The sequence below is a fragment of the Streptomyces sp. NPDC006711 genome (genome assembly GCF_042869775.1).
Taxonomy (GTDB): Bacteria; Actinomycetota; Actinomycetes; order Streptomycetales; family Streptomycetaceae; genus Streptomyces.
This window is the reverse complement of sequence record NZ_JBIAGO010000004.1, coordinates 290,197-344,988: the sequence shown is the minus strand read 5'-3', so window position 1 is coordinate 344,988 and position 54,792 is coordinate 290,197. Positions and strand designations below refer to the sequence as shown.

Below are 54,792 nucleotides of genomic sequence, written 5' to 3'. Positions count from 1 at the left end.
TGGCGGGTGACGCCGTCCCAGGTCGTCGCGTCTCCGCCGCCTGGGTGGACCACCAGCAGGTTCGGGCCGGCTCCGTCATCGAGAGCGGTGATGGGGCGGCCGTCGTCAGATGACGCAAGAAGCTCAGTCATGCTGACAAGCTTGTACCGGCCCGCCGACATACACCGCCGGAATGCCGAATCCCGTGCTGCCGACCCCGCGTTCGGCCGCCCCAACCGAACGGCGAGCAAGCCCGGTCCCCGAAGCGAACAGCGACCGGTGAACCTGTTCCACCGCATGCCGAGCCTTGTAGTCCTCCGCGTCGAACTTGGGCGGTCTACCGCCGCGTGAGCCGAGTTTCTTGCGGTTGCGGGCCTGGCCGGCCTTGCCCGGGATGGTGCAGTGGATACCGCCGGGGCGTAGGTAGGCGCGGTTCTTGCGGGACGCCTACGCCTTGTCGGCGCGGACCCGGTCGGGCCGGGTGCGGGGGCAGCCGGCACCCAGGCGGGCGACACGGACCTTCTTCACGACGGGTTCGAACTGTGAGGAGTCTCCGCGCTGTTCGGCCGTGATCACGACGGACATGGGCTTCTGGCCCTGCTCGACGGCCAGGTGCACCTTGGCGGTCAGGCCGCCGCACGAGCGTCCCAGACCGTGAGCGTCCGGCTCGACGGCGACCCTGGGCCTGCAACTCGCTGAAGATCCGCTGCCAGGTGCCGTCCCGCTGCCGGCAGCGGAACAGGTCGTACACCAGCGCTCAGGGCCCAGGGCCCATACTGCTCCCGCATATCCCGCCACGGGACGCCCGTGCGGGTGCGGAACCGTATGCCGTCGATCAGCTGCCGCCTGGTCCATATCGGGGGACGACCCGGCTTCTTGCCCACGGGCAACGACGGCTCCAGTCGGGTCCACTGCGTATCCGTCAGGTCTCCACGTGCCCGAGCGATCATCACAGACCGTGATCTACTTCGGGGCATAGTGCAGATGAACGAGAAACCGGGGTCATGACCAGTCACTGCTGCGAGGCGATGAGCCGCCGGGTGGACGTGCCCTGCGACCAGCACAACGATCCCTTTGCCTGTCCGGACGCGTTGATCACGTTCAGCGCCAAGTTCCAGGAGTACGGGCTGATCATCCACGACGGCGGCACATCGAGCATCACTGTCGACTTCTGCCCCTGGTGTGGACGACGCCTCCCCGAATCACAGCGGGACCGGTGGTTCGACGAGCTGGAACGCCGTGGGGTCGATCCGTGGGAGGACGAAGTCCCAGCCGAGTTCCAGGACGACCGCTGGCTCGCCGCCCCGTCGCGGGACTGACGAAACACCAGTCTCTCAAGCCACTTCCGAGACACGCCCTAGCAGTAGCCGTCCAACCTGGCGGCGGCCGGGGTGAGTCGGGGCCAGGGGTGGCCGGCTCGGTCGGAGGCGGCGGATCGCAGGAGGTCGAGGACGGTGCTGCCGGGGTAACCCCAAAAATCCGCGTAGGCGTGGCGGTAGTAACAGCTCCAGTAGCTCACGACTCGCCGTTGGGTACGCGCGAAGAAGGCGGGGTTGTCCACGATGAACCGCCCGTAAGCCAGGTGGCCTCGGGTGCCGGGGGCTACGAGGTCACGGAGCTCGTCGCGTATGACGACCAGGATCTCCAGGACGTACTCGCCCGCCAAGTGCACGACGAAGGGGACGACCCACGGGTCCGTGGAATCGACGATTTTCTCCAGGTGTCGTTGCCTGACCATCCCGTTGAAGTGCCTTGAGTACAGGCAGTGCAGAAGCTGCCGTTGGCGCGACGAAAGCAATGCCACCGCCTCGGGCAGTGGCTCGTCGTTGTAGAGGCGCCCGGGAATCAACACCTGCCGGCCCTCCACGACGACCGGGGACGAGGCACGCGGTGGGAGCCGGGAATCAGGCAGCACCGCCAAGGCCGCCTCGGCATCACGGGCGAGTTCGGCTGGGAACGCCGCGATCAACGGGCTACTGATGTCGGAAAGCGGCTGCATGAGCTGAGAATAGTCGGACGTCTCGGAAGGGCAGTCGATTAAAAAGGGCTCCCCGCCCCACCTGGTTCTGGTGGACACGACGGTGGTGCCCCATGCGAAGTCGGAGCGGGAGCAGGACCCGCGCGGGGTCCGAGCGGCATGTCTCAGCGCGCCCGGGTTCAGTCCCACAACGCGTATGCGCCGAGAACCTGTGTCGGCTCCGGCGCATTACGTCAACTGGGCTCAGCAGCCAAGGAGTTGAAGGTCTCCCTCATCATCCGGTCGATGGTACCGGGCCGGCCGGCCAGGGAGTCGAAGAGATCGGCGAGCAGCCACAGGACGAAGCCGTGGACCAATGCCTCCTCGGGCGGGATCTGCCCGAAACGGTCGCGCCACGCCACGGTGTCCATGCCCATCGCGGCGGCCATGAGGACTCCGGTGGCCATCGGCACCTGTGCCGGGTCGGCCAGTTCGAACGTGGGCAACCTGCGAATGACAGCCGGGATGAGGTCGCTGAGCGGATCGAGACGGTCCTCGGCAGCTGCCTGTTCGGCGATCAGATATCCGGTCAGCACACCCACCAGGAACACCGTGCCCCGGGCCACCTCTTCGCGCCCATGGGTCTCCGTCGCGGCCCTGATGCGCTCCTGCGCCTTCCCGCGCTCATCGGCCGGAGTCCGCTTCTCCAGCACCCGGTAGGAATCCCACGCCGCGCGGATGGCCTCGTCCGCCACCACGCCTACGCCACCGCCTACGTCGTCGCCTTCGCCTTCACTTCGCATGGGTCGACCGTAAGTGAGAGGTGCGCTACGGAGAAATCCCCGCAAACGGCTCCTACAGCGAGGCCGAGGTGTCCCCACACGATGAGGCGCGGGCAGTGGACCGGCTCACGGAGACCGCCGAGTACGCCCCCGACGAGCAGCGGGCCCGGTTCGGCGGCGTGATCGACGTTCGGCCGACCCCCGTCGCCGAGCTGGACTGTCAAGCCAACCGCGGCTTCCTGGCCCGCCACCCGGCTCTCCGCATGCCCTGCGACGCCAAGGGTGTCCGCCGTCCGGCCTGACCGGCGGCCGTAACGGGCCGGGGCCGGGCCCTCGGCCCCTCACACCCCGCCTCCGAAGCTTCTCCGGACGCTCAACTACTCCACCCCATGGGCTAGTATGAAAAACGAACTAGTCGGAGGTCCATGGGAGGGCCATGCCTCCACGGGAGGGGTCATGCCGGACGTCCCATCAGCCTGGCTGCGCGCGTCTCTGCCTCTGTGCCTGCTCGGCATGCTGGCGTCCGAGGGCGAGAGCTACGGATACGCCCTGATCCAGCGCCTGGGCGAGGCCGGGCTCGGGGGCCTCAAAGCGGCCACCCTTTACCCCGCGCTCGGCAAATTGGAAGAAGAGGGAGCGGTCGAAGTGCGGTGGAGCGCGGGAGACGGCGGGCCGGGCCGCAAGTACTACCGGCTCACCTCCGCGGGAGAAACCCGGCTGGCACAGGAGTACCAGTCCTGGCGGGCCCTGGACGACGTGGTGAGCGCGCTGGCCGGTGGCCGCTTCGCCGTACGGACGACACCCGGCGATGAGGGGGGCCAACAGTGAAGGCGCGCGACACCGGGCAGCAGCAGGTCTGGACGCACAAGGAAGACGAGCAGTGGGCGGCGCGGTTCGAGCTCGCCCTGGCCTGCCGCCACGACGCGCCCAGCGGCCTGGCCGAGGAAGTCCTGGCCGAGGTGCGCGAGCTCGCGGCAGAGGCAGGGCGGCCCGTACAGGACGTGGCGGGTGACCCCGACGCCTACGCGGACACCGTTGCGGCGGAGCGCATCAGTGAAGTGCGGCGCAGCTCGGCCGACATGGACGGCGTGCCGCCAGGAGGGCGGTTCACGGCTGCGCTCGTGCTCGCGGGCGTGCAGGTGGTGCTGTTCGGCATCATGCTGTGGGTGTCCGAGGGATTCTGGCTGTCGGCCGGATGGCCTCAGCTGTCGGGTGCGACGCTGCTGACCACGGTGTTCGTGGCGGCCGTCGGGGTGCTGCCGGAACTGCGGGCCGCCGCTCGGCTGCTCGCCTGGCGGATCACCCTGGTCGCGGTCTGCGTACTCGTCGTGGCGACCGCCACCCTGTTCACTTCCGTCCGGGCCGACCCGTTTGTCCACGTGCCCGCGCCGGCGCTGTTCGGCGTCGGTGGGCTCCTGGCCTTCGCGGGATTCCGGCTCTCCTACGAGCGGGCCGGGCGCTGGTTCGCGGGGGCACCCGCAGCGGCGCGGCACGTTGACGACGAGGCCTGGCTCGCCCGGCTGGAAGCGCTGCTCAAGGGGCGTCACGGATACCGGTCCGGGGCAGCGGCCCGCTCCCGGGAAGAGGCCCGCGACCACCTCGAGGCGTCAGGCGGCAGCGCCGTCGAGGAGTTCGGGCCTGTCGAGATCTACGCGATGCGGCTGGCCGAAGGCCCGGCGCGCCCCGGCCGCTCCGCACGCGCGCAGCTGTTCCCGGCCGCAGCCATGTGCGCGCTGTGCGCTTGGTGGGGGTGTGACCTGCTCACCCACCCCGAGGCCGGGTCCGCATGGTTCTGGATCAAGGCGGGGGTTCTGCTCCTGGGCATGTGGACGTGCGGTTCGACCCTTCGCGGCCTGCGCACGGCACTGCGCCGCGACACCGGGAAGAACACCGGGCAGCGACGCCTGCGAGGGTGACGGCGGCCCGGGAGGGCGACTGGGCGGCTTGTCATAGCGGGATGGGATGCCGCGCCATTGTTTGAGGCGGTTGAAACACCGTTCCCCGAAGTTGCGCTGCGTGTACAGCCATTTGCCCGAGCGGGACGGGCGTCCGAGCACCGGGGGACCGGCCCCCTGTGGGGTTCGGGCCGCGTGCCGGTGGAGTCAGCGAGGCGGTGTCAGCGCGGCGGTGGGGTCGACCGATACCAGCCAGACGGTGTCCCCTACTACGGCCGCCCCCGCCTGAGCGGCCCGGCACATGTGCTCGGAGGTGCCTGCCGCCCCTGGCCCACCGCCGAAACGAGTGTGCCCCGGTCGCCCAACCCCTTACGCCCCCTCCAGCAATGGGCAGCAGCGTGCGGCAACGACCGGCCGACGAACCCCCACTCGGTATCGGACAGTTCATGCCGAGGCAGCGCGGCCACGCTTTCGCCAGCTCGGCGCCCTGTTCGTCGAGTTCGCGCAGCACCCGCTGACGCACGCGGGTGAGGGGCGCTGGACCTTCTTCGCCCCGGCTGTGAGGACGAGCCGCTTTGCGCCGTTGCGCAGGCTCATTCCCTCCCTCCATCGGAAAGAGGACCGCGCCACTCCCCCCGCTATGTCCTGATGTTCGGCGGAGTGTCAGGAGCGTCCGCGCGTATGGCTCATTGTGGCCTGGTCGCGGTCGCGGTCGCTGAGCCACCGTGGAGCATGGCGGATTCAACGTACTCATCGCGGTCGACTGGCTGATGGATCTTCCTCGGAGACCCGTTCATTATTTGCGGGACAAGCATTTCGCTTGCGGGTGTGACGCGCAAGGATTTCTTGCATTCACCATAAGGTCCCCTTCCATCAGGTCTGCTTCCAACAGGTCCGCTTCCATCGGGTCCGCTACCGAACCCGCTTCGATGATGAGCACGCCCGACCGGCGCCCCCGGAAAGAATCTCTTCATTGGATCGCGTGTCAATTACCGCATGCTCCATGACCGCGATTCACCACTGCGACGCGCACAGGGAGAGAAATGAGATGACGACAGAAATGGCAACCGCGCTGCACGACCAAGTCACCTCGCTCATGGCCGAGTTGGAGCGACACCCCGTCTACGACAACGGCTACTTCAAGCTCCTCGAGAACTCGCCGTGGAACAGCCGGACGTACGACTTCCACCGGGCGAACTTCTTCCACCGGACCGAGGGCACGGTCAAGGGCATCGCCCATGTGTGTGCTCAGGCCGCGGCGCACGACGACCGGGACACGCTGGTCCTGTTCTCCTGCATCCTCAACGAGGAGGCCGGGAACGGCGAGGCCGGCAGGTGCCACGAAGCGCTGATGGAGAATGCGCACAACCTGTACGGCCAGGTCGAGTTCGGTCTGCCGCCGTTGCTCGTCAAGGACGCGCCGAACAGCGAGCTGGTCCTCCCCGAGACGTTCGAGTACCGGCGGCGCACCCTAGAACTGCTCGGGGACAGCTACCACCGCATGCTGGGCGTCGCCATGGCCCTGGAATCCCACGCGGACAGGATGCTGCAAGTCTGCCGTACGGCGTTCCGCAACAGCAACAACAAGCTCAGCAAGGACCGGTTCGTCGACAACGTCGAGATCTATTTCAACGTCCACGTCGGTGACGAGGGCGTCGAGGAACGGCACGCGGCCGACGCCAAGCAGTGCGTCCTGAACAATTGCCATTCCGACGCGGATGTCGCCGAGATCGCCCACGGGGCGAAAGAGACCCTGAAAGTCCAACTGGACATGTGGAACGCGATGGACAAGGCCGCGCACGGCCTGAACGCGTAATCGGGGGAGGTGCCTCGTACGATCATGCAGAAGAACCGCGGCATATCCCGTGCCGTCCTGAGCATCCCACCGTCAGCGACACATGGAACGACAGCGAGAATCGCGCGACTGAACCAGGGACTCGCCGAGAAAGACCGGATGATCGACCTCAGCATCGGCGCACTGGACACACCGGCCGATCCCAGGATCGACCAGGGTGTGGTCGACTTCATCCAGACCCGGCCCCAGACGATTCACGCATTCGCACCCGTGAAGGGATTCCCGTTCCTGCTGGAGTCCGTCGCGGCGCGGGTGGCTCGCCTGCACGCAGTCGATTATGACCCGGACAGCGAGATCATGGTGACGCCGGGCGGCATAAAGGGGTCGATTTCGGCAGCCTTCCACACCCTGCTCGACCCCGGTGACGAGGTCGTGATTCCGGTACCCAACTGGCCGCACTACTCGGACATGGTGCGGCTGCACGAGGCCGTACCAAGGACGGTCCTGGTGACGGCGGAGGACGGCCTCACGGCACAGGCCCTGGAGGAAGTCCTCACCGAGCGGACCAAGATCGTCGTGCTTGGTGACTGCGTCAACCCGACGGGCAAGATCTACTCGACCGAGGAACTGTCGGCACTGGCCGAGGTCGTGGGCCTGCACAACACGCGGCGCGAGGCCGAAGGCGAAAGCCCTGCCTACGTCCTGTTCGACTCGCCCTACGAGGCTCATGTCCTGGGGCCCCGGGCCAAGACCTTCGCCGCCATCGATGTGAAGCTCACGGACGGCAGCCGCTGCTCCATGCGGCCGTGGACGGTGTCGGTGACCGGCCCCGGCAAGACCTATGGGATGCACGGCGACCGCATCGGCTATCTCTGCGGTCCGCCCGACATCGTGGAGGCGGCCGCACGGGCGCAGGTCAACCTGACATCATTCGCGTCCACCTACGGTCAGGTCGCCACGCACATCGCCCTGCAACCGGAGATGGACGAGGTGGCGACCTCCAGGGCGAAGACCGCGCGCGCCAACCTCGAGGCCATGCTGGAACAACTCGACACGGTCCCTTCGCTGCGGGTCGGACCGCCCCAGGGTGGCTACTTCCTGTTCATCGATCTGTCCGCCCACGCCGAGGCTTACCGGCGGCTCGGCCACAGCTCCGCCGAAGAGTTCCTGCTGACCGAAGCGAGGGTTGCCACGATCTCGGGCAGCCACTTCGCGGAGGGCGAGGAACTGCGCCATTTCGTGCGGATCAACTGCGGCCGGACGGCTTCGCTGTTGACCGAGGCCGGCAAGCGCATCAGAAACGCCCTCGCGCGCCTGGACCCCTGAGGCAGGTGTGGCGAAAACCCGGGGGCTCCGTGGCACCGCTCCTTTGGAGTGGTGCCACGGTCTCCTGGCGGTCGGTGGCACTTCCCCCCTACCGTCCCGCGCCCCGGCATACTCTCGTTCAGACCCCGGCCCAGTCAGGCGACGCACCCTCCACCCACGTACACACCGGAGGCGACCCTCATGGAGCAAGAGTTCAGGGACCGCTGCAAGCGCGCGTTCAGAGGCCGTCACCAGCTGCGCGCGGCGGCGGCCCCGCGCCGCCCTCGCCCCGGCCGGTCCCCGACGCCCCTCACCTACATACCTGTCCGCGAGCATCCACTGCGGCGCGGCCTCCAACTCCTCGCCGGTCTCGCCCTGTTCGGACTCAGCCTGTCCGCCATGGTCCGGACCTCACTGGGCAACAATCCATGGAGCGTCCTGTACGAGGGCCTTGCGCAGCGCACCCCGCTGAGCTTCGGCATGATCAGCGGTGTCCTCGGCGTCCTCGTACTCCTGCTCTGGATCCCGCTCAAACAGCGGCCGGCACTGGGCACGGTCGCGAACATCGTCGTGGTGGCCTGCTCGTCCGATCTGGGCCTCTGGCTCATCCCCGACGACCTCGCCATCCTGCCCCGGATCGGCCTGCTCGCCGGGTGTGTGGTCCTCAATGGCCTCTCCATCGCGGTATACGTCGGCGCGCGCTTCGGGCCCGGACCCCGCGACGGACTCATGACCGGCGTGGCCGCCGTATCCGGCCGCTCCATCCGGCTGGTACGCACGTTGATCGAGCTCACGGTGCTCGGCGTCGGGTGGCTGCTCGGCGGAAGCGCGGGCATCGGCACGGTGCTGTACGCGGTGATGGTCGGCCCGGTCACCCAGTTCTTCCTGCCCTGGTTCGCCTACCGGAGGGCGGATGAGCACCCCACGGCGACACCGGAACCGTCCCAGGGAGACGAATCCGGCCGTATCCGGCCACAACGGGGCGCGGGGGCGGCTCAGTTCCGCGGACGGTACATCGCGAAGCCGTCGCCGGACGGCCCCGTCGATCTCGGCTGACCCTCTGAGCCGAGTGCCGGCAACGCGTTGTCAACTGCCGTACCCGAAGGCCGAGTTACTTCAGCCCGCGCACACAGCAACGGCCATCGCGTACTCCCCCCGCGCCTTCACGCACAGGGAGAGTCCCGCGATGGCCGTTCCGTGTCCCAGGTGCCTTCCCGCCCTCCGCCAACCCACACGGCTCGGGGGGGGCGGGGAGACCACCAAGCTCAGACCTGGCCGCGCCAGGCGCCGGTCTCACGGCCGCGGTCCTCGATGAACTCCTTGAACCGCTTCAGGTCTCCGGTGACCTGCCGCTTGACCACCCCCAGCTTGTCCCCCACGTTCTCCTTGAGGCCTTCGGGCTCGTAGTCGAGTTGCAGCATGACCTTGGTCTTCGTGTCACTCAGGCGGTGGAAGGTGACCACACCCGCCTGCCTGACCTCTCCGTCCAGGGTGGTCCAGGCGACGCGCTCGTCGGGGATCTGCTCGGTGATCTCCGCTTCGAACTCCTTGGTGACACCACCGACCTTCGTCACCCAGTGCGTCATCTTGTCCGTACGCTGCTCGATCCGCTCCACACCGTCCATGAAGTGCGGAAACGACTCGAACTGGGTCCACTGGTCGTACGCCGTGCGGACGGGAACCTCGACCTCGATGGACTCCTCAACCTTCGACACGACAAGTCCTTTCCCTCAGTCGGCGGGCCGGACGAAAGTGTCCGGCCACGAGCGTCATGGCCACCGCCTGCCCCCCATGGCCGCGGCCATTACACGTACGGATCCACGGCATGGACCCGGGTGCGCGGTCACTGCCGTTCGGGCTCGCGCAGCAGGGCGGCCAGTTCGTCCGCGTCCAGGACGATGTCGAAGGTCTCGGCGAGCAGTGTGCCGATCCCGGCGGGCTCGATCTCCTTTTCCGTACACATGCCGTCGGGGGTGAATGTCCTCCAGGTGGTCCCGTCGAGCTGATGGTGTTCGGCGCCCGTGAACCTCTGGACGAACAGCCGTGTCACGAAGGGCGAGCGGGGGTGGGTGCCGATGTAGTGGCTGCCCATGCGGTAGTCGATGGGGTACTGCTGCACCAGGACGAAGGTGTTGCGGTCCGTCCAGCCGTCGGCGCCGTACTGGTAGAGCCGCCAGTCGTCGGCCAGGGCTCCGGGACGCCGCTCCAGCCGGTAGCGCCAGCCGTCGGCTTGCAGTGTCGCGCCGTCGGCGAGCTCGATGGGGGCGGTGGGCCCGCTGCCGAAGCCCACGTCGCACAGCCAGGCCCGCGGGTCGTCGGGGAAGCGGACGACGACCATGGCGTGCGTGGCCGGGGTGATCTTCGTAGCGTCGAGCGTGATGCGAGCGCTGATCCCGGTGATGTCGAAGCCGAGGCGTTCGAGTGCGGAGGCGAACAGGACGACGTGCTCGTAGCAGTAGCCGCCGCGCCTGCGGCGCACCAGCCGGTCCTGGACCGAGGCCAGGTCGATGGGGAGAGGGATACCGAGAGCGGCGTGCACGTTCTCGAAGGGGATCGATGTGGTGTGGGCGCGCTGGAGCCGGCCGAGGGTGTCGAGCGTGGCGTCGCGCGGGCCGCTGAAACCGATCCGGTCCAAGTAGGCGTCGAGGTCCAGTTCCTCGCCCTGCCACACCGACACATCCTGCTTCGCTTCCATGCCCTCGCCTCTCCCACAGTTATTCGCGGCCCCGTACAGCTACGCGCTACGCCTGCGTGCCGACCACGCCCCCGGAGCCTACGGGCCGGTCAGGCCGACGGGCGACGCGGTGCCCGGCCCACCCTCAGGCCGCACTGATCGGCGCGGGGTCGTCGGGGAGCTGCCAGGCGCCGCCGCGATCCTCCTTCGACAGCCGCGCCGCGATCTCGGGGACGCGCAGGAAGCACGCCAGTGCGGTGGTGGCCTGGAAGGCATCGATGGCGCGTTGGCTCATCGGCATGCCCAGGCGCAGCAGGCGGGGGTTGACCGCGCCCTGGATCTCGTCGACGAAGGGCCGCAGTACGCGGTCGTAGTTCGCCAGCGCGGTGGGCAGGTCGCCCGGGTGCCGCATGATCTCACCGGCCAGGACGTGGGCGCCGACCAGGCCGCCGGAGATGCCCATGCCGCTGTAAGGAGAGGCGCAGTGCGCGGCGTCCCCGGCCAGAACCACACGCCCCCTGGACCAGGTGCCGGTGCGGACCTGCACTATCTCCTGGGAGTAGAAGAACGGGCTGGTCTTCATGCCCGCGATGAAACGCTCGGTCTGCCAGCCGGCGTCGCGGAACCTGCTCGCCCAGAACTCCTGCTGGTCCTCGACGGGCGCGCGGTGGATCGCGGAGGCCTCCGCGGAATTCTCCCGCATCACGAAGTACACCTGGGTCTCGGTCGCGTTGTGGCTGCGCCGCATGATCTGGCGGCCGCCCGGCACCATGCACGTGTCCCGGATGTCGCTGTCGGACGCGATGCGCGGAACGAACCAGTAGGCCATGTGCATGCCGACGCGCCAGTACGGATCGAAGCCCTGCGGCAGGAGCGCCCGCCGGATGCGCGAGCCCTGCCCGTCCGCGCCGATCAGCAGGTCGAACTCGCCGGAGGAACCGTCGCAGAAGTGCGCCACGACCCGGTGCGCGTCCTGCTCGAACCCGTCCACGCTCGCGCCGAAAACGTGGTCGGTGTCGTCCCGCGTCGCATCGTGCAGGATGCGGACGAGGTCCCCGCGCATGATCTCGTACTCGGATGTGAGGGTCTGCCGGCCGCGTCCCGAGGTGTTGGCCATGATCGTCGCCCTGGTCCTGCCACGGGAGTCGATGAAGGCGACGCCGGCCTCGTCCACCCGCTTGGCCCGGACGGCGTCGAGAAGCCCCATCCGCCTGACGGCGTCGATTCCCTGCCCCCGCAGATCGACCTGGGCCCCGGCATCCCGCAACGAGGGAGAGCGCTCGGCGACGGTTACTCGGTGGCGGCCGCGGGTGAGCCAGAAGGCCAGCGCCTGCCCCGCGATTCCGCCGCCGGCGATGAGGACCCGCAGAGGTGGTCCAACAGGACCCTTCGTCATGTCCGCTCCCCAAAATCTATCAGTGAAAGATTCCTTTTCACTGTCATCTATCAGCGATAGATTGTCAACGTGACCAAGATGAACCGTGAGACCGTCGTCGTCGAAGCGCTCGGCCTGCTCGACGAGGTGGGCCTGGACGCCGTGAGCACGAGGCGACTGGCGAGACGACTGAAGGTGGAACAGCCGTCGCTCTACTGGTACTTCCGCACGAAGAAGGACCTCCTCACCGCCATGGCGGCCGCCGCGATGGAACCCCACGCGGCCACGCCCCTCCCGACGCCCAAAGACGACTGGCGCGAGTGGTTCGCGGACAACACGCGCAGTTTCCGGCGCACCCTGCTGATGCGCCGGGACGGCGCACGGCTCCACGCCGGCACCACCCCCACCGCCGACTTCGAGCGGATCCGCCACAAGGTGAACTTCCTTGTCGCGTCCGGCGTCCCCGAACGGGACGCGCAGATGGCGATGCTGGCAGCCGGGCGCTTCACGGTCGGCAGCGTCCTGGAGGAGCAGGCGGACACCGGCCCCGGGGGCGCGGCTCTTCCCGACGATGTGCCGGCGCTCGACCACGAGTCGGCGTTCGAGGCGGGCCTCGCTCTCATCCTGAACGGCCTGATCCATCGAACCGGGGTGCGGGAGTGACGGTGGCGCGGCCGGTTCCGAGGGCGAGGTGGCAGGTAGACGGGTGCCGGCGGCGCCCCCGGACCCGCTGAGTTGACACGAGGCCGCCCGGGAGCGGCGGGCGACCTGCGCGCGAGACCAGGCCTTTGACGCGAGGCGACGCGAGGCGCGGGCGCGGGCCAGTGTGTTCCGTGCCGGAATGTGCCCTGCCGGTGCGCGATCGGCTAGGGAGTGGCCGCGACGGCGCCTCCCGGTGCACGGGGGAGGTGACGGTGCCTGGCCCCCCTCACCAGGCACCTTCGATCGACAGCGTCAGAACTGGCGCACACGGCAGGCAAGCCGCCGTGGATCGCGCCGCCCCGCGCTACTTCACGAACTTCCAAGTGATCCCGTTGATGACACCTACGTCCAGCGCCGCGAAGTTACGGAACGCGGTCTGGCTGAGGTCGATGTGCGTCCGCTCACACGACAGGCACTTGTCCCGTACGGGCACTGTGATGGTCTTGCCGTGATAGGTGACCTGCACCGAAATACCCTTGCACAAAGGGTCGTTGTTCGGGTTCGCGGTGGTCCACCAAGCCGGCGAGACGGCGACCAGATCCTGACTCGACGCGTCGATCTGCGTACCGCAGGCGCCGTAGCCCTTGTCGTTGTAGTACGTGGCCTTACCGGACATCGCCTGCCCGATGGGTATGGAGGCATGGGCCGTACCGGCGCCGAACGCGACACCCACCACCGCGGCGGCCAGGGCTCCGCTCCATCTCCCGAGTTTCATACGGTGACACCTCGTTCCCGTTGCGGCACTCTCCGCATGAGAGCGCTCTCATGCGGCCGGAGCATGGTCGGCACGGGTACGGAGCTTCAAGAAGTCGAGGGAGCGGGTGGCGTCAACACGCCCTTGCGCAGGCGCACTTGACCGTCGCGCACGCGGGGGCTCACTAGGCAGGAGACGGCGCCGGCACCGCCGCACCCAGCCTGGAGCGCGCCGCCGGAAGACGGCGTGATGTGAACGCGGTCCCCGACGCGGCGGCCTGCACGCACCGAAGGCCCGCCGTCACGCGGCGGGCGCGGGTCCGTCTGATCATCTAGTCACCGGGCAGGTAACCACCCACGTGTGCCGGTAACCTGCATCCGTTACATCGTGATCACGATCTTCCCGTGAACATGCCTCTCGGCCTGCGTCATTACCGCTTCGCGAATCCGCTCCACCGTGAAGGTCGCCGCGATCGGCACGGTGATCTCGCCGGAGTGGATCGCGTCGGCGATCCCCTTCAGGGTGCCCGGAGCCGCGTCGAGGGCGCCCGCCATGCGCACGCCAGGCGGCGGGGCGGGGCCGTCGGCGACGACGGAGATCCGTTCGGGCACCACGCCGAGTTTCAGCGCCGTCTCGGCCGCCTCCCTTCCGAACAGGTCGGTGGCTGCCGTGATCCCTTCGGGGGCCAGGGCCCGCACCCGGTCCGCCAGACCGGGGCCGTACGCCACGGGTATGGCCCCGAGCCCGCGCAGGAATCCGAACGTGCCCTCGGACGCGGTGCCGAGCACCCGGGCGCCCGCGAGCTTCGCCAACTGCACGGCGAAGATCCCGACGCCACCGGCGGCCCCACCGATCAGGACGGTGTCCCCGCTGCGGAGACCGATCGCCGCAAGCGCGGCGGCAGCCGTCAGGCCGGACACCGGGAGCGTGCTCGCCACCGCGTCACCGATGTTTCCCGGAGTCGGCCACAGCGTTGCGGTAGGCGTCTTGACCAGCACGAAGTCGGCGACGGACCTACCGATCGCGGCCCCGAACACCCGGTCGCCCGTCGCGAAACCGGTGGCATCGGCGCCCACCTCGTCCACCACTCCGGCGAAGTCGCTGCCGAACCCGGCGGGCAGGGTGATTCCGAACCGCGCCGCCATGTCGGGCTGTGCGGCGATCTGCCAGTCCATCGGGTTGAGCCCGGCGGCCGTGACCCGGACGCGCACCTCGTCCGGCGCGGCGTGCGGTTCGGGTATCTCCTGCACTTCGAGGACTTCGGGACTGCCGAACCTCTCATAACGGACAGCTCTGCTCATCAGTGATCTCTCCCGGCAAGTGATGGGACTTGGTCTCATCGACCGTACACGAGTGATGGGACGAAGTCCCGTAGACTGTTCCCATGGCTCGCTGGCAACCCGACGCACCAGAACGACTCGCCGCCGCCGCACTCGAACTCTTCGAGGCGCACGGCTACGAGAGCACGACCGTGATCGAGATCGCGGAGCGCGCGGGGCTCACGAAGAGCACGTTCTTCCGGTACTTCAAGGACAAACGCGAAGTCCTCTTCGGCGGGGGGACGGTGGCCGGTCTGCTCGTCGAAGGGATCTCCGCCGCGCCACCGTCCGCCGGGCCGCTCGACGCGGTGGCGTACGCACTCGACGCGCTCGGCCGGACGTTCTTCACCGCCGAGCGCCGCGAATTCAGCGCCCGGCGCCAGGCCGTGCTGAACGCCCATACGGAACTGCGTGAACGCGAAGCCCTGAAGAGGGCCGACCTCACCGCCTCGATGATCGAGGCCCTTGTCCGCCGCGGAGTCCCGAGCCGGCCGGCGCGCGTGACCGCCGAACTGGGCAAGCTCGTCTGGGAGATCGCCTACGACCAGTGGCTCGACACCGACAACAGCGAGGACTTCGGCCCGCTGGCCCGGCAAGCGCTCGCCGAGGTACGCGCCGCCGCAGCCCTGCGGTAGTCGTGCGACGGCCCGGATGAGGGACGGTCGCGCGACCAGGCGGTTTCCTCTGGATGTCAGCGCGCCGACATCATCGGGTATCCGGCACACCGCTTGCCCCGCGCGGCGATACCTGTACGCCTTCCGGCTAGCGATGAGCCCCAGCAGGCGGCCGCGCACGGCCGACGACCGGCTGGACAACCCGCTACTGGACGGTGCTTCGCCGCCTCGCCCGGTAGGCGGCAGCCTTGATCTTGTTGCCGCAGGACTCCATGCCGCACCACTGACGTCTCATGCCGCGTGACCGGTCGATGTAGACCCGCGTGCACTCCGGGTTTCCGCACTCCTTCATCAGCGGCACGTCCGGGCCGCTGAGCAGTTCGACGCCCCCTCGGGCCACGGTGGCCAGGGCCTGGCCCGGGGTGGCCTCGTTGTGCCGGCCGCTCAGGGTGAGCTGGGGTGTCACGGGGTGCTCGCGGGCGGCGCCGTTCAGTACGGCGAGCGCTTCGGGGTCGAACCCCTCACCGAGTCGGCGGTTGGTGATGAGCCGGTACAGGGCTTCGCGGACGGTGACGGCGCGGCGGACGTCCTCCGCCGTGCCCGGTGTGATCGTGTCCACGAGCCCGGACTCCAGGTACCAGGCGTTCAGCCGCTCCGGCGACGCGAACATCTCGAACCGAACGGAGCGCCGCGCACGGAGCGTCGCCGCGAAGTCCAGGGCCGGGTGGCCGCAGACGAATACATGGTCGAGGTTCACATCACCATCCTGGCAGGTGACAGCGCACGGCCGCAAGGACGGCAACCGCGCCCGGCTCCGGAACGTATGCCGTGTGTATGTTCTGTGTACGCCCCGACGGGCCCGCCGGGCGCGAAGCCCGGCGGGTACAGCCACCTCGCTTGCGGCGCCTCACACTTCCGGAGCCGCCGTCTCCCTCAGTACTCCGTCGCTGAGCCGCAGCCACCGGTCCACCCCGACCTCGGCGAGGAACCGCTCGTCATGGCTGATCACCATGAATGCGCCCTGATACGAGTTGAGCGCGCTCTCCAGTTGGGCCGCGCTCACCAGATCGAGGTTGTTGGTCGGCTCGTCGAGGAGCAGCAGCTGAGGTGCGGGCTCGGCGCACAGCACACACGCCAGAGTGGCGCGCAGGCGCTCGCCGCCGGAGAGCGTCCCGACGGGCAGGTGGGCTCGTGCGCCCCGGAACAGGAAGCGGGCCAGCAGGTTCATGCGTTCCGCTTCGGGCCGCTCGGGGGCGAAGGCGGCGAAGTTCTCCGCCACGGTGAGGTCGGTATTCAGGAGGTCGAGGCGCTGCGAGAGGTAGGCGACGCGGCCCCCGCCGCGCTTGGCCTCGCCCGCGTCCGGCGTGAGCTCGCCGGTCATCAGCCGCAACAGGGTTGTCTTTCCAGCCCCGTTGGGCCCGGTCAGCGCGATACGTTCGGGGCCGCGGACCGTGAGGTCCACGCCGCCGTCGGCGAACACGGCGTTGCCGGCGTGCCGCACCTGTAGTCCCTGGCCGAGAAAGAGGTTGCGTCCGGCGGGCACGTTCGTGTCGGGGAGTTCGAGTGTGATGCGCTGTTCGTCGCGCAGCGCGCGTCCGGCCTCGTCGAGCCGGGCCTTGGCCTCTCCGAGTCGGGACGCGTGCATCTGCCCGGCCCGTCCGGCGGCCTCCTGTGCGCCGCGCTTCATGTTCCCGGCGAAGATCCGGGGCAGTCCCGCGCTCTTGAGGTTGCGCGCCGCGTTGCTCTGACGGCGTTCGGCGCGTTCACGGGCCTGCTGCATTTCGCGCTTCTCGCGCTTGAACTCCTGTTCGGCGCTGCGGATGTTCCTCTCGGCCGCCTCCTGTTCGGCGCGTACCGCCTCCTCGTACTGGGTGAAGTCCCCTCCGTACAGCCGGAGTTCACTGCTGCCGAGCTCGGCGATGCGCTCCATGCGGTCGAGCAGCGCGCGGTCGTGGCTCACCAGCAGGAGGCAGCCCTTGAAGTCCGACAGTACGTCGTAGAGCTTGCGCCGGGCCTCCAGGTCGAGATTGTTGGTGGGCTCGTCGAGCAGCAGCACATCGGGACGCTTGAGCAGCTGGGCGGCGAGGCCGAGGGAGACGATCTGGCCGCCGCTGAGCGTACTCAGCTCGCGGTCGAGGGCGAGACCGCCGAGTCCGAGTCGGTCGAGTTGGGCGCGGGTGCGCTCCTCGATGTCCCAGTCGTCGCCGATGGTGACGAAGTGCTCCTCGCTCACGTCACCGGACTCGACGGCGTCGAGCGCGCGGATCACAGCGGCGACGCCCAGCACTTCGGCGACCGTGAGACCGGTGGCCAGGGGGAGGCTCTGCGGAAGGTGTCCGAGCGTCCCGGTAGCGGTCAACGAACCGCTGCTGGGCCTCAGCTGACCGGCAATCAGTTTGAGCAGGGTGCTCTTGCCGGACCCGTTCGGTGCGACCAGGCCCGTGCGGCCGGTGGGCACGGTGAAGGACAGGTCCTGGAAGACCGGGGTGTCATCGGGCCAGGCGAAGGAGAGGTTCGAGCAGACGATGGCGGCGTCGGACATGGAAAGACCTCATGAGGATCGAGGGCAGGCAGGCACAGCTCTGCCCTGGGCAGCGCGGCAATGGGGGTACGACGAAGTGGCCACGGCGACGGCGTTCTGCGACGCCGGCCCGATGGCCGATCACATCCGGGTCTCACCCGGAGATGTCGTCTTCACCCGCCATGTCTGCGACTCCTCGCTCGGAACGGTCCACGTCGCCCAAGAGCCTAGCAGTCGCCTCGGCACCTCGACTGTTCCGCACCATCTCGCCCATCTCGCCCATGTCGCGCGGGCGGGGGCGCGGGCGCCAGGGCGTACGAGTCACACATGCGTCACGCGGAACGAGCCACACGGGTCACACGTTCCGCACGAGTCACACGGACCGCACGGGCCATTGAGCCCGGCCCCCCTTTATGACGTCACCTGCTTGACCGGTGACGGCTCATGTGCCAGGGTCGGCTCGTCGCCGGCTGCCGCGACGGCATGTCGGACAACGCGGCCGCCGCCAACTGCCTTGCCGCAACGAGCCGTTGCGTTCCCTGCATACGCATGACGGAGGGTTTGTGATGATCAACCGGCGTACCTTCAGCAAGGCCGTGAGTCTCGGCACCGGCACTGCGGCCGTCTCGCTGTCGGGCCTGGGCGCCCCGGCGTACGCGGCCTCGGACACGCCCCGGCCGGGCGGCGGCACCACCTCGGCCCCGACGGTTCCAGCCCCCGCCCCTGGCACCCACATTGCGTTCGCCCGGCTGAAGCATGTCAGGGCGGGCGTCCTCGACATCAGCTATGCCGAGGCTGGGCCGGCTCACGGGCCGGTCGTGCTGTGCCTGCACGGCTGGCCGTACGACATCCACAGCTTCGTGGACGTGGCCCCGCTCCTGGCCGACCTCGGCTACCGCGTGATCGTCCCCTACCTGCGCGGACACGGGGACACCCACTTCCTGTCGCGCCACACCCCTCGCACCGCGGAGCAGTCGGCCGTCGCGCTCGACATCGTCGCCCTGATGGACGCGCTCGGCATCGACAAGGCCGTCCTGGCGGGCTTCGACTGGGGCTCACGCACCGCCGACATCATCGCCGCCCTGTGGCCCGAACGCGTCAAGGCCCTCGTCTCCACGGGCGGTTACCTCATTACGGACGTCAAGGCGCAGCTGGAACCCGCGGCGCCGGCCGTGGAACACACCTGGTGGTACCAGTGGTACTTCGCCTCCGAGCGCGGCAAGAAGACCCTGGAGGACCCGAAGGACCGCGACGCGCTGTGCCGTTACGTGTGGACGCTCGTCTCACCCACCTGGGACTTCGACGACGCCACGTTCGAGCGCACGGCGCGGGCCTTCCGGAATCCCGACTACGCGGCGATCGTGCTCTTCAACTACCGCTGGCGCATCGGGCTCATCAAGGGCGATCCGCGCTACGACGGCTACGAGAAGCGGCTCGCCGCGCAGCCCGCCATCCACGTTCCCACCCTCACGCTCGATGCCGCCCTCGACCCCTTCACCGCCCCCGGTGACGGCTCGGCATACCGACATCACTTCACCGGGCCCTACGAGCACCGGACCCTCGCGAACATCGGCCACAACCTGCCGCAGGAGGCGCCAACCGCCTTCGTGCAGGCGGTAGTTGACGCGGACCATCTGTGACGACCCCTGCGCCCGGTTGCCGGAGTGGAGCTCGGCCAGAACCATCCGCGTCACCCCGCGGGGGCCCGTGGCGTCGGTCGACGGGGCAGCGTTACTGGGGCTTGAACGAGCGGATCTGGTAACTGCCTTGCAGGTTGCCGCGCCCACCGGACGGGGTGGAGCCGACGCGCGCGTGGTAGTTCGTCTGCGTGTAGTACTGGACGCGGTGGCCCGTCCTGTTCCGCACGGAGAGCACGTTCTTGCCCTTCTGGATGAAGGAGCAGTTGTCCGCAGTGTTGGCCAGTTTGGACTGTGACCACTGGCAGCGGGTGCCCTTGCCGTTCCAGCCGCTGTACATGCAGAAGTAGCCGGGCGAGCAGTTGTAGGCGGCGGCACGTGCGGGGGCCGAGGGGGCCGCCGTCGCGGTGGGCACGACACCGAGCGCGGCGACCAGGGCCACGGAGGCGACGGCGAACGAGTGGATACGACGCATGGGGGCAACTCCTCTTCGTCGGCGGTCCGTTCCGGCCCTCAAGGACTTGGGACGCCGAGGACCGGCACGGACGCGGGACGGGCCACGGCCGAGCGGTCGCGCCGCCGACCGGGTCCTACGGGAACGTCGTCCAGTATTCAGTCGCCTTCGAGCCCGTCAGCAGGCCATTTCTCGCCGACCGCGCGGGTGCGGAAGCACAGGGGCGCGCACTCCGGTGGTGCGCCGGACTCCACACCGCGCGCCCTGCGGCCCCGACCTCACGACGGGCACGTCACGCTTGCCCGTCGTGCTGTCCGTCGTATTGAGATGGGTGTTGTCCGCCGTACTGAGATGGGTGCGCCCGGGCGCGCTGTGGCGGTGCCGGCCGCACCCCGGTTACGGAGTCACGGTTACAGAGTGCGGGCCAGGCGCTCGGTGAGCAGCCGGGTGAAGCGGGAGGGGTCGGGCAGGTCACCGCCTTCGGCGAGGAGCGCGCTGCCGTAGATCAGCTCGGCGGTCTCCGCGAGTGCGGGGTCGTCGGCGTTGGCGTCGTGTGCTGTGCGCAGGGCGGTGACGAGCGGGTGGGTGGGGTTGAGCTCCAGGATGCGCTTGACGGTGGGGAGTTGCTGCCCCATCGCCCGGTACATCTTCTCCAGGGTCGGTGTCACATCGTGGGTGTCGCCGACGACGCACGCCGCCGACGTGGTCAGGCGTGAGGACAGCCGGACCTCCTTGACGTGTTCGGACAGGGTGGTGGTCAGCCACGGCAGCAGAGCGGCGAAGTCCTGTTCGCGCTGATTCTTCTGCGTGTCGGCTTCCTGGTCGCCGTCGCCGGACTCCTCCAGGTCGACCTGTCCCTTGGCGATGGACTGGAGGCGGTGGCCGTCGAAGGCCGTGACCCGGTCCACCCACACCTCGTCGACGGGGTCGGTGAGGATCAGGACCTCGTACCCCTTGGCGGTGAACGCCTCCATGTGCGGCGAGTTCTCCACCATCGCGCGGTTCTCGCCGGTCAGGTAGTAGATGGTGTCCTGACCGTCCTTCATGCGCCCGACGTACTCGCGCAGCGTGGTGGTCTTCTCGGGGTCGTGCGTGGACGCGGCGGACACCAGCTCCAGCAGGGCGTCGGTGTTGTCCGTCTCCTCGATCAGACCTTCCTTCAGCACCCGGCCGAACTCCGCCCACAGCTTCACATAGCGCTCGGCGTCCTTGGTCTGCATGTCCTTGATGGCGCCGAGGACCTTCTTGACCAGACGCCGGCGCACGCCGCGGATCTGGCGGTCGTGCTGAAGGATCTCGCGGGAGACGTTCAACGACAGGTCGTGGGCGTCCACCACGCCCTTGACGAAGCGCAGGTAGTTGGGCATGAGCGCTTCGCAGTCGTCCATGATGAACACCCGCTTGACGTACAGCTGCACGCCGCGCTTGGTCTCGCGGGAGAACAGGTCGAACGGTGCCTGCGAGGGGATGAACAGCAGCGCCTCGTACTCGAAGGTGCCTTCGGCGCGCATGTGGATGGTCTCGGCCGGGGCCAGCCAGTCGTGGCTGATCTGCTGGTAGAACTCGTTGTACTCCTCCTCGGTGACCTCGCTGCGCGGCCGGGCCCACAGCGCCTTCATCGAGTTGAGTGTGTCGACCTCGCGGGTGGTCTCGCCTTCGGCGTCGGTGCGCTCGGTGGCCATGCGGATCGGCCAGCGAATGAAGTCCGAGTACTGCTTGACGATCTGACGGATCTTCGACTCGGACAGGTAGTCCGCGAGCCCGTCCTCGCTGTTGGCGGGCTTGAGATGCAAGGTCACCGACGTGCCCACCGGCAGGCCGTCGACGGCCTGGATGTCGTAGGTGCCCTCTCCGTCGGACTCCCACTGCGTGCCGGAGTCGGTGCCGGCTCGCCGCGTGCGCAGGGTGACCTTGTCGGCGACCATGAACGCCGAGTAGAAGCCGACGCCGAACTGCCCGATCAGGTTCTCGGCGGTGGCGGCGTCCTTCGACTCCTTGATCTTCTCCAGCAGACCGGCGGTGCCGGACTTGGCGATCGTGCCGATCAGCTCGACGAGATCGTCCCGGCTCATGCCGATCCCGTTGTCGCGGACGGTCAGGGTACGGGCGTCCTTGTCGACCTCCAGCGAGATGTGCGGGTCGGAGGTGTCGGCCCCGGCGAGGTCGGAGTCGGTCAGCGATTCCAGCCGCAGTTTGTCCAGGGCGTCGGAGGCGTTCGAGATCAGCTCGCGCAGGAAGATGTCCTTGTTCGAGTAGATCGAGTGGATCACCAGTCGGAGCAACTGGCGGGTCTCGGCCTGGAATTCCAGCGTCTCGACACTGCTGCCCATGGGGGGCCCTTTCTGTGGGAACGTCATGAACGGACAGAACTGGGGCCGAGACGGCACCACGTGGCCCGCCTCGGCGTCGATGGTTGTGGGCAGGCCGGGAACGCCTCCGTGTCCACGACGAGGTGGGGCGCCCGTCGGCCGCAGGGGCAAGGGGCTCGGCACCGGTCGCGGCGCTGTGGGCTGCGCGCAGGGGTGGCTGCGCTCGCTTCGGATGCGAGGGGGCGGCGCGTGGCGAGCGGCCCGGCGAGGCGGCGCGGGCCGGCGGCGCCGGTGGGTTCGACGCCCCGATGGCGGGTAGCGCCGTGCACCGCGTCCCCGGCGGGAAAGGACACCGGGGTGTGGCCGTCGGTGCTCGCGGCCGACCGCACTGCTGATGTCACAAGCACCCCCCTAGGCCAGTCATCAAGTGGACGACATGCCTTCTGTCGTCCATTGGACGACATCGTACAACGCTGTCCGGGGAGCGCACGGGCAACAACGGTCCGACCACGTGACCGGCGTTACCAGATGCCGGTACGCCTCGCTCGTTGCTCCGTGCCCTACCGGCGTACATGGACCCTATGGCCGCGGACAGGGGATACCGCCAGGGTTTACCCGCTGACGCGGTGAGTGGATTCAGGGGTCATTCAGCGGCACGATTCGGGCGGCCCGGTTCGGTCTCTAACGTCGGGTGGTGAAGGAACCGCTCGCGATGAGACAGGGAGATTGGTGTGCTGAAGCTCAGGATCGCCGCGTTGGCAACGTCTGCCGTACTGCTCGGATCAGGCGCGGTCGCGGTGGCAACGGCCGCTCAGGCGCAAGCGTCACCGAAGTGCGTCGTGTGGGAGAAGAACACCACCAGGTTCTCCGGCTGGTGCGATGGCCGGGGGCCGGCGAGTTACCGCGCCACCATCACGTGCCGGCACGGCGGCGCGCATCAGGGGGCATGGGTGTGGCAGGGAGACCGCCGCGGTTCGACGGCATGGTGTGAGAAGAACGACCGCGTCGCCAGCAAGTGGCAGTTCCGGACCGCTTGACCCTGTGATGTGCTCGGACCCCGGCCGCGAGGGCGACCGGGGCCCAGCCATACTGTGCGTCGTTCCAACGTACGTGTTCTGTCATGCCCGGGGTGGGCAACAGCCGCGTTCCGTCCGGCTCGTCGATCGCGAACGAGTACCCGTAGCTGGGTGCCGAGTTCGACGTACCGCGATGACATCTCACCGCGCGTCCGAGCAGACACGGGCCGGCCCGATGGTCATCGCCGTGCCCTCGACACGGTCGGCCCGCACCGACAGACCGTTCGCGACGACATCGTCGAGCACCAACAGGGGCAACGGCACCGGCGGGACGAGGCGCGTCGAAATCGCCAGGGGCAGCACGCCGAAGGCGCGGCCGCGCACCATGGACGCGCTGAACTCGACGGAGCCCGTCAGCGTAAGCCGCTCGGCGACCACACACGACGCCGCGCCCGTGGTCGCGCCGTAGAGGATTCGAGGGCGGCGCAAGTTGATGGTCGCCGCTCGGCAGGTGCCCGCGACGGGCGGACAATACAGCCCCGTCACCGTCAGCGTCCGCGCCCGCAGTTCGACCCCGCCGGCGCCGGGCCGGACGGCCGGGCCGGACACCGACCAGCACGCGCGGACCGCCGTGGCCGCTCGCGCTCGTTCGCCGGGAGCCGGCTCCTGATGAGGCAGTGACGCGGGGCGGCACTCCTTGTCGGGCAGCACGCCGTGCGGCCCCGACGCCGTATCCCGGGAAGCGGGGCCCTGCGCGGGCGCGGGCCCGGGCGGCGGCCCGGGCTCGGCGCCGGCCAGCGGCAGGCCCACGACGAGCATCCCCGCGACCGCGAGCAGCAGGACGCCCGGACGGAAGGCCCCGTTCTTCACACCTCCCCCTCCCCCGAGGGAACGGGCGCCCCGCCCAAATCCGTTGCGGGCGCGCCGGGTTGCCAGGCCAGCGCGAGAGAGCCGCCGAGCAGCGCGAGCAGCATGCCGACGAAGAAGCCTCCGAGGTTGGCCAGTGGATAGGACAACAGACCCAGCGCGACCGCCGCACCGCCGCTGTACGGCGCCCGGGCCGGCCTGACCCACATGTGCGCCGCACAGCCGGCCAGCGCCGCCGCCAAGAACAGCGCCACCGCCCCGCTGGTTCCCTGCACCGGCAGCAGCCCGACCTCCGCCAGCGGGAAGTACCCCAGTTCGACAGCCGCAGCGGCCACCAGTGCGCAGGCCGGCAGTGGACGAGGCGTCCTCCAGGTCAACACGGATGTTCCCCGGCCCGTACGTCCATCGTGGCATCACTCAGCGAGAACATTCCCGCTGTCAGCGACCACGCCTCCATCCGCATGTGCTCGATGGTGAGCGTGCGGGCCTGCTGCCCGTAGACACCGGCGGGTCCTGTGATGCCGCCGCCGTCGAGCGTCGACGCGTCCCGGCCCATCTTCACCGACCCGAACGACATGTCCCCTCGCAGGGCATCGAGATCGAGCACCAACTGCGAGGCCTTCACCGGTCGTTGACCGTCCGAGTGGATCTGTAGCGTCACCGTGCCGAAGGGGGTGTGGGCCACCGCCGACTGGCACAGTCCGTACAGTTTGGCCTCGCGGATTCCCACCACGGCGACCGCGTGACGCCCGCCGGAACCGTCCTGTCGGAACGAGGCGAACTGCACCGCGCCTTCCGCCTCGATGTGCTGGGACGTGACCGAGAAGGGGCTTCTGGCGACCGCGAACGAGACGGGGATCGCGGCCGCGGTCGTGGTCATGACGGTGCCGGCGGCCAGCGCCAGCGCGCCGGCTCCCGCGAGGGTGAAGCGCCGCCAGTTCGTTCTTCCCTTAATCGTGGCCCGTCGGCGGCTGTGCACAGGACAAGGGGGAGTGCCAGAGCGACGCAACAGCGTTCCTTCCCGAAATCGACCCCCGCCCCCTTCAACGCCGGAGCCCGGCCGAGGTTGCGCCCCTCCGGGCGGGAAACACCCGCCCGGTCCCCCGGTCCCTGTGCCGAGACGCCCCCACCATCACCGTCGGGGCCGATGTCCAGATCAGCCCGAATGTTCAACTCCGCACGCTCGCCCACGAGTTGGATCCCGAACGGAGACGGGCCGGCGGGGAGGGGCCCTGCCGCTTCAGGTCCTGTCGGCCCCGTCGATGACGGCTGCCACTCGTACATCGCGCGGTCAAGCCAACTTTCCGCCGAGCCGAGCGGGGCGCCCTGGTCCTCGACCGACCTGCTGAGAACCGTCGTCATGCGCACAACCGAACCCATGCGATGAAGCCGCTCGAACCTTCCAAAGGGTGGACCCGCGACACCGCTCGGGCCGAGCTGTGGCACTGTGATCTGGGCCCGCACGCCCCTGGAACCGACGTCGGAAGGAACCCGATCGTGACCGATCCCAAGGACAGGCTGGACGCACTGCGGACGGACATCGAGCGCCGCAACCCGGGACAGCCCGAGTTCCACCAGGCCGTGCGAGAGGTCCTGGACACCCTGGGCCCCGTCATCTCCGCCCGCCCCGAGTACGCCGGGAGCGGGCTCGTCGAGCGGCTGCTCGAGCCGGAGCGGCAGATCATCTTCCGGGTGCCGTGGACCGACGACCGTGGCCGCGTGCACGTCAACCGCGGATACCGGGTGGAGTTCAACAGCGCGCTCGGCCCGTACAAGGGCGGTCTGCGCTTCCACCCGTCGGTGGACATCGGCGTGGTGAAGTTCCTCGGCTTCGAGCAGATTTTCAAGAACGCGCTGACCGGGCTCGGCATCGGTGGCGGCAAGGGCGGCAGCGACTTCGATCCGCGCGGCAGGTCCGACGCCGAGGTCATGCGCTTCTGTCAGTCGTTCATGACCGAGCTGTCCCGCCACATCGGTGAACACACCGACGTGCCGGCCGGTGACATCGGGGTGGGCGGCCGCGAGATCGGCTACCTGTTCGGCCAGTACCGCCGCATCACCAACCGCTGGGAGGCCGGCGTCCTGACCGGCAAGGGCCAGGGCTGGGGCGGCTCCGCGATCCGCCCCGAGGCCACCGGGTACGGCTCCGTGCTGTTCGCCGCCGAGATGCTGAAGGTGCGCGGCATGTCCCTCGACGGGCTCAGCGCGGTCGTCTCGGGCTCGGGCAACGTGGCCCTGTACACGATCGAAAAGCTTCAGCAGCTCGGCGCCAACCCGCTGACGGCTTCGGACTCCTCCGGCTATGTGGTCGACGACAAGGGCATCGACCTCGCTCTGCTCAAGCAGATCAAGGAGGTGGAGCGGGGTCGCGTCAGCGAGTACGCCGCGCGGCGCGGCCCGTCGGCGCGCTTCGTGGCTGACGGCCGGGTCTGGGAGGTTCCGGCGGACGTGGCTTTCCCGTCGGCCACTCAGAACGAGTTGGGCGCCGAAGACGCGCGTACGCTCATCGCGAGCGGCGTGAAGGCGGTGTCCGAGGGCGCGAACATGCCCACCACGCCCGACGCGGTGCACCTCTTCCAGGAGGCGGGCGTCGCCTTCGGCCCCGGCAAGGCCGCCAACGCGGGCGGTGTCGCCGTCAGCGCCCTGGAGATGGCTCAGAACGCGGGCCGGGTCGCCTGGAGCCGCGAGCGGGTCGAAGACGAACTCGCCGGCATCATGCGGTCCATCCACACGGTCACGCACGAAACCGCCGAGCGCTACGGCGCACCCGGCGACTACGTCACGGGCGCCAACATCGCCGGCTTCGAGCGGGTCGCCGACGCGATGCTGGCCCAGGGCGTCATCTAGGGCCGCACGCGTCGAGCAACGTCCGCCCCGTGGCGACGCGCCGTCCGGGCGATGATCCGGACGGCGGGGTGTGCGCAAGGCGGGGGCGGGGCCGGGGCGTGGCGGGAAGACCTTCCGCGTTCGACGCGATCGCGCTCCCCAAGCGGCGGTGGCCAACGGACGCACACCGCACCCGTACCGCTACTTGATGATCGCGTTGGCGACCACCACGATCACACCCAGCAGGCCGTCACCGACACCGAGTCTCATCGCGGCGCCCCACGTGCGGCCGGCGGCGCGCGCGGCGATGAGACCCCAGCCGAAGAGCAGCGCGATGTTGACGCCGAACACGACGTACTCGATGTTGCGCGAACCCCACCAGCCCAGGCCCGCTCCGTACAGCAGCAGCATGGTGGGTACGGTGGCGGCGACGAGCGGCCACTCCTCCAGGAGGATGCGCCATGGCCCCCGTCCACCGTGGTGGGTCTCGTGGCCGCGCCGGGCGATGATGTGCGCGTAACCGTGGGCCAGGGCGGATGCGACGGCCGTGATCAGCAACCACTTGGCGTCGTAGAGCCGGTCCGCGCGCGCCCTCGCCCCGTACTGGGTGAGCGCGGCCACCATCGAACTGGCGAGGACCGCGCCGTAGACACCTCCGAACAGCACGTTGGGTTCAGTGGCGAGGCGGCGAAAAGCACGAGTGGGCACGGAGGTCTTCCTGGAAGTGAGCGGGAGAAGCGGTGTCGTCACCCATGACACCGGTTCCCCGGGCCCCTCGGCGGGACCACCTCGCCGCGCCTTTTCCGAACTGCCCGATTGGCCCCCCGCCCGCCAGGAGCTCAACTGTCCCTGCCGCAGCGGCGCGTGCGTGCCGGGGCGCGGATGGCCGGGGCGGGACGGGGCAGGGGTCAGTCATGGGTGACGACATGGTGACACCGCAAACCAGGGGCGCGGCCTACCGCTGCGCGTTCGTCCTTGGTGGAGGAGGGGCGCTCGGCGCCTACGAAGTGGGGATGCTCAGGGCGCTCATCTCGGCCGGCATCGAGCCGGATCTGGTGGTGGGGACGTCGGTGGGCGCCATCAACGGCGCGGCGATCGCGGCCGAGCCCACGGCGGAGGCCGTGGAGCGTCTGGGCGAGTTGTGGGGAAGCCTCGGCCGCTCGGGCGTCTTCTCGGGTTCGGTGCTGCGGCGCCTGCGCCTGGCGGCCCGTAACCGGACCCACGTCTATTCCTCCGCCCCCTTGTCCGAACTGCTGGAGGCCGGGCTCCCGGCGCGGCGGATCGAGGACCTTGCGGTGCCCTTCCAGTGCGTCGCGGCGGGGATCGAGAGCGCCGCCGAGCACTGGTTCACGAAAGGGCCTCTGGTCCCGGCGGTGATGGCCTCCTGCGCCGTCCCGGGTCTGCTGCCACCCGTCGAGATCGACGGTGAGCACTTCTTCGACGGCGGTCTGATCAACAGCATCCCGGTGGGCCGGGCGGTCGCGGCGGGCGCGCGTACGGTGTATGTCCTTCAAGTGGGGCGCGTGGAGCGGAAGTTGAAGGCACCCCGGGCGCCCTGGGAAGTGGCCGCCGTGGCCTTCGAGATAGCTCGGCGTCACCGTTTCACCCGTGACATGGCGGACCTGCCCTCCGGCGTGGAGGTGCACGTCCTGCCCACGGGGGCGTCGTCCGGCCGGGGTGAGGACATCGCGGGCCGCAAGTTCCAGCACCGCGACTTCGGGCGTTCCCTGGAGCGGATGGAGCGTGCGTACGAGGCGTCCATCGCGTATCTCGAAGCGGCCGGGAAGCCCGCGCTCCGTACGGGCAGCGTCACCCCATGAGCCGTAAGGCGGGCATACGTGACGTGGCACGGCGGTGTGTCACCGTGCCCGCGCTCGTCGTCCTGATCCCCCTGGCCTGCGCGGTGTTGATCACGACGGTGGCGCTCGCCCCGCTCTCCCTGTTCGCCGGGCGGCGCGAACGCGGCTGGCAGCCGCAACGTCTGGCTCTCTACGCCGTCGTGTACCTCGTCGCCGACCTGGTCGGGGTGTGCGCCGCACTCGTCGTCCGACTGCGCTGTCTGGGCGGTGGCCAGAGGCGCAAGGAGCGGTTGGTGGCCCTCAACTACCGGCTCCTCGCACGGTTGCTCGGGTTCCTGGTGGCTTGCTCCCAGCGGATTTTCTCCGTGCGTGTGGAGGTGGACCCGCTGATCCCGCGGCCCGGCACCCGCTCGCCGGACGGCATGGTCGTCTTCGCTCGCCACGCCGGTCCGGGTGACTCGATCCTGCTGGTCCACGGCCTTCTGTGCGACGCGGGGCTGCGTCCCCAAGTCGTGCTCAAGGAGTTCCTGCGCTGGGACCCCTGCCTGGACATGGTGCTCGGCTGCCTCCCGCACTGCTTCGTCCCGCGCCACGCCGACACCGACGGGCACACGTCGCGGGCCATCGGCGCCCTGGCGGCGCGGCTGCGGCCGGGCGAGGCGCTGGTGGTGTTCCCCGAGGGCGGCAACTTCACCGAACGACGCCGCACGCGGTCCATCCGCTGGCTCGTCCGCACCGGTCAACTGCGCCGGGCCGCTCGCGCACGGCGCCAGCACCACGTCCTGCCGCCGCGCATGGCGGGTCCGCTCGCCGCGCTGACCGGGGCGCGCGGCGCCGGAGCGGACGTCGTCTTCGTCGCGCACACGGGACTCGACCACATCGACTCCCCGTCCCGCCTGTGGCACTCGATCCCCCTGCGAAAACCGGTGCGTGCCACGTGGTGGAGCGTGCCCGCCCGCGCGATACCGCCCGAGCGCCAGGCCCGCGAGACATGGTTGACGGACCAGTGGTCGCGGGTGGACGCGTGGATCGCCCAGGAGTGGGGCGAGGGGGCGGCGTCGGCGCGTACGGCGTCGTCCTGACGGCCGAGCACGGCTCACCGGCGCGTGCCGGCCCTGGGCCGCGTCCGCGCCCCGCATCACGTCCGTGCCACCGCCTCCAGCGGGCCGAGCCGGGCGGCGTGCCGGGCGGGGACGGCCGCCGCGACGGTACCGGCCGCGAGACCGAGCGCGACCACCAGAGCGAGGGTGCCCCACGGCAGCGAGAAGGAGTACTGAGGGATCGCGCCGTTGGCGAGTCCGCTGACCTTCCACGCTCCGAACAGCCCTGCTGCCAGCCCGAGAAGGGTACCGAACGCGGCGACGCACACGGCTTCCAGACGGATCATCGTGCGGATGGCCGAGCGGCCCATGCCGATGGCCCGCAGCACGCCGATCTCCCGGGTGCGCTCCGAGACCGACATGGCAAGGGTGTTGACCATGCCGAGCGTGGAGATCAGCACGCCGAGGGCGAGCAGCCCCAGCACCATGGTCATCAGGTCGCCCGCGACGCCTGCCTGTTCCTGGACGAGCTGCCGACGGCTCTGAACCTTCAGGAGCGGACTGTCGCTCACCGCGGCGCGCAGCCGCTTCTCCAGATCCGCGGAGGTCACTCCCCCATCGGTGCCCACCAGCAGGCGCTGCACGGAGTCGCGCAGGTAGGCGGTCTTCTGTACGTCGCTTCGATGGCCGAGGACGTCCTGGGCGGTGGGGTTGTCCTGGTAGACGCCGACCACCGTGTAACGCTGGTCGTGGCCGCCTGCGCCCACGCTCGCGTCGAGTTGTTGGCCGACGACGAGGTGGTGCTCCGAGGCGTAACCGCGCGACACGGCGATCCTGCCGGGACCGACGTCGGTGAGGGAGCCGCTGAGGAAGCGGAGCTTCATGACCTCACTCGCGGTGGCGGGGTCGATGCCGGAGATCTGCTTGCCGCCCGGGGTGATGGTGGAGTCCGCCACGGCGGAAGCAGTGCGCACGCCCGGCACCGCCGCGACACGTCGTACGGCTGCGGCGTCGATGGCGGTGGTGGGAGTACGCGTACTGATGACGTAGTCCGCGCTGAGACCGGCGGTGGCCTGCGCGTCCAGGGCTCGCTTGGTGCAGTGGTCGATGACGGCGAGGCCGGAGACGAGCGCCGTGCTGATCAGGAGCGCGGCGGCGGTGGCAGCGGTTCGGCGCGGGTTGCGCAGGGCGTTCTCGCGGGCGAGGTGGCCTGCCGCGCCGAAGCCCGTGGTGAGTCGGCCGAGCAGGCGGACAACCGGCCCGGCGAGGAGCGGGGCGAGCGCGATCAGTCCGACGACGAGGGCGGCGCACCCGAACAGGGCTGTCCGCAGGTTGGCGTCGGTGGCGCCGACCGCGTCGGTCAGCGAGCACAGGAGTCCCGCGCCAAGGACGGTCAGAGCCAGGCCGATGGCGCCGCGCACGCGGGACAGGGCCGCGGAGGGCGGCTGGTCGGCACCGCGCAGCGCCTCGACGGGCGCGACGCGTGCGGCGCCGCGCGCTGGCAGCCAGGCGGCGAGCACGGTGACACCCACGCCCACGACGAGTGCGGCGATGACCGCCGTGGGGCCGATCACCAGAGGCCCGCTGGGCAGCGGATCACCGGAGGTGTCAAGGACATGGGGCAGCACGGTGGCGACGCCCAGGCCCAGCGCGAAACCGAGCGCCGACGCGGCAAGGCCCACCAGGGCCGCCTCGGCCAGGACGGAACGGACCACCTGGCGGCGGGTGGCACCGATCGCGCGCAGCAGCGCGATCTCCCGGGTGCGGCGGGCGATGTCCATGGTGAAGGTGTTGACGATGAGGAAGGTGCCGATGAACAGGGAGACCGTGGCGAAGAGGAGCGGCAGACGCTCGTAACTCTTGGTCTTGGTGCCGATGTAGAGGGCCTGCTGAGCGGCCTGGGCGTCGGCGGTGACGGCCTCGGCCCGGGCGGCGGGCAGGACGGCGGTGATCCGGTCGCGGAGTTCGGCCTGGCTGGTGCCGGGGGTGGCCCCCACGTCGATCCCGGTGTAGCGCCCGGGGGCGGCGAACAGCTTCTGGGCGGTCGCCCTGTCGAACACCGCCAGGGTCCCGCCGGCGTTCACGCGGCTGTCGGTGGTGGACACAAGTCCCACCAGGCGGGGTGTGAGGACCGGTCCCTGCGCGGCGAGGGTGACCCTGTCGCCGAGCCGGTAGCCGCCCGCGTGCGCGGTGCCGCGGTCGAGAGCGACCTCGTCCTGGCCCACCGGGGCCCGGCCCTCGGTCAGCGGGTAGCGGCTGTCCTTGCCGTCGGGCCCGGGATGGTAGGCGGCACCGAATTTGCCCATCGCGCTGTCGGCCCGCATGGGCGTGCCGTCCTCGGCGGACAGCGTGACGGTGCCGTCCGCCACCGGGCGGACGGACGCGACGCCGGGCAGATGGGACAACTCGCGTACGAGGCCGTCATCGAGGGCCCCGAACCGATCCTGGGGGGAGGTGCCCGGGATGTAGGTCGGGCTCACACGCACGGCGGTGCCCGTGTCGTCGCGTGTCATGGCGGCGCGGTGGGCGGCGGTGGTGGTGTCGGCGAAGATCAGGGAGCCGGAGATGAACGCGACGCCGAGACAGACCGCGAGGACGGTCATGACCAGTCGGGTCTTGTGCGCGAGGACGTTGCGCAGAGCTGTTCGCAGCATGGTGCTTTCCGCGGGTCGGGGTGGGTCGGGGTGACTCGGGGTGGGGTGGGGAGTTGACGGGCGGAGCGGTCAGCTCGCGGGCCGGCCCTCGGTGTCGAGCGCGCGCATCCGGTCGAGGACGGCGCCGGATGTGGGCTCGCGCAGTTCGTCCACGGGCCGGCCGTCGGCCAGGAAGACGACACGGTCGGCGTGGGCGGCGGCGACCGGGTCATGGGTCACCATCACCACGCTCTGGCCCCACTCGTCGACCGAGTCGCGCAGGAAGCCGAGTACCTGCGCGCCCGAGCGGGAGTCGAGGTTACCGGTGGGTTCGTCGGCGAAGACGATCTCCGGGCGGGACATCAGGGCGCGGGCCACGGCGACGCGCTGCTGCTGACCGCCGGAGAGTTCGGCCGGCCGGTGCGTCAGCCGCCCGGCGAGGCCCGTGGCGGCGATGACGGTGTCGGACCACGCCGGGTCGGGACGTCGCCCCGCCAGACGCAGGGGCAGCGTCATGTTCTCCTGCGCCGTAAGGGTGGGCAGCAGGTTGAAGCCCTGAAAGACGAAGCCGATCTTCTCCCGCCGCAGCGCGGTGAGTTGACGGTCAGTCAGTTCCGTGAGCTCGACGCCACCGATCCGCGCCGACCCCGAAGTGGCGCGGTCGAGGCCGGCCACGCAGTGCATCAGCGTCGACTTGCCGGATCCCGAGGGGCCCATGACGGCGGTGAACCGGGCCCGTTCGAACTCCACCGTCACGGTGTCCAGCGCCGTGACCTGGGTGGCGCCTCTGCCGTAGACCTTGGTCAGCCGGGAGGCGCGGGCCGCCGGCTCAGAGGTGGGGGCGCCTGCGGCTGGGAAGGGAAGGGACGTCTGGGGCACGAGGACTCCGGAGGGTGAACGGCGGCCCGCGAGCGTTCGCGAACCGGGATGTTCCCATCCTTGGGGCTCTCACCTGCGTGGACATCGGCCTCAGGTGGTGATGTGGGCTCTGCCGAAGGTCAGGGAGGGTGTCGCCGTCTCTGCCTTTCGGCAGAGTTCTCTCTCAGGGACACATACCGGCACGGTGTGCCAGGAGAGCCGCCTGCACACGGCTCGTCGACCCGGTCTTCTCCAGGATGGCACCCACATGCGTCTTCACGGTGCCGATGCCAATCGCCATCCGTTGTGCGATGTCCTGGTTGGACAACCCCTCCCCCAGCATCGCCAGGACCTCCCGCTCGCGCCCGGTCAGGCGGGCGATCCGCTCATCGGGGCGGCCTCCCTCGTCGGTGTGCGCTGGGCCCCGGCGCAGCATGCGGGCGATCACCGCGCCCGTGACGCCGGGCGAGAGCACCGCGTCGCCGGCCGCCGCCGCCCGCACGGCGCTGATCAGTTCGTACGGTCCCTCGTCCTTCAGCAGGAACCCCGTGGCGCCGTCGCGCAGCGCCCACATCACGTTGTCGTCGTCGCCGAACGTCGTCAGCATCACCACGCGCGGGGCGGGTTCGAGGGCGAGCAGCGGCCGGATCGCGGCCAGCCCGTCGCACCGGGGCATCCGGATGTCCACCAGCGCCACATCGGGGTGATGGACGGCGGCTTCGGCGACCGCCCGGTGTCCGTCGGCGGCCTCGGCGACCACCTCGATGCCCTCGGCATGACGCAGGATCAGCCGGACGCCGTGCCGGATCATCTCCTCGTCGTCGGCGAGCAGGACCCGGATCGGACGTGGCGGTTCGGTCATGGAGTCTCCCAGGGCTGGGCGTCGCGTACGGACGGGACGCTGAAGCGGTCGATGGAGATGAGGCGATGGGCCGCGTCGAAGCAGTAACGGGTGATGTCGAAGGCTCCGGGCCGGGGTCCGTGCCCGGCGGCGGGGAAGACGCAGCCCACGGCGCGGGCGGGTCGCGGCGGTTCGTGCCCGGTCGCCGCCGCGCGTTCTGCGGGGCTGTCGAAGACGCCCTTCAGCTCCTCGTACGTCATTCCCAGCCGTGGCCGCGGCGGGTGGACGTCGTGCCTGGGCTGGCCGTACACCAGGGCGATCGCCAGCGCCATCAGCATCCACAGGGCCGTCGCGCCCAGGGCGGACATGAGCGCGCCGGCCGCGCGGGGGGTGCGGGAAAGCGCGGCCGCCTGGTCGTGGGCGGGTGCCGGGGGCGCGTCGGACCCGGCGGAAAGGGGGTGGTCGGGGACGTCGTCGGCCGGCTCGGCGGGCAGGATCGCCTTCACCTGGAATCCGCCGCTGGAGCGGGCACCCGCTTCGAAGGTTCCGCCGAGCAGGCCGACCCGTTCGCGCAGTCCCGTCAGCCCACGGCCCGTTCCCTCTGGGGCTTCGGTGTCGGACGGCTCGGGCGGGGCGCTGTTGTCGACCGTCACCACCACCGTGCGGTCGTCGTGCGCGACGCACACCGTGACCGGGGCGGCACGGGCGTATCTGTGCACATTTGTCAGCGCCTCGCGTACCACCCGGTGGACCGCGCGCCGCACCGGCGCGGGGCGGGTCTCGATGTCGGGTCCGTCCCAGCGCAGCCGGACATCGACGCCTCCCTCGCGGGACTCCGCGACCAGCGCTTCGACGTCGCTGCGCGTGCCCGTGACGTCGGTGAGGGCGTCCGGTCCGGTGTCCCGGCCCAGCGGGCCCAGGACACCGAGGGTCTGCCGCAGTTCACGCATCGCGTCCCGGGTCGCCCGCCGGACCAGGACGGCTTCCTCGCGCAGTTCCGGAGCCGCCCGGTCGAGAGCCAGTTCCAGACCGCCGGCGTGCAGCGACACGAGGCTGAGCCGGTGGCCCACCAGATCGTGCATCTCGGCGGCGATCCGGGACCGCTCCTGGACGCGCGCCTCGCTGTCAGCGGACCGCCGGGCGCGCTCGGCCGCGTCACCGCGCTCGCGCAGCGCGCGCAGCAGCCTGGCTTGCTGCCCGTACACCGTCCCGACCAGCCCCGGCACGACCACGGCGGTCGCCGCCATGACGAAGCCGAGCTCCGCGCTGTACACGGCCGAACCGGGCCCGGCCAGGGGCCCCGTCACGACAGCGGAGGCCAGCACCAACAGGCTCGCGCTCCCGAGCAGCCGTACGCGCGTACGTGGACGAGTCACGTCGAGCGCCACCGCGTAGGCCGCGGCCGCCACCACCGGAGCGGCCACGGGCGCCGCACCGGCGAGCACGGCAATGACCAGGAAGACGGCGGCGGGCCGGCGCCCGCGCAGCGCGAAGAGCGGCACCGCGAGAAGGATCACGCACAGTTGGAACACCGGGTGCGGCAGTGACCACAGCGGCCCCGCCACCGCCAGCAGACCCAGGGCGGCGACCGTGACGGTGACGGTCTCGACGACCATCCGGCCCCGCCCGCTCGTACGCGTCACCGTGCCCGCTCCCGGCGCGGGCGGGTCGGACGAAAGCGGCTGAAGAGGGGCATGCTCCTCATTATGGATGGCCGGGTGTGCCAGGACGTGGGCCCTGAGGCTGATCCGGATCTCTGCCTTTGGACAGAGCCGGCTCGTCCCGCCCGCCCACGACGCCCCCGGGCGCCTCCGGAGGCTACGCGCGGCCCGCCTGGCGCTGCTCGCACCCGCGCCTTGCGCACCACGCCGGACCGGGACAGGTGGCGCGCCCTCACGACGACACCGCCGACTGCCACCCAACTCCGCTACCGCAAACGGTAGTTGTCGTCAATTCTCGTCACCAGCCGGGGACGGCGTACGGTGCCGACCTCCACAAGGCGGTGGGGATCACGCGCTGCGAGCGCGGGCGGCCAGCAGCGCGGCCAGGGCACTCGGCACGAGGAGTAGCCCAAGGGCGGAGCCGTAGCCGACGGCCGCTCCCGAGCCGGCGCCGAGGCATGCGTTGAACACGGCCGAGGACGCGCCCAACACCGCTGTCTGGCCCAGGTTCTGGGTGCTCTGCATGGCGGCGCTGGCGTAGCCCTGCCGGCCGGGCGGGCTGTGCGTGAGTGACAGCACGGTCAGGGAAGGGGCGTACATGCCCATGCCGACGGCCGCGATCACCATGGCCGACGCGGCGGTGTACGCGGGCGTCGCGGGCAGTGTCCCGGCGACCGCGACGACAACCGCGACCGCCTGCACCAGCGCACCGGCCACGACCAAGTGATGGCGCGGGCGGCGATCCAGGAGGCGGCCCTGCACCCAGGACGAGGCGGCCCAGGCCACGGCGGCGCCGGTGAAGGCCAGACCGATCACGGAGGGAGGCGCGCCCCGGCCGGTGACCAGCAACAGGGGCACGTAGGCCTCCAGCGTGAAGAACACCCCTGAACCCAGGCCGCGCAGCAGCACCGTGGCGGGCAGGCCGCGCACGGCGCGCCACGTGCCCGGCGGCAACAGCCGCGACACGAACGCCGTCAACAGAGCGAAGCCGCCCGCCGCGAACAACAGATGGCGTACGTCACACCCGGAGACTCCGTACTGCCCGAGCGCCGCGCCCAGGCTCACCGCGACCGCGATCACGAGAGCGGGACGCGGCGGCGCGTCTTTGGGGGGCGCGGGCGTAATCGAGCTGGCAGGGCCGCGCAGGACCGCCACCACCACCAGCGCGGGCAGCGCCGTGAGAGCGGCCAGACCGAAGAACACCGCGCGCCAGGACCACCATTCGGCCACCACGCCCGCAAGCGGAGGACCCACCAGCGACGGGACGACCCAGCAGGCGCTCATCAGTGCCAGGACGCGTGGCCGCAGGCGGTCCGGGTACGCCCCGCCGATCGCGGTGTTGATCGCCACCGCGACCATGCCGCCGGCGAGTCCGTCGAGGAAGCGTCCGGCCGCCAGTTGCCAGATCGACGTGCTCGCGCCCGACACCAGCAGGGTGACCACGGCCAGCGCCATGCCCGTCGCGAGCGGGCGCTGGGGCCCGGCTCGGTCCGCCCAGTGGCCCGCCAGCACACCGCCGAGCAGACTCGCGGCGACGAAGCATCCCGCCACCAGCGGGTAGAGCGAGAGCCCGTCCAGGTCCCGTGCCGCCGTCGGCAACGTGGGGGTCACCGCCAGCGCCGCGAGCCCGGTCAGGAACATCACCGCCGCGAAACAGGAGGTGGCGGCGGCGTACGCCCCGGAGAACAGCCCCTCGTCCGTCGCGGCCCGCACCGGCGCCGACGCGTCCTCGCCCGCCGTCGGTGACTTGGCGGAGGCCGCTATGTGAGGTTGGGTGGACGTGGGCAAGCCGCTTGCCGTCGGCTTCGGATCATGAGTCACAAGGGCCCAACGTAGGCGCGGGACATGGCCGCGTGCCACGCATTTCCCGGGGCGTCCGGGCCCGCCCGCTTCGGTTCGCCGGCGCCGCGCCTCCGTCGCAGACCTGCCCCTCCCCCTCCCCTCCGCGACCAACTCGCCGCCGCCACTCTCATCGCGGCCGGCGCAGCCAGCTGGTGCTCAGTTCCGTGAAGTGTCTGGGTCACGTCCCCTGTCTCGTGCACGGAAACTCCATCCATCTGCGCTCTCCCCCTTCGCGCGGTGCGCCCCCATACTGCGCCCCCATGTGGAACTGCCCCTCCGACACCGCTGGCTCGCGCCGCGCATCGCCCCGCCCCCGGACTGTGCAATTGCCCGTTCGGTGAGGCGACGACCGACGAGGGGCCAGGAAGAACGGTAGGCGGGACCACTGACAATGGCCGACGCGGACCACGGGACACGTATCCGCAGCCCATCCACGGGGGCACCCGGCGAGCGCAGAGCGGTGCTCCGCGACGGCCCCCCGGCCGGCCGGGGGGCTGCCGGGGTCGACCGACTCGCGGGCCGACCTGCTGCGCGATTGCGCCGGCGCGGCGTGCGCGATCCGGAGCTGGTCGCCGGTGACGGCGCGAGGGGCCGCTGGAGGGCCCTGGCCGAGGTGTTCCCCGCCGCCCGGCACCAGAGGCGCTGGGTCCACAAGACCCGGAACATCTCGAACCCCCTGCCGACGCGAGGCCGTCGCGAAGGTCACCGATGACCGGGACGACTTGAGAACAGCGTCCTGGTCGAGCGCGAGGAGACCGACGCCGCCTGATCACGTCGCATCGGTCATGGACCCTCGACGAGGCTCGTCACGGAGGCGGCACGTGACCCGGTGGAAACTCGCCACGCTCGGGGAACCAGAGTTCTCCGCCGGGCAGATCCTGGCGAGCCTCGATGAAGTGCTCAAGCTCGCGGTCGAGCTGGACCCCCGGCACAAGATCCGCGATCGTGGGCAGGACGGCGTCCGGAACTGGGTAGACGTTGTACATCCACACGTCATCGCCTCGGTCGAAACCTCCACGGACCTGAGCGACATCCTCTCGGTTCAGTGCGGCAACCACGACCCGCTCGAAGTCGCCACGCCAGACCACGAGGTCCCATGCGACGTTCTTCTCCTCATGGAATGGATACGGCGGCGTGCTCACGGTTGTCCCCCTCGGATCGAGCCACCCCACCTTAGAGGTCGCGCGGATGGGCGGCAGGCGGGGTCAGCTGACAGACGGAACAGGCACAGGTTCTGTGATCATGGAGTTGCGACGCTCTGTGATCACTGGGGAGACCTGTGCCTGTGCTGGCATCCTGGCTGACCGAACCGTTCTGGGACTTATTCGCCGCCATGCTGCCGCAGCGTCCCGAGTTCGATCCGGCCCACCCGTTGGCGCGGTCGTTCTGGCTGCGCCGCCGGACGCCCGGTGTTCGTCAGGGTGTCTTCGGGTGCCTGGTGTCTGCCGGCCTGCTGCGTGCTGTGTCGATGGGTTCGGTGTGTGAGAGTGCGGCGAGGAGTCGCAGTTTCTCGTCGCTGTCGCTGTCCTTGTCTGGGTAGTAGACGACCAAGATGACGTCGTCCACGGGGAGTTTGTCGCGGTGGAGCCGTAGTTCACCGACGACTGGGTGGTTGACGGTGGTGGTGCCTCCGTCGAGGTTGCGGACGTCGTGTCGGGCCCACAGGGTGCGGAACCGCTGGCTGGACAGTGCGAGTTCTCCGACGAGTTCGACGAACCGGGGATTGTCGGTGTCGTCCCCGATGGTGGTGCGAAGGGTGGCGATGAAGCCGGCGGCGGCTTTCGTCCAGTCCTGGTGGAAGGCTTGTTCCTCGGGGTCGAGGAGGAGGGAACGGAGCCGGTTCTCACCGGGCCGCAGTCGTGGGGAGAGCGCGACGGCCATCGGGTTGGAGGCCAGGACGTCGAAGGCGCGTCCCTCGACGAACGCGGGGATCTGAAGGTGGGCAAGGAACTGGTGCACCCGTGCCGGAACCTGCTCGGGTCGCTTGCGGCGCGGCGTCCTTGGGCGGGCTGCCACGAGGCCGAGCAGATACGTCCGCTCGATGTCGTCGAGGTGCAGGACACGCGCGAGGGATTCGAGGACCTGAGGAGAAGGATTCTTGTCGCGGCCCCGTTCCAGGCGCAGATAGTAATCGGCGCTGATTCCGGCGAGCAGGGCGACTTCCTCACGGCGCAGACCCGGGACGCGGCGGTTGCCGCCCGACGGGAGCCCCGCCTGCACCGGGGAGACCAGCTCACGCCGGGCGCGGAGGTAGCTGCCGAGCCGGTTGCCGGATTCCTCATCCTTCATACCGACACCGTAATGCGGTGCGCGCGTTTCAGAGGGGGCCCTGGCAGGACCAGGGACGACGGGGGCTCTGCCGCACCCGGCGGATGCCGTCAAGACTTGCGGCATCACTGTTCGTGAAGGACAGGGACCATCGCTGAATGCGCCGCGTGCCTGAACGCCGTCGCGCTCTGAACTGAAGGGAAGATCTCGTGGATCTCTCCAACCGCACCGTTCTCATCGTCGGCGGGACCTCGGGCATCGGGCGAGAACTGGCCCGCCGGTTCGCCGCAGCGGGCAGCACCGTGGCTGTTGGCGGCCGTCGCCCGGGGGCACTCTCGGAACTCGCCCAGGAAGGCTTCGGCACTATCGGTATCGACGTCACCGACAGTGTCTCCGTCGCACGTGCCCGCGACGCCGTGCTCGCCCAGTACCCCGAACTGGACACCGTGGTGACCATGTCGGGCGTCATGCTCCTGGAGGACCTGCGCGACTCCGCGCACTTCGAGGCGGCACGGACGACGATCGACACCAACCTGGTCGGCACCATCCGCGTCATCGACGCCTTCACCCCGCACCTGGTTGAACGCGGCGCCGGCACCTTCATCACTGTCACTTCCGGCATCGCCTTCCTGCCGTTCCCGCCCATGCCCACCTACGCCGCCTCGAAAGCCGCGGTGCACGCCTACTCCGAGGCACTGCGCGCACAACTCGACGGCACCGGCGTCAACGTCGTCGAGCTCGTCCCCCCGGCCGTCGCCACGGCAGGACAGGAGAAGGTGAACCCGCATGCACTGCCGCTCGACGACTTCGGCACCGAGGCCATGCAGTTGCTCTCGCAGGACCCCACCCCTGAGGAGATCCTGGTCGACCGTGTCCTCATGCACCGCTGGGCTGAGCGCGACGGCACCTACGACGACCTCGTCGCACAGCGTTCCCAGGCCCTGACCATGCTCCCCAGCCGCCAAGGCTGACACAGCCGCTCGCCCTTTGGGCCGCCGTTCAAGTCGTCCGATCGCCCTCGCCCCTCGTTGAGGACATCGCCGCCGCGGTCCGTTACGGCGCGCTACCACCGGTCGGCGAGAGCACGACCTGCCGCTGGCGGCCCCTCATGGTCGGCATCCTGAGCGGGTTGCCCAGCGGTGAGCGGTCCGGGTTCGGCGGATCAGACTACGTACGGTGGTGATCGTGTCAGCGAGGTCGAGGAAGGCCTCGATAACGCGGGCCGGCGTTCGTAGCAGCGCGTGAGCCGGTGGAAGGCGTTCTGCCAGGCGTGCGTGCGCTCGATGTGCCACCGGTGGGCGGCCGGGACCGGCGTTTCGATCCCCTTGCGGGCGATCCGGCCGTGCAGACCGCGCTCGCCGAGCACGGCGCGGGAGTTGGCCGAGTCGTAGCCGGCGTCGAGATGGACGGTGATCTCGACGGGCAGAGCCCAAGTTGGCTCAGAAGATCGAGAGTTGGGGCCAGAAGCGGTGAGTCGTGGCGGTTTCCGCCGGCCAGGACGCGGCCGAGCGGGAGGCCGTAGCCGTCGGTCATGCCCGAGCGCTTCATGCCCCTGGTGGCCCCGGTCGACCGATGAGCGTCCGGCCGTTTCGCCGCCGCCGGGGGCGTGGATTTTGAGCCAGATTCGACCGTGCGGGCTCCCTTGTCCGGGTCAGTTTTCGCTGCGTTCGGCGAGGGTGTGGGCGATAAGGGCGTTGGCGTGCCCGTGGCCGAGTCCGTGCTCGGATTTGAGCCAGGCGACGAGTTCCATGTGCTTGGTCAGGGGCGAGGTGCGGATCAGTTCCTTCCACTGCTCGATCGGGCGGCCGTACTTCTTCTCGATCGACGGGAAGTAGCTGGCGGGGCCTTTCACCGGTGCGTTCATGACGGGGTGTCCTGTTCTGGGGGGTGAGTGGGTTTGGGGGTGCCGCCGCGGGAGCTGGGGCTACTGCCGAGTGGTCGGGGTTGAGTTGGCCAGTTTGGCAGCAGCCGCGGTGAGTGCGAGCAGGCCCAGGCCGGCTGCGGCAGTGAAGGCCGCGGCCGTGGCAGCGGAGGCGGCGAACCCTGCGAGGATCACCAATGGCAGGAGACGGTAGGTCAGCGCCCAACCGCGTCGGTTCCGGGTGGCGAAATGCCGTGCCAGCACGAGGAACGCGACGCACAGCATGAGGTAGCCCACCGTGCCGCTGAGCATGTGGACCGCTCCGTGCCCGCTCAGCCTGGCGGGGCTGTCCGGTGTGCCGGCTGGGAAGCCCGCGCCGGGGTCCGCCTTGAACACCCCGGCGAGCAGGAAGGAGGAGCCGAACACGCCGACCAGACGTGGCGCCCAGATGCCGTCGGCGGTGCGGCCGAGCGTTTGCCGCAGCCCCATCGCGCCGGCGATGACCAGCGTGCCGGTGACCAGGAAGCTGGCGACCTGGATCCAGCCGAGTGGGCCGAGGCTGAGCTGACTGATGGCGTTTCGGGTGAAGTCGAAGCCGGTGCGGGCCAGGCCCTCGATCACCCCCACTCCCAGGAACAGCGGACCCGCTGCGGCGCCGCAGGCCAGCAGGGCGCGGGTAGCGAGCAGAGTTGAGGAAGCGCGGCCTGTGAACGGTCCGCGAATCGCCTGCGCCATGCGAGATCCCCCTTGAGTCGAGACTCGATCTCAGAACTGGACTGTCCAGTACTGCGGAACTGGACGGTACAGTACCCACCGAGGAACTGGACTGTCCAGTACTGCATTGGCGCGAAGGAGGAGGCATGGAAGCGAACGAACCCTGGGGGCGGTCGGCCCGCAAGCATCAGGCGATCATGGAGGCCGCGACAGCGGTGTTCATGGCGAAGGGCTACGCCGGCACGAGCATGGACGACATCGCCAAGCTGGCCGCCGTATCCAAGCAGACGGTGTACAAGCACTTCGCCGACAAGGAGAAGCTGTTCGCCGAGATCGTCCTGGCCACCACCGACCGGATCGAAGCCATGATCGACATGGTGGCCGGCATCCCCGCCGACGCGCAGTCGCTGGAGGAGAACCTGCTCCGGCTGGCCCGCCAGTTCCTGACCACCCTCACCCGACCCCAGGTGCTCCAGCTGCGGCGCCTCATCATCGCCAACGCCGACACCTTCCCCGACCTGGGCGCCGCCTGGTACGAGCAGGGCTTCGAGCGGGTACTGGCCACCCTGGCCGACAGCTTCCAACACCTGGCCGACCAAGGCCTGTTGCGGATCGACGACGCGCTCCTTGCTGCCAACCACTTCTCCGGCCTGCTGCTATGGATCCCCGTGAACAAGGCCATGTTCCACGGGAGCCCACAGCACACCCAGCCCGAACTCGACCACTACGCCGACGCCGGAGTCCGGGCCTTCCTCGCCGCCTACCGGTGACGCCACCCACTGGACAGGCGCCCGGCGGCATGCGCATCGCCGGGACGCGCGGCCACGGCCGCGCCTCCGGCCACCGGCGCCCCGGTCGTAGCCCGGGCGCATCGCGGGAGTGGATGCCATGGTCCAGGCGACGACCGGGGCGGCGGCCCTCCGCTTGTCCCGGCCTGGGCCACGACAAGCGGAGGGCCGCCGTCCGCGCCGCGAATGGCCGGGAACCGCCCTGGGGACGGCGCGAGTCCGGTGGGAGCATGAGCGCTGCCAAAAGGTGGCGTCGGTCACCTCGATGACGTACAGGATGACGTACAGGGGGAATGATGCGGATAGGCACCCGTATGCGCGCTGTCTCGGCGGCGTTCGCCGTCGTCGCGGCGGGACTCACGTTCACCGCGGTCGGAACCGGATCCGCCGGCGCGGCGGGCTGCCCCTCGGGCGGTCAGGTGCTCGGGGCCATCCAGCCCATCAAGGTGGGCACGCAGACCATCGGCCAGTTCTACCTCGGATGGAACTGCAACGGCGCGTACACCGAGGTCAACCTGTGGAACACCAACTACGTCAACAACTGGAGCAACGGACAGGTCGACGTGAAGTCCAGCTCGAACTCGGCCGTGAACTCGAACAGACCGGTCCTCAACAACGGCACGTACTGGTTTGACGCCGGGTTCATTCCGGTGACCGACGTGTCGAACACCCGTGAATACACCGGCAATTGGAACTTCACCGCATACGGGCATTCCTGTTCCGGCCAGACCTCGACCTGGAACTTCTCCTACGGCGGCGTGAGCGGGAGCAACAACCACCCCTACTCGCACTGCAATTGAGGCTTTTGACCAGTCGCCGCGTCGCGTCGCAGCCGCCACAGCCTTGCCGGCGCGGAGGCCGCGCGAGGGCGAGGGCAGGGACTCCACACGTGCGCCAACGGTCCTAGCTGTCCGTGCCGGTGACGCGCCAGTCACCACTCGCTCGAGTCAGGTGCACGGTGACCGGGGCCACCGACTTCTTGTTGATGACCGTCCTGTTGACCGTGGTCACCCGGGCGGTGTTGTCACTTGGCAGGTCCGACGAGGCGATCTCCCACTTTTCCGCGAAGGAGCGCAGCTCGTCCGGAGCGCCCGCCCCTATAGCCTCTGCTTTCGCTTCCCTCATGCCTTCCTGGGTCCGGCAGGCGGAGAAGTCGTTCTGTTCCGGGGCGAGCAGGCCGCACATGGCCTCGATGTCGCCGCTGGACTGGGCCCGCACGAAGTCGAGCGCGGTTTTCTCGGCTTTCTGCCGGGGGCTGTCGGGGCTGCTCTGCGTGATCAGATACGTCCCGCCTCCGGCGAGGATCCCCACGGCGGCGACGGCGGCGACCCACAGCGCGCCGCTCTTCTTCGTCACCCGCTTGTTGTTGTGCTGGTCACGGCCGACCGCCACACCGCGCCGGTCGGCCGTGACGGGCGAGGCGACCGGCACGTAGCTCTCCTGCCCCGATGCCACCACCCGGACGTCGCCTTCCACCGCCCGGACCGCCTCCCGCAGAGCCCCCGGCGAAGGCGGGATCCTGGGCCAGGACCTCCCGCAGTGCGGCCGCGACATCCGAGCGCCGCCGCGCGTCCTGCGGAGCGGCCCGCAACGCCGGCACCGACCCGGACGCGGCCGGACTGACGCCCAGCCTCCCCACCACCAACTGGGCGACCGCGCTTCCCACGGCGGACGCGGTCTGCGTTGCCGCGCCCGCCGCCGACGCGGCCAGGAAGTCCCCCGTTATCGCCGCCGATCTCTGCGCCAATTCGACAAGATCCACCGTGTCCCCCTCGAACAGTGTCTGCGCGCAGTATCCGATCCGCCCGCACACGGCACAAGGACACAATCCGGCGTCCTGGCCCCTCTTCGAGTGAGGCGACCCGATGGACCCGCGTCGACTTACCCGTGGATTACTCGTGGCCCGGGAGCCTTCGTCGCGGGAGTCTCGTCAGCGGCCTCCCCGCCGAGGCCCGCGAGCAGGCGCAGGGCGTCTTCGGAGGCGCTGCCCGGGGAAGCCGACAGCACAAGCAGCTCCATGCTCGGCTCGTCCGGCAGCGCGAAGTTCTCCTGGTGCAGTTCGAGCGGCCCGACCAACGGGTGCCGGTACGCCTTGCGGCCGTGGGCACGTGCGCGTACGTCCGCACGCGCCCAGAGGCGGCGGAAACGCTCGCTGCCCATGGCCAACTCGCCGATGAGCGAGGTGAGTCGGGGCTCGTCGGGATACTTGCCCGCGGCCAGGCGAAGGTGGCCGACGCAGTCCAGGGTGCAGGTCTCCCAGTCGGCGTACAGGCCTCCTTCGGCCTCCTCGATGAAGAGGTGCCGGGCGACGTTCAGGTCCCGCAGCGGACGGCCGTAGAGCAGCCCGGCGAGGCGGTTGCCGGCGAGCACGTCGAGGCGGTGGTTCATGATCAGCGCGGGCGCGCCGGCCACCAGGTCGAGGACCCGAAGCAGCTCGGGCCTGACCCGCCCGCTCGGCGTCTTCGCGCGGCGGCGGCGCTGCCGGGCGAGCCGGTCGAGGTGCCCCCGCTCGGTCTCGTCGAGGCCGAGGACGCGCGCCAACGCGTCGAGGACCTGCTCGGACGGCTGGGTCGCGCGGCCCTGCTCCAGGCGTACGTAGTAGTCGACGCTGACGCCCGACAGGTGCGCGACCTCCTCGCGGCGCAGCCCTTCGACGCGGCGACGGCTGTCGGCGTAGATGCCGACGGCCCCCGGGGCGACCCGGGCACGCCGGGTCCGCAGGAAGCTCGCAAGATCGTCCATGTCCCCAGTATCACCTCGGTGGCGGCCGTGAAGGTGGCCCTGCCAGTACCAGGAACTCCGGTCCGACGGAAGAGGCGCCCCTGAACACCGGGGGCCGTGCCACCAAGAATCGAGGCATCCCCTTTCGAAGGAGTTCCCATGAAGACGCTGATCGTCCACGCCCATCCGGAGCCGAAGTCGCTCAACGGCTCGCTGAAGGACCTCGCGGTGTCCACCCTGGAGGGCGCGGGGCACGAGGTCCGGGTGAGCGATCTGTACGCGATGAACTGGAAGGCGGTCGTGGACGCCGCCGACTACGGTCTCGACGCCTCACGTCCGTTGCGGGTCGCCCGGGACTCGGGCCGGGCGTTCGACGCCGGGACGCTCACACCGGATGTCCGCGCCGAGCAGGAGAAGCTGCTCTGGGCCGACACGATCATTTTCCAGTTCCCGCTGTGGTGGTACACGATGCCCGCGATCCTCAAGGGCTGGGTGGACCGGGTGTTCACCTTCCACTTCGCGTACGGCGTCGGCGAGCACAGCGACACCAAGTACGGCGAGCGCTTCGGCGAAGGAACCTTGAAGGGCAAAAAGGCCCTGTTGTCGGTGACCGTCGGCGGTCTGGAGTCGCATTACTCCGCTCGCGGGATCAACGGCCCCCTTGAGGACCTGCTGTTCCCCATCCACCACGGCATCCTCTACTACCCGGGCATCGAGGTGCTGCCGCCGTTCGTGCTGTTCGGCACCGACCGGATGACCGCCCAGGACTACCCGGACGTGGCCAAGGCCTGGGAGCAGCGCCTGCTCACCCTGGAGTCGACCGGGCCCGTGACGTTCCGGCAGCAGAACGGCGGGGACTACGAGCTGCCCTCGCTGCGCCTGAAGGAGGGTCTGGAGCCGACAGGTGTCACGGGGTTCGGGCTGCACGTGCGCCGCTGAGCGGCGTGGCCGGGCGGCGTGCGTGCGCGAAGGCGCCACCCGGCCATGGGGGCGCGGCGTGCCCGCTCCGTCGGTGGCGCCGCGCACAGCGGATGCGAGAAGCCGTGCGGCACCCGAGCATGGGCTCATGGACGAGGTGAACACCATCAGCGCGGACCGCGAGGGCGCGGGGGCCGGCCGCGTGCGACAGCCGCTCGATGAGGTCCGCGAGGCCCTGGTCTCCTCGGGCTCCTGCCTGATGACGTCGGCCGCCGTCTCGCGCTGCCTCGGCATGGACGACGCGGGCTGGGCCCGGTTCGCCGGGCACTGGGAGGAGCTGGGCCCCGACCCGTACGCGGCCGAGACGGGGACGCGGCGACTGCGGCGATACGGGCGTTTCTCCTTGTCCCGGGCGGGAGACATCGCGGCGCGGCCGAACGGCTCCTTCATCCAGCCGGAGGAGAGCAATCCCCTGTACGTGGAGGTGGACCGCCACTTCGAACCGCTGACCGCCGCCTTCGAGGCGGAACCCGTCCTGGCGTCCTTGATCCGGATGCTCGGCCGGATCGCCTCGTGCCTGGACGACGCGGACGAATGGAACGTCAAGGTGCACCCCTTCAGAGTCATGGCCGAGGCCGACGGCGCGGGACAGCCCACCCCCGAGGGCCGTCACCGCGACGGCGTCACCCTGGTGACCTCGTTGCTCATCGACCGGGTCAACGCCACCGGCGGGGAGAGCACGGTGTACGACCAGGACGGTACGGAGCTGATGACCACCACACTCAGCCGGCCGGGCACCCTCCTTCTGGGCGACGACCGCGCGACGCTGCACGGTGTCTCCCCGATCCGCCCGCTGGACGCCTCCCGCCCGGGCCACCGGGACGTACTGGTCACTACGCTGGCGCCGCGCTGAGCATGCCGTCCGGTCCTGGCGGGCGGGCGGTCGCCCGCACGAGCCGGTCCACCACCCCGCTCGGCCCGGCGCCGTTCCCCGCCCAGGCGCGTTGGCGACGAGCTCCGTCCCCCTGCTCGGCCAGCCGCCGCAGGAACGCGGTGACCTCGTCGAGGTCCCGGTACCGTTCCAGGACCGGCCGGACATGCCGCACCATCTCCTCGGCGAGCTGTGCCACGGGCCGCACGCGCCCCGTCAGGGCGTCGAAGCCGCTGCCGCTCCAGCCGTCCCGGGCCGCCCGCCAGCACGCGGCCCGCAGCACTTCGCCGCTCCACGGCCGCCCCGGGTCTCCGCGCCGGACGCTGTCCAAAGCGGTGACGACCAGACTTCGCAGCAACACGGTGAGGGCGACGGCGTCGTCGACGTCCTGCGGCACGTCCATGGCGCGGATCTCCACGGTGGGGAGCCTGGGATTGGGCCGCAGGTCCCAGAACGGCATGCCGGGCCCGAGCATCGCCTCCGTGTCGGCGATCGTGACGGCGAGACTTTCGTTCTCCTCCAGGGAGGCCGCGTAAGGCGGTGGTCCCAGGCACGGGAAGCGGCTCCTGATGACCGAACGCCAGCTGGCGTACCCGGTGTCACGGCCTTGGTGGAACGGCGAGTTGGCGCTCATCGCGATGAGCAGCGGCAGCCACGGCCGCAGGTGGTTGATGGTCAGGACGGCCAGTTCGCGGTCGGGCAGATGCACGTGGACATGCAGGGCGCTGATGGCGAAGTCGTCCATCATGCCGCGGTACTGCTCCTGGCCGGCCCGGTATCGCGGGTGGTCCCCCACGTGTGGTGGCCCGTCGTCGCTGAGCACGGGCGTACCCGACGCGCACAGCGCCAGCCCCTCGGCGCGGGCCGCGCTCACCAGCGCCCCGCGCACCCGCGTCAGGTGGTGGCGCACCTCGTTCGCCGTCCGGCACGGGGGCGTGCGCCCTTCCACCTGACACTCGGCGAACTCCGGGGCGACGAGGTCCCCGACGGCCCCGGCGGCGCGCGCGGCGACCCGCGGGCCACCCGGCACCGCCAGACGTGTCCCGGGATCGATGAGGAAGTACTCCTCCTCCACACCGATGGTCGGCGGATCAATGGCGCCCTCGACGGCCGAACCGTCACGCGGATGAGTGGTCACCCCTCCAGCATCACCCGAAACCCCACGCCACACGCGCCAAGTGCCGACGCCGACACGCGCGATCGGCCCGCGGGGGGGCGATGCCCTGAGTCGGTCAAAGCCTCGGGCGGGCGACGCGGTGGTCCTGGTCTGTCGGACCCAGCGCCTAGGCTGTCGCAGAGATCGATCAAGGAGCAGGGCAGTGCGAATAGAGCGTCACCAGGTGGGCGAGGGCGTCGTGTCGGCGGCGGGCGAGGACTTCACGAACCGCATCGGGGGCCGGGTGCGGTCCATGTCGCGCGGTGACCGGATGACCAGCTACACCTGGCAGTTGATCGCCGACGACTTCCTCGACTACCTCGGCGCGCTCTCGGTGACGACGCCCGGCCTCGACACCCCGGAGGCGATGGCTGCCCTCAAGGACGCGTCAGAGGCCGCGGCCGGCGCCGTCGCCTACGCCGCCTATCACCCGCACTGCTCCTTCCAGGTCTTCCTGGAGTACGTGAACTTCGGCATGAGCTACGACCCGGGCGACGACGCGCCCGAGGAGAGCGTCACGCCGCGGGAGTGGGTCGAGGCGCTGTGCCTGGCCGTCCTCAGGGACCGGGCCGCGTGGCACGGCGAGGCCTTTCATTTCGCCCGGGCCAAGTTCGCGCGGCAGGCGCAGGGCACGCCCACCGGTGAGCTCGCGACCGCGCTGATGGCCGTGGTCCTGGACGACACCGGAGACGACGAGGAGTATCCGCCGAGCGCGCGGGCCAAGCTCGCCGCCGTCGACGCGGCTTGGGACCGGCTGCGGGCTCGCGCGCAGGAGAGCGGTGAACCTCTTCTGGACCGGCCGGACAGCACGGCCCTGCGCACCCTGCGCGCCCTGGCGGCCGAGGACCGGGATGCCTTCGACGCCGGGCTCGCCGACCTCCTCGTCGGACACCGGGCCATTCAGGGCCCCTCTGCCCCCGCGCGCTCCCTTCTCCCGCTCATCCCTCTCGCACTCGGCGCACTCGCGTACCGGACGCTCGGCTGGGCGCCTGCCATCCGCACCGGCTACCTCCCGCACGCGCTGATCACCGGCTTCGAGACCCGCAGCCCCCGGGTGGGCGGGTTCGGCCGCGACCGCCGGGCGGATGCGGCCGCCGCGCTCGCGGCGGGCCCGCTCGTGGTGGAACGACCCGCCGACCAAGGGACCGACGACGGTCGGCTGAAGGCTCTGTACGAGCGTTCCCGGCGCGAGGCGTCCACCCCCTCCGCCACCGGTCAGATCCGGCAGGACACGGCTCCCGGCGCCGGAAACTGGCAGCAGGCGGTCGCTTTCGCCCTGATCAGCGGTGTACGGGAGGAACTTGCCCCGCTCGTCCTCACCGGCCCCGGCTCCGACGGCTCCGCGTTCAGCGCGTACCGCGAAGCCCTCCACGCCTACCTCATGGGCACCGATCCCGAAGCGGCCGCGCGGCGAGCGGTGGAGTACACCGAGCAGACCAAGGACTGGGGCTTCGCGATGCCGCCTGCGGTCCTGCTGTCACAGCTCGTCGAAGGTGATGAGGAAAGTTTCAACCTGGCCTTGGCCGACGCGCTCGAAGCCCACCGCGACTACTATCGCGTCGCCGATCGCGCGGACGATCCCGAGGCCTCCCTCAACCTCGACATTCTCGCGCTCGCCTGCCATGCCCGCCGCCGAGGCTGGACGATCCGAGTCGAATCCGCCTACCTCCCCCAGGCGCTTCTGGAGGCCGCGCGACCTTTCGAGGCATGACGTGACGGCTCCGCGCGGGGGGCGGGAACGCATTGAGGGGGGCGCTCCGTCCCCCGGCCAGGTCGGCCGGGGGACGGAGTACACGGGTCAGCCCCTCAACAAGGCGTTCAACAGGCGCTGTTGAGCGCGACGGCGTCGATCCTCTTGCCGAAGTTGGTGTCGTAAGCCATCGCGTAGTCGCCGATGTTGACCTTGCGGAAGTCGCGCGGCTTGTAGTCGATGAAGCACGCGCGGACGTTGGCGTAGAACGAGTACACGTGGTCGTGCAGGTTGGGCGGCATGTCCCGGTAGCCGTTGGACGGCATCCACCGCCAGGGGGTGCCGGAGTAGTTCCTGTCGTGCCAGAAGCAGACCTCGCCCGCCGCGCACTGCGCGGCCGCCCGCTTCAACGCGGCGGCGCTCGGGGCGCGTTGGGGCGCGGGGACGCGGGCCTGAGAGGGGTTGGCCGCGCCGGTCAGCGCGACACAGGCGGCTGCAACCACCACGGCCAGACTCTTGCGGATACGCACGACGTAACGCTCCTTCTGCTGAGGACTTCATGTGCCGGCACGATGCCTTGCCCGACCAGTCCAGCACCCGACCCCGCCGAGACCACGGCACCGGGCAAAAGAGCACCCGTACGGCCGGTGGCACGGGCAGTCAGGGGGCGCGCGGGGCGCGGCCGTCGCGCCTTCGGGCCGCCCCACGGCCAGAGAAAGCGACGCACAACGTGCCTGGCGGGAGCAGGAGTTGGCCTCGGGCGCCGGAGTTGTCCCCTTTCAGTTTTCAGTGGAGCGGATCTTTTGTTACGTGGTCGATGATGCCCGGCCCCCCCAGCCCACATCGCACGGGACTCCGCGCCGCCGACGTCCATCGGAACGTGAACGGGCGCGGGGCGGTGGCCGGTTGCCCCGGGCCCACGCCCGCTCATGTCACCCCCGCCGCCCCCGCCGAAGGACCCGCAAACTGTGCGCCGTCATGGGGAATGCGGCTTCCGCCTTGAAGCGGGACGTCTTCCCGTCCGCCGACGGGTCCGCCGTGTCCAGTACCAGGTGCCACTCCTCGCCGAACGCCGCCGGCGGCACGCGGAAGTCGACGGGCTCGTGGAAGCTGTTGAACAGGAGCAGGAACGTGTCGTCGGTGACGGGACGGCCCCGCGCGTCGCGTTCCATGGGGTCGTCGGCACACAGGTACACCGCGAGGACGTGTGCGTCGTCGCGCTTCCAGTCCTCGTCGTCCATCTGACACGCGTCGGGCCGCAACCAGACCACCTCGGCGCGCTCCGGCGGGGTGCCGGGGGTGGGGCCGACGGGGAAGTGGCGACGGCGCAGCCCCGGGTGGGCGTGGCGCAGCGCCACCACGCGCCGGGTGAAGTCGAGCAGTCCGCGCCGCTCGTCGTCCAACTCCCAGTCCACCCAGGAGATTTCGTTGTCCTGGCAGTAGGCGTTGTTGTTGCCGTTCTGGGTGCGGCCCAGTTCGTCACCGTGGGCGAGCATCGGTACGCCCTGGGAGAGCAGGAGCGTCGCGAGCAGGTTGCGCTGCTGGCGCAGGCGCAGCTCTCGTACGCCGGGGTCATCGGTCTCACCCTCGATGCCGCAGTTCCAGGACCGGTTGTCGTCGGCGCCGTCCCGGTTGCCCTCGCCGTTGGCCTCATTGTGCTTGGTGTCGTACGAGACGAGGTCGCGCAGCGTGAATCCGTCGTGCGCCGCCACGAAGTTCACGCTTGCCCTGGGCCGTCGCCGGTCGTGCTGGTAGAGGTCGGACGAGCCCGTGAGCCGGGACGCGAAGTCGGCCAGGGTGCCGCCCTCGCCCCGCCAGAAGCCGCGCACGGTGTCACGGTACTGGCCGTTCCACTCCGACCACAGGGAGGGGAAGTTGCCCACCTGGTAGCCGCCGTCCCCGATGTCCCAGGGTTCGGCGATCAGCTTGACCTGGCTGATCACCGGGTCCTGCTGGACCAGGTCGAAGAAGGCCGAAAGCCGGTCCACCTCGTGGAACTGCCGCGCCAGGGTGGCCGCGAGGTCGAAGCGGAAGCCGTCGACGCGCATCTCGGTGACCCAGTACCGCAGCGAGTCCATGATGAGTTGCAGGACGTTGGGGTGGCGCATCAGCAGGGAGTTGCCGGTGCCGGTGGTGTCGAAGTAGTGCGCGGGGTCGTCGTCGACGAGACGGTAGTACGCCGTGTTGTCGATGCCCCGGAACGACAGCGTGGGGCCCTGCTCGTTGCCTTCGGCCGTGTGGTTGAACACCACGTCCAGGATGACCTCGATCCCGGCGGCATGCAGAGCCTTCACCATCTCCTTGAACTCGACGACCTGCTCTCCCCGGGTGCCGCCGGCCGCGAAGCCGTTGTGCGGCGCGAAGAAACCGATGGTGTTGTAGCCCCAGTAGTTCGACAGGCCCCGGTCGACGAGGAACCCGTCCTGCGTGAACTGATGCACCGGCATCAACTCCACCGCTGTGACGCCCAGTTCCTTGAGGTGGTCGATCACCTCGGGGTGCGCGAGCCCCGCGTACGTACCGCGCAGTTCCTTGGGCACACTGGGGTGACGCATCGTCAGGCCCCGTACGTGGGCCTCGTAGATCACCGACTCGTGGTAGGGGTGGCCCGGGCGCCGGTCGCCCTCCCAGTCGAAACCCCGGTCGGTCACCACCGCGAACATCCCGTGTCCCGCGCTGTCCAGGCCGTTGGGCGTGCCGGGGTGCTCCGGGTCGGCGGTGAGCAGGGAGGGGTCGCCGTCGAGCTGTCCGTCCACGGCGGTGGCGTACGGGTCGAGCAGCAACTTCGCCGGATCGCAGCGCAGCCCCTCGGACGGCCGGTACGGGCCGTGCACCCGGTAGCCGTACCGCTGGCCGGGGCCCACGCCGGGCAGATAGGCGTGCCAGACCGATCCGTCGGCGTCGGTGAGCGGCACGCGCCGCTCGTCGCCGGCGTCGTCGAAGAGGCAGAGTTCCACCCCCTCGGCCACCTCGGAGAAGAGGGCGAAATTGGTTCCGGCGCCGTCGTGAACAGCACCGAGCGGATAAGGACGACCAGGCCACGTCTCCATGACCGTATGAAAACACGAGAGCACCGGGCGGCCGTTCCCGACGCGGCGGGGCCCTGGAGCCTTGTCCCGTTCGCGGGGGTCGGGCGCGGGCCGGGGGCCGGGTGGCCAGGGACGGGGGCCGGCCGCCGCGGGCTACTCCTGGCCTACTCCTGCGCGGGCGCGGGCGGGAACCCGCCGGTCGCCACCGGTCCCCAGCGCACCGGCGTGACGCGGATCAGGGACTTGCCCTGCTTCACCATCGCCGCGCGGTACTCCGCCCAGTCCGGGTGCTCGCCGCTGATGCTCCGGTAGTAGTCCACCAGGGGCTCGACCGATTCCGGCGCGTCGATGACCTCGGCCTCGCCGTCCACCTGGACCCAGGGTCCGTCCCAGGCGTCCGACAGGACGATCACGCTGACGCGGGGGTCCCTGCGGGTGTTCCGGGTCTTGGCGCGGTCGGGGTAGGTGGACATCACCAGGCGCCCCGCCTCGTCGACACCGCATGTCAGCGGAGATCCCTGCGGGCCGCCGTCGGTCCGCCGGGTCAGCAGGATCGCGCGGTGCCGGGGGCGGACGAACTCCAGCAACTGGTCGAGAGAAACAGGGGTGTTGGTCGCGATGCGCGGGCTCATACCACGCACCCTACGACAGGCCTGGACCGCCCTGGGGCGCGGCACGCGTCGGCGCCGGCAGCGACGGCCGTCGGCCGGACGCCCGGGCGCAGCGCCACCCACCGTGACAGAGCGCCTGGGGAACGGGTAGGGAGAAGGAATCCACTCCGCCCCCGACCGCAAGGAGAACCCCAGTGACCAGCGACGACCTGACGGCTCGGATCACCCAGGTCGAGGCGCGGCTCGCGCAGCCGACGCCGCCTCCCCTGGAGGGGCAGGCCAGCATCCCGCTCGACCCGATCCGCCATCACGCCTACACCGGCGACGGCGGGCCCTGCACGACCGCGCTCTTCGGCGAGCGGTGCGCCGAGCCGCCCGGCCATCATGACCCCTCACTGCCCTCACGGCCCGCCTGATCAGCGTCCCGGTCCGGACCGGCGGATCAGTATCCGAGGGCGGGCGCCCGGCACGTCGCTACTGGGGCGCCTCCAGCAAGAAGCCTCCAGTAACAATGGGTGGGACAGACTGAGCGCTCTTCGACTGTCCGCCCGTCAGATACAGGTGGAAAGCCCCTTGATACAGGAGAAACACGTCGTGACTGATCGGCCTTTGACTCTCATGGCTGTGCACGCCCACCCCGACGACGAGGCCACGGGAACGGGTGGAGTTCTCGCCCGGTACGCGGCTGAGGGCATTCGCACGGTTCTGGT

At 70.1% G+C, this 54,792-nt stretch carries 56 protein-coding genes and 3 pseudogenes (2 of these 59 cut by a window edge); 24 read left to right on the top strand and 35 right to left on the bottom strand.

Features of this window, described 5'->3' with window-relative positions; translation table 11 throughout:
- The 3 genes from ACFYM2_RS12085 to ACFYM2_RS12075 form a co-directional block, all read right to left on the bottom strand.
- Positions 1-131, bottom strand: partial view of an alpha/beta fold hydrolase gene (locus tag ACFYM2_RS12085; RefSeq protein ID WP_388835584.1) — the 5' end (the start) only. 682 nt of this gene lie to the left of the window's left edge; the window shows 131 of its 813 coding nt (coding positions 1-131); its start codon is at positions 129-131; its stop codon lies beyond the left edge, outside the window.
- A 295-nt stretch (positions 132-426) separates the two neighbouring features.
- Positions 427-597: a hypothetical protein gene (locus ACFYM2_RS12080; RefSeq protein ID WP_388835581.1), complete on the bottom strand. Its 171-nt coding sequence runs from the start codon at positions 595-597 to the stop codon at positions 427-429.
- An 8-nt stretch (positions 598-605) separates the two neighbouring features.
- A complete protein-coding gene (locus ACFYM2_RS12075; protein ID WP_388835796.1) occupies positions 606-929 on the bottom strand; it encodes a transposase in 324 nt (107 codons plus the stop codon).
- 54 nt (positions 930-983) lie between these two features.
- Between ACFYM2_RS12075 and ACFYM2_RS12070 the strand changes: the two genes are divergently transcribed.
- Positions 984-1,298, top strand: coding sequence for a DUF6980 family protein (locus ACFYM2_RS12070; protein WP_388835578.1), 315 nt, complete (start codon positions 984-986; stop codon positions 1,296-1,298).
- Between the two features lie 38 nt (positions 1,299-1,336).
- Here ACFYM2_RS12070 and ACFYM2_RS12065 read toward each other — a convergent pair whose 3' ends face one another.
- On the bottom strand, positions 1,337-1,978 hold the full coding sequence (locus ACFYM2_RS12065) for a hypothetical protein (protein WP_388835575.1): 642 nt from the start codon (positions 1,976-1,978) through the stop codon (positions 1,337-1,339).
- Between the two features lie 212 nt (positions 1,979-2,190).
- Positions 2,191-2,739, bottom strand: a complete 549-nt coding sequence (locus ACFYM2_RS12060; RefSeq protein WP_358997617.1) for a hypothetical protein — start codon at positions 2,737-2,739, stop codon at positions 2,191-2,193.
- 95 nt (positions 2,740-2,834) lie between these two features.
- On the opposite strand from ACFYM2_RS12060, the gene ACFYM2_RS12055 reads away from it, so the two are divergent.
- The 3 genes from ACFYM2_RS12055 (at position 2,835) to ACFYM2_RS12045 (ending at position 4,634) form a co-directional block, all read left to right on the top strand.
- Positions 2,835-3,020: a hypothetical protein gene (locus tag ACFYM2_RS12055; protein WP_388835572.1), complete on the top strand. Its 186-nt coding sequence runs from the start codon at positions 2,835-2,837 to the stop codon at positions 3,018-3,020.
- A 154-nt stretch (positions 3,021-3,174) separates the two neighbouring features.
- On the top strand, positions 3,175-3,546 hold the full coding sequence (locus tag ACFYM2_RS12050; protein WP_388461914.1) for a PadR family transcriptional regulator: 372 nt from the start codon (positions 3,175-3,177) through the stop codon (positions 3,544-3,546).
- Positions 3,543-4,634, top strand: a complete 1,092-nt coding sequence (locus ACFYM2_RS12045) for a hypothetical protein (RefSeq protein ID WP_388835569.1) — start codon at positions 3,543-3,545, stop codon at positions 4,632-4,634. Before ACFYM2_RS12050 ends, ACFYM2_RS12045 begins: the two co-directional genes overlap by 4 nt.
- Positions 4,635-4,661: 27 nt before the next feature.
- Here ACFYM2_RS12045 and ACFYM2_RS12040 read toward each other — a convergent pair.
- Positions 4,662-4,769, bottom strand: a pseudogene (locus tag ACFYM2_RS12040) (IS5/IS1182 family transposase); the annotation flags it as partial.
- A gap of 892 nt (positions 4,770-5,661) precedes the next feature.
- On the opposite strand from ACFYM2_RS12040, the gene ACFYM2_RS12035 reads away from it, so the two are divergent.
- The 3 genes from ACFYM2_RS12035 to ACFYM2_RS12025 all read left to right on the top strand — a co-directional run bounded on the left by ACFYM2_RS12035 (position 5,662) and on the right by ACFYM2_RS12025 (position 8,769).
- Positions 5,662-6,429 (top strand): iron-containing redox enzyme family protein, encoded by a 768-nt coding sequence (locus ACFYM2_RS12035; protein ID WP_388835566.1) that lies wholly within the window; start codon positions 5,662-5,664, stop codon positions 6,427-6,429.
- 138 nt (positions 6,430-6,567) lie between these two features.
- Complete coding sequence (locus tag ACFYM2_RS12030; RefSeq protein ID WP_388835563.1) at positions 6,568-7,734, top strand: pyridoxal phosphate-dependent aminotransferase; 1,167 nt, start codon at positions 6,568-6,570, stop codon at positions 7,732-7,734.
- A 180-nt stretch (positions 7,735-7,914) separates the two neighbouring features.
- Entirely contained in the window at positions 7,915-8,769 is an 855-nt protein-coding gene (locus ACFYM2_RS12025) for a YitT family protein (RefSeq protein ID WP_388835560.1), read from the top strand.
- A 209-nt stretch (positions 8,770-8,978) separates the two neighbouring features.
- Here ACFYM2_RS12025 and ACFYM2_RS12020 read toward each other — a convergent pair whose 3' ends face one another.
- The 3 genes from ACFYM2_RS12020 to ACFYM2_RS12010 form a co-directional block, all read right to left on the bottom strand.
- Positions 8,979-9,428 (bottom strand): SRPBCC family protein, encoded by a 450-nt coding sequence (locus ACFYM2_RS12020; RefSeq protein WP_358997599.1) that lies wholly within the window; start codon positions 9,426-9,428, stop codon positions 8,979-8,981.
- Positions 9,429-9,556: 128 nt separating this feature from the next.
- On the bottom strand, positions 9,557-10,408 hold the full coding sequence (locus ACFYM2_RS12015; protein WP_388835557.1) for an arylamine N-acetyltransferase: 852 nt from the start codon (positions 10,406-10,408) through the stop codon (positions 9,557-9,559).
- A 124-nt stretch (positions 10,409-10,532) separates the two neighbouring features.
- Positions 10,533-11,783 (bottom strand): FAD-dependent monooxygenase, encoded by a 1,251-nt coding sequence (locus ACFYM2_RS12010; RefSeq protein WP_388461921.1) that lies wholly within the window; start codon positions 11,781-11,783, stop codon positions 10,533-10,535.
- 78 nt (positions 11,784-11,861) lie between these two features.
- On the opposite strand from ACFYM2_RS12010, the gene ACFYM2_RS12005 reads away from it, so the two are divergent.
- Entirely contained in the window at positions 11,862-12,425 is a 564-nt protein-coding gene (locus tag ACFYM2_RS12005; RefSeq protein WP_358997811.1) for a TetR/AcrR family transcriptional regulator C-terminal domain-containing protein, read from the top strand.
- Positions 12,426-12,768: 343 nt separating this feature from the next.
- On the opposite strand, the gene ACFYM2_RS12000 is transcribed toward ACFYM2_RS12005, so the two are convergent.
- The gene (locus ACFYM2_RS12000) at positions 12,769-13,179 is read right to left on the bottom strand and encodes a cysteine/serine endopeptidase inhibitor (protein WP_358997590.1); all 411 of its coding nucleotides are present in this window, start codon (positions 13,177-13,179) and stop codon (positions 12,769-12,771) included.
- 359 nt (positions 13,180-13,538) lie between these two features.
- Positions 13,539-14,459 (bottom strand): NADP-dependent oxidoreductase, encoded by a 921-nt coding sequence (locus ACFYM2_RS11995; protein ID WP_358997587.1) that lies wholly within the window; start codon positions 14,457-14,459, stop codon positions 13,539-13,541.
- A gap of 83 nt (positions 14,460-14,542) precedes the next feature.
- Here ACFYM2_RS11995 and ACFYM2_RS11990 point away from each other — a divergent pair, with 83 nt between their 5' ends.
- Positions 14,543-15,112: a helix-turn-helix domain-containing protein gene (locus tag ACFYM2_RS11990; RefSeq protein WP_358997584.1), complete on the top strand. Its 570-nt coding sequence runs from the start codon at positions 14,543-14,545 to the stop codon at positions 15,110-15,112.
- Between the two features lie 184 nt (positions 15,113-15,296).
- Here ACFYM2_RS11990 and ACFYM2_RS11985 read toward each other — a convergent pair whose 3' ends face one another.
- Both ACFYM2_RS11985 and ACFYM2_RS11980 read right to left on the bottom strand, forming a co-directional pair.
- Positions 15,297-15,848 (bottom strand): CGNR zinc finger domain-containing protein, encoded by a 552-nt coding sequence (locus ACFYM2_RS11985; RefSeq protein WP_358997581.1) that lies wholly within the window; start codon positions 15,846-15,848, stop codon positions 15,297-15,299.
- Between the two features lie 150 nt (positions 15,849-15,998).
- Entirely contained in the window at positions 15,999-17,633 is a 1,635-nt protein-coding gene (locus ACFYM2_RS11980) for an ABC-F family ATP-binding cassette domain-containing protein (protein ID WP_388835554.1), read from the bottom strand.
- Between the two features lie 545 nt (positions 17,634-18,178).
- Between ACFYM2_RS11980 and ACFYM2_RS11975 the strand changes: the two genes are divergently transcribed.
- Positions 18,179-19,252 (top strand): alpha/beta fold hydrolase, encoded by a 1,074-nt coding sequence (locus ACFYM2_RS11975; protein ID WP_388835551.1) that lies wholly within the window; start codon positions 18,179-18,181, stop codon positions 19,250-19,252.
- A gap of 91 nt (positions 19,253-19,343) precedes the next feature.
- Here the strand turns inward: ACFYM2_RS11975 and ACFYM2_RS11970 are convergent, their stop codons facing one another.
- Both ACFYM2_RS11970 and htpG read right to left on the bottom strand, forming a co-directional pair.
- On the bottom strand, positions 19,344-19,724 hold the full coding sequence (locus ACFYM2_RS11970; protein ID WP_388461929.1) for a peptidase inhibitor family I36 protein: 381 nt from the start codon (positions 19,722-19,724) through the stop codon (positions 19,344-19,346).
- Between the two features lie 389 nt (positions 19,725-20,113).
- Positions 20,114-22,033, bottom strand: a complete 1,920-nt coding sequence (gene htpG / locus ACFYM2_RS11965; protein ID WP_388835548.1) for a molecular chaperone HtpG — start codon at positions 22,031-22,033, stop codon at positions 20,114-20,116.
- Between the two features lie 710 nt (positions 22,034-22,743).
- Here htpG and ACFYM2_RS11960 point away from each other — a divergent pair.
- Positions 22,744-23,049, top strand: coding sequence for a hypothetical protein (locus ACFYM2_RS11960; protein WP_358997568.1), 306 nt, complete (start codon positions 22,744-22,746; stop codon positions 23,047-23,049).
- A gap of 180 nt (positions 23,050-23,229) precedes the next feature.
- Here ACFYM2_RS11960 and ACFYM2_RS11955 read toward each other — a convergent pair whose 3' ends face one another.
- The 3 genes from ACFYM2_RS11955 to ACFYM2_RS11945 are packed head-to-tail and all read right to left on the bottom strand — an operon-like array spanning position 23,230 to position 24,775.
- Entirely contained in the window at positions 23,230-23,898 is a 669-nt protein-coding gene (locus ACFYM2_RS11955; RefSeq protein WP_358997566.1) for a hypothetical protein, read from the bottom strand.
- Complete coding sequence (locus tag ACFYM2_RS11950; RefSeq protein WP_388835545.1) at positions 23,895-24,275, bottom strand: DUF6114 domain-containing protein; 381 nt, start codon at positions 24,273-24,275, stop codon at positions 23,895-23,897. The genes ACFYM2_RS11955 and ACFYM2_RS11950 overlap by 4 nt, the downstream gene beginning before the upstream one ends.
- Positions 24,269-24,775, bottom strand: a complete 507-nt coding sequence (locus ACFYM2_RS11945; protein ID WP_388835542.1) for a DUF6230 family protein — start codon at positions 24,773-24,775, stop codon at positions 24,269-24,271. The genes ACFYM2_RS11950 and ACFYM2_RS11945 overlap by 7 nt, the downstream gene beginning before the upstream one ends.
- A 617-nt stretch (positions 24,776-25,392) precedes the next feature.
- Between ACFYM2_RS11945 and gdhA the strand changes: the two genes are divergently transcribed.
- Complete coding sequence (gene gdhA, locus ACFYM2_RS11940; protein WP_388835539.1) at positions 25,393-26,742, top strand: NADP-specific glutamate dehydrogenase; 1,350 nt, start codon at positions 25,393-25,395, stop codon at positions 26,740-26,742.
- Between the two features lie 180 nt (positions 26,743-26,922).
- On the opposite strand, the gene ACFYM2_RS11935 is transcribed toward gdhA, so the two are convergent.
- Positions 26,923-27,429: a hypothetical protein gene (locus ACFYM2_RS11935; protein WP_358997558.1), complete on the bottom strand. Its 507-nt coding sequence runs from the start codon at positions 27,427-27,429 to the stop codon at positions 26,923-26,925.
- 218 nt (positions 27,430-27,647) lie between these two features.
- Between ACFYM2_RS11935 and ACFYM2_RS11930 the strand changes: the two genes are divergently transcribed.
- Together ACFYM2_RS11930 and ACFYM2_RS11925 are read left to right on the top strand one after the other, a co-directional pair.
- Positions 27,648-28,541, top strand: coding sequence for a patatin-like phospholipase family protein (locus tag ACFYM2_RS11930; protein ID WP_388835535.1), 894 nt, complete (start codon positions 27,648-27,650; stop codon positions 28,539-28,541).
- Positions 28,538-29,602, top strand: a complete 1,065-nt coding sequence (locus ACFYM2_RS11925; protein ID WP_388835532.1) for a 1-acyl-sn-glycerol-3-phosphate acyltransferase — start codon at positions 28,538-28,540, stop codon at positions 29,600-29,602. Before ACFYM2_RS11930 ends, ACFYM2_RS11925 begins: the two co-directional genes overlap by 4 nt.
- A gap of 56 nt (positions 29,603-29,658) precedes the next feature.
- Here ACFYM2_RS11925 and ACFYM2_RS11920 read toward each other — a convergent pair whose 3' ends face one another.
- The 5 genes from ACFYM2_RS11920 to ACFYM2_RS11900 form a co-directional block, all read right to left on the bottom strand.
- A complete protein-coding gene (locus tag ACFYM2_RS11920) occupies positions 29,659-32,214 on the bottom strand; it encodes an ABC transporter permease (protein ID WP_388835529.1) in 2,556 nt (851 codons plus the stop codon).
- Positions 32,215-32,283: 69 nt separating this feature from the next.
- Positions 32,284-33,072 carry an ABC transporter ATP-binding protein gene (locus ACFYM2_RS11915; RefSeq protein WP_358997546.1) on the bottom strand — a complete coding sequence of 263 codons (789 nt, stop codon included), beginning with the start codon at positions 33,070-33,072 and terminating at the stop codon, positions 32,284-32,286.
- Between the two features lie 163 nt (positions 33,073-33,235).
- Positions 33,236-33,913 (bottom strand): response regulator, encoded by a 678-nt coding sequence (locus ACFYM2_RS11910; RefSeq protein WP_388835526.1) that lies wholly within the window; start codon positions 33,911-33,913, stop codon positions 33,236-33,238.
- Positions 33,910-35,535: a sensor histidine kinase gene (locus tag ACFYM2_RS11905; RefSeq protein ID WP_388835523.1), complete on the bottom strand. Its 1,626-nt coding sequence runs from the start codon at positions 35,533-35,535 to the stop codon at positions 33,910-33,912. Before ACFYM2_RS11905 ends, ACFYM2_RS11910 begins: the two co-directional genes overlap by 4 nt.
- A 366-nt stretch (positions 35,536-35,901) precedes the next feature.
- A complete protein-coding gene (locus ACFYM2_RS11900; protein WP_388835520.1) occupies positions 35,902-37,341 on the bottom strand; it encodes an MFS transporter in 1,440 nt (479 codons plus the stop codon).
- Between the two features lie 445 nt (positions 37,342-37,786).
- Here ACFYM2_RS11900 and ACFYM2_RS11895 point away from each other — a divergent pair, with 445 nt between their 5' ends.
- Positions 37,787-38,107, top strand: a complete 321-nt coding sequence (locus tag ACFYM2_RS11895; RefSeq protein ID WP_388835517.1) for a transposase — start codon at positions 37,787-37,789, stop codon at positions 38,105-38,107.
- A 94-nt stretch (positions 38,108-38,201) separates the two neighbouring features.
- Here ACFYM2_RS11895 and ACFYM2_RS11890 read toward each other — a convergent pair whose 3' ends face one another.
- Positions 38,202-38,537 (bottom strand): hypothetical protein, encoded by a 336-nt coding sequence (locus tag ACFYM2_RS11890; protein WP_388835514.1) that lies wholly within the window; start codon positions 38,535-38,537, stop codon positions 38,202-38,204.
- A 137-nt stretch (positions 38,538-38,674) separates the two neighbouring features.
- Between ACFYM2_RS11890 and ACFYM2_RS11885 the strand changes: the two are divergent.
- Positions 38,675-38,770: pseudogene (locus ACFYM2_RS11885) on the top strand (IS5/IS1182 family transposase); the annotation flags it as partial.
- Positions 38,771-38,811: 41 nt separating this feature from the next.
- Here the strand turns inward: ACFYM2_RS11885 and ACFYM2_RS11880 are convergent.
- On the bottom strand, positions 38,812-39,684 hold the full coding sequence (locus tag ACFYM2_RS11880) for a helix-turn-helix transcriptional regulator (RefSeq protein ID WP_358997536.1): 873 nt from the start codon (positions 39,682-39,684) through the stop codon (positions 38,812-38,814).
- A 188-nt stretch (positions 39,685-39,872) separates the two neighbouring features.
- Here ACFYM2_RS11880 and ACFYM2_RS11875 point away from each other — a divergent pair, with 188 nt between their 5' ends.
- The gene (locus ACFYM2_RS11875) at positions 39,873-40,634 is read left to right on the top strand and encodes an SDR family oxidoreductase (protein WP_388835511.1); all 762 of its coding nucleotides are present in this window, start codon (positions 39,873-39,875) and stop codon (positions 40,632-40,634) included.
- 135 nt (positions 40,635-40,769) lie between these two features.
- Here the strand turns inward: ACFYM2_RS11875 and ACFYM2_RS11870 are convergent.
- The 3 genes and pseudogenes from ACFYM2_RS11870 to ACFYM2_RS11860 form a co-directional block, all read right to left on the bottom strand.
- Positions 40,770-41,269 (bottom strand): annotated as a pseudogene (locus ACFYM2_RS11870) (transposase); the annotation flags it as partial.
- Between the two features lie 45 nt (positions 41,270-41,314).
- The gene (locus ACFYM2_RS11865) at positions 41,315-41,527 is read right to left on the bottom strand and encodes a DUF4287 domain-containing protein (RefSeq protein ID WP_388835508.1); all 213 of its coding nucleotides are present in this window, start codon (positions 41,525-41,527) and stop codon (positions 41,315-41,317) included.
- A 60-nt stretch (positions 41,528-41,587) separates the two neighbouring features.
- Positions 41,588-42,259, bottom strand: coding sequence for a DUF998 domain-containing protein (locus tag ACFYM2_RS11860; RefSeq protein WP_358997528.1), 672 nt, complete (start codon positions 42,257-42,259; stop codon positions 41,588-41,590).
- A gap of 125 nt (positions 42,260-42,384) precedes the next feature.
- On the opposite strand from ACFYM2_RS11860, the gene ACFYM2_RS11855 reads away from it, so the two are divergent.
- Both ACFYM2_RS11855 and ACFYM2_RS11850 read left to right on the top strand, forming a co-directional pair.
- Complete coding sequence (locus tag ACFYM2_RS11855; RefSeq protein ID WP_358997525.1) at positions 42,385-43,008, top strand: TetR/AcrR family transcriptional regulator; 624 nt, start codon at positions 42,385-42,387, stop codon at positions 43,006-43,008.
- Between the two features lie 332 nt (positions 43,009-43,340).
- Entirely contained in the window at positions 43,341-43,826 is a 486-nt protein-coding gene (locus ACFYM2_RS11850) for a hypothetical protein (protein WP_388835505.1), read from the top strand.
- 103 nt (positions 43,827-43,929) lie between these two features.
- Here ACFYM2_RS11850 and ACFYM2_RS11845 read toward each other — a convergent pair whose 3' ends face one another.
- Complete coding sequence (locus ACFYM2_RS11845; RefSeq protein WP_388835502.1) at positions 43,930-44,502, bottom strand: hypothetical protein; 573 nt, start codon at positions 44,500-44,502, stop codon at positions 43,930-43,932.
- Positions 44,503-44,907: 405 nt separating this feature from the next.
- Entirely contained in the window at positions 44,908-45,768 is an 861-nt protein-coding gene (locus tag ACFYM2_RS11840; protein WP_388835499.1) for a helix-turn-helix transcriptional regulator, read from the bottom strand.
- Between the two features lie 138 nt (positions 45,769-45,906).
- On the opposite strand from ACFYM2_RS11840, the gene ACFYM2_RS11835 reads away from it, so the two are divergent.
- Both ACFYM2_RS11835 and ACFYM2_RS11830 read left to right on the top strand, forming a co-directional pair.
- Entirely contained in the window at positions 45,907-46,686 is a 780-nt protein-coding gene (locus ACFYM2_RS11835; protein WP_388835496.1) for an NAD(P)H-dependent oxidoreductase, read from the top strand.
- A gap of 127 nt (positions 46,687-46,813) precedes the next feature.
- On the top strand, positions 46,814-47,578 hold the full coding sequence (locus tag ACFYM2_RS11830; protein WP_358997510.1) for a 2OG-Fe dioxygenase family protein: 765 nt from the start codon (positions 46,814-46,816) through the stop codon (positions 47,576-47,578).
- Here the strand turns inward: ACFYM2_RS11830 and ACFYM2_RS11825 are convergent.
- Entirely contained in the window at positions 47,559-48,734 is a 1,176-nt protein-coding gene (locus ACFYM2_RS11825) for a glutamate--cysteine ligase (protein WP_388835493.1), read from the bottom strand. The genes ACFYM2_RS11830 and ACFYM2_RS11825 overlap by 20 nt on opposite strands.
- Before the next feature lie 181 nt (positions 48,735-48,915).
- On the opposite strand from ACFYM2_RS11825, the gene ACFYM2_RS11820 reads away from it, so the two are divergent.
- Positions 48,916-50,463 carry an immunity 49 family protein gene (locus ACFYM2_RS11820; protein ID WP_388835491.1) on the top strand — a complete coding sequence of 516 codons (1,548 nt, stop codon included), beginning with the start codon at positions 48,916-48,918 and terminating at the stop codon, positions 50,461-50,463.
- Positions 50,464-50,570: 107 nt separating this feature from the next.
- Here the strand turns inward: ACFYM2_RS11820 and ACFYM2_RS11815 are convergent, their stop codons facing one another.
- The 3 genes from ACFYM2_RS11815 to ACFYM2_RS11805 all read right to left on the bottom strand — a co-directional run bounded on the left by ACFYM2_RS11815 (position 50,571) and on the right by ACFYM2_RS11805 (position 54,103).
- A complete protein-coding gene (locus ACFYM2_RS11815; RefSeq protein ID WP_358997504.1) occupies positions 50,571-50,972 on the bottom strand; it encodes a peptidase inhibitor family I36 protein in 402 nt (133 codons plus the stop codon).
- A gap of 402 nt (positions 50,973-51,374) precedes the next feature.
- A complete protein-coding gene (gene glgX, locus ACFYM2_RS11810; protein ID WP_388835488.1) occupies positions 51,375-53,492 on the bottom strand; it encodes a glycogen debranching protein GlgX in 2,118 nt (705 codons plus the stop codon).
- Between the two features lie 143 nt (positions 53,493-53,635).
- Complete coding sequence (locus ACFYM2_RS11805; protein ID WP_388459629.1) at positions 53,636-54,103, bottom strand: PPOX class F420-dependent oxidoreductase; 468 nt, start codon at positions 54,101-54,103, stop codon at positions 53,636-53,638.
- A gap of 173 nt (positions 54,104-54,276) precedes the next feature.
- Here ACFYM2_RS11805 and ACFYM2_RS11800 point away from each other — a divergent pair, with 173 nt between their 5' ends.
- A complete protein-coding gene (locus ACFYM2_RS11800) occupies positions 54,277-54,498 on the top strand; it encodes a hypothetical protein (protein WP_358997495.1) in 222 nt (73 codons plus the stop codon).
- Positions 54,499-54,676: 178 nt separating this feature from the next.
- Positions 54,677-54,792: the start of a PIG-L family deacetylase gene (locus ACFYM2_RS11795; protein ID WP_358997492.1), read on the top strand. The gene runs 718 nt beyond the window's last position; only the first 116 of its 834 coding nucleotides appear in the window; the start codon lies at positions 54,677-54,679; its stop codon lies beyond the right edge, outside the window.

Coding starts and splice junctions, on each gene's coding strand:
- ACFYM2_RS12075 (WP_388835796.1), bottom strand. CDS start 929: ATGATCGCTCGGGCACGTGGAGACCTGACGGATACGCAGTGGACCCGA.
- ACFYM2_RS12070 (WP_388835578.1), top strand. CDS start 984: ATGACCAGTCACTGCTGCGAGGCGATGAGCCGCCGGGTGGACGTGCCC.
- ACFYM2_RS12065 (WP_388835575.1), bottom strand. CDS start 1,978: ATGCAGCCGCTTTCCGACATCAGTAGCCCGTTGATCGCGGCGTTCCCA.
- ACFYM2_RS12060 (WP_358997617.1), bottom strand. CDS start 2,739: ATGCGAAGTGAAGGCGAAGGCGACGACGTAGGCGGTGGCGTAGGCGTG.
- ACFYM2_RS12050 (WP_388461914.1), top strand. CDS start 3,175: ATGCCGGACGTCCCATCAGCCTGGCTGCGCGCGTCTCTGCCTCTGTGC.
- ACFYM2_RS12035 (WP_388835566.1), top strand. CDS start 5,662: ATGACGACAGAAATGGCAACCGCGCTGCACGACCAAGTCACCTCGCTC.
- ACFYM2_RS12030 (WP_388835563.1), top strand. CDS start 6,568: ATGATCGACCTCAGCATCGGCGCACTGGACACACCGGCCGATCCCAGG.
- ACFYM2_RS12025 (WP_388835560.1), top strand. CDS start 7,915: ATGGAGCAAGAGTTCAGGGACCGCTGCAAGCGCGCGTTCAGAGGCCGT.
- ACFYM2_RS12015 (WP_388835557.1), bottom strand. CDS start 10,408: ATGGAAGCGAAGCAGGATGTGTCGGTGTGGCAGGGCGAGGAACTGGAC.
- ACFYM2_RS12010 (WP_388461921.1), bottom strand. CDS start 11,783: ATGACGAAGGGTCCTGTTGGACCACCTCTGCGGGTCCTCATCGCCGGC.
- ACFYM2_RS12005 (WP_358997811.1), top strand. CDS start 11,862: ATGAACCGTGAGACCGTCGTCGTCGAAGCGCTCGGCCTGCTCGACGAG.
- ACFYM2_RS12000 (WP_358997590.1), bottom strand. CDS start 13,179: ATGAAACTCGGGAGATGGAGCGGAGCCCTGGCCGCCGCGGTGGTGGGT.
- ACFYM2_RS11995 (WP_358997587.1), bottom strand. CDS start 14,459: ATGAGCAGAGCTGTCCGTTATGAGAGGTTCGGCAGTCCCGAAGTCCTC.
- ACFYM2_RS11990 (WP_358997584.1), top strand. CDS start 14,543: ATGGCTCGCTGGCAACCCGACGCACCAGAACGACTCGCCGCCGCCGCA.
- ACFYM2_RS11980 (WP_388835554.1), bottom strand. CDS start 17,633: ATGTCCGACGCCGCCATCGTCTGCTCGAACCTCTCCTTCGCCTGGCCC.
- ACFYM2_RS11975 (WP_388835551.1), top strand. CDS start 18,179: ATGATCAACCGGCGTACCTTCAGCAAGGCCGTGAGTCTCGGCACCGGC.
- ACFYM2_RS11970 (WP_388461929.1), bottom strand. CDS start 19,724: ATGCGTCGTATCCACTCGTTCGCCGTCGCCTCCGTGGCCCTGGTCGCC.
- htpG (WP_388835548.1), bottom strand. CDS start 22,033: ATGGGCAGCAGTGTCGAGACGCTGGAATTCCAGGCCGAGACCCGCCAG.
- ACFYM2_RS11945 (WP_388835542.1), bottom strand. CDS start 24,775: ATGACCACGACCGCGGCCGCGATCCCCGTCTCGTTCGCGGTCGCCAGA.
- ACFYM2_RS11930 (WP_388835535.1), top strand. CDS start 27,648: ATGGTGACACCGCAAACCAGGGGCGCGGCCTACCGCTGCGCGTTCGTC.
- ACFYM2_RS11925 (WP_388835532.1), top strand. CDS start 28,538: ATGAGCCGTAAGGCGGGCATACGTGACGTGGCACGGCGGTGTGTCACC.
- ACFYM2_RS11920 (WP_388835529.1), bottom strand. CDS start 32,214: ATGCTGCGAACAGCTCTGCGCAACGTCCTCGCGCACAAGACCCGACTG.
- ACFYM2_RS11910 (WP_388835526.1), bottom strand. CDS start 33,913: ATGACCGAACCGCCACGTCCGATCCGGGTCCTGCTCGCCGACGACGAG.
- ACFYM2_RS11895 (WP_388835517.1), top strand. CDS start 37,787: ATGGCCGACGCGGACCACGGGACACGTATCCGCAGCCCATCCACGGGG.
- ACFYM2_RS11880 (WP_358997536.1), bottom strand. CDS start 39,684: ATGAAGGATGAGGAATCCGGCAACCGGCTCGGCAGCTACCTCCGCGCC.
- ACFYM2_RS11865 (WP_388835508.1), bottom strand. CDS start 41,527: ATGAACGCACCGGTGAAAGGCCCCGCCAGCTACTTCCCGTCGATCGAG.
- ACFYM2_RS11860 (WP_358997528.1), bottom strand. CDS start 42,259: ATGGCGCAGGCGATTCGCGGACCGTTCACAGGCCGCGCTTCCTCAACT.
- ACFYM2_RS11855 (WP_358997525.1), top strand. CDS start 42,385: ATGGAAGCGAACGAACCCTGGGGGCGGTCGGCCCGCAAGCATCAGGCG.
- ACFYM2_RS11850 (WP_388835505.1), top strand. CDS start 43,341: ATGCGCGCTGTCTCGGCGGCGTTCGCCGTCGTCGCGGCGGGACTCACG.
- ACFYM2_RS11840 (WP_388835499.1), bottom strand. CDS start 45,768: ATGGACGATCTTGCGAGCTTCCTGCGGACCCGGCGTGCCCGGGTCGCC.
- ACFYM2_RS11835 (WP_388835496.1), top strand. CDS start 45,907: ATGAAGACGCTGATCGTCCACGCCCATCCGGAGCCGAAGTCGCTCAAC.
- ACFYM2_RS11830 (WP_358997510.1), top strand. CDS start 46,814: ATGGACGAGGTGAACACCATCAGCGCGGACCGCGAGGGCGCGGGGGCC.
- glgX (WP_388835488.1), bottom strand. CDS start 53,492: ATGGAGACGTGGCCTGGTCGTCCTTATCCGCTCGGTGCTGTTCACGAC.
- ACFYM2_RS11805 (WP_388459629.1), bottom strand. CDS start 54,103: ATGAGCCCGCGCATCGCGACCAACACCCCTGTTTCTCTCGACCAGTTG.